The organism is Reinekea sp., assembly GCF_046710285.1.
In the GTDB taxonomy this organism is placed as follows: domain Bacteria; phylum Pseudomonadota; class Gammaproteobacteria; order Pseudomonadales; family Natronospirillaceae; genus Reinekea.
Window position 1 is genome coordinate 1 of the sequence record NZ_JBKEGY010000027.1, and the last position, 52,421, is coordinate 52,421.

At 42.8% G+C, this 52,421-nt stretch carries 49 protein-coding genes and 1 tRNA gene; 40 read left to right on the top strand and 10 right to left on the bottom strand.

Going from position 1 to position 52,421, the window contains the following annotated elements; all coding sequences use genetic code 11:
• The 8 genes from ACI882_RS15270 to yeiP all read left to right on the top strand — a co-directional run.
• Positions 1-864 (top strand): thiolase family protein (locus tag ACI882_RS15270; RefSeq protein ID WP_411748533.1); only part of this gene is annotated, 864 nt, incomplete at its 5' end.
• A 90-nt stretch (positions 865-954) separates the two neighbouring features.
• Positions 955-1,404 (top strand): thioredoxin TrxC, encoded by a 450-nt coding sequence (gene trxC, locus ACI882_RS15275; RefSeq protein ID WP_411744585.1) that lies wholly within the window; start codon positions 955-957, stop codon positions 1,402-1,404.
• An 81-nt stretch (positions 1,405-1,485) separates the two neighbouring features.
• On the top strand, positions 1,486-3,114 hold the full coding sequence (locus tag ACI882_RS15280) for a long-chain fatty acid--CoA ligase (protein ID WP_411744586.1): 1,629 nt from the start codon (positions 1,486-1,488) through the stop codon (positions 3,112-3,114).
• A 44-nt stretch (positions 3,115-3,158) separates the two neighbouring features.
• Positions 3,159-6,608, top strand: coding sequence for a sodium:solute symporter family transporter (locus tag ACI882_RS15285; protein ID WP_411744587.1), 3,450 nt, complete (start codon positions 3,159-3,161; stop codon positions 6,606-6,608).
• A gap of 125 nt (positions 6,609-6,733) precedes the next feature.
• Positions 6,734-6,810: transfer RNA gene (locus ACI882_RS15290), tRNA-Arg, on the top strand.
• 538 nt (positions 6,811-7,348) lie between these two features.
• Complete coding sequence (locus ACI882_RS15295) at positions 7,349-8,077, top strand: tRNA-uridine aminocarboxypropyltransferase (RefSeq protein ID WP_411744588.1); 729 nt, start codon at positions 7,349-7,351, stop codon at positions 8,075-8,077.
• Between the two features lie 240 nt (positions 8,078-8,317).
• Positions 8,318-9,730, top strand: coding sequence for a sodium:proton antiporter NhaD (nhaD, locus tag ACI882_RS15300; protein WP_411744589.1), 1,413 nt, complete (start codon positions 8,318-8,320; stop codon positions 9,728-9,730).
• Positions 9,731-9,804: 74 nt separating this feature from the next.
• Entirely contained in the window at positions 9,805-10,377 is a 573-nt protein-coding gene (yeiP, locus tag ACI882_RS15305) for an elongation factor P-like protein YeiP (RefSeq protein ID WP_411744590.1), read from the top strand.
• A gap of 13 nt (positions 10,378-10,390) precedes the next feature.
• Here the strand turns inward: yeiP and ACI882_RS15310 are convergent, their stop codons facing one another.
• Positions 10,391-12,463, bottom strand: coding sequence for a methyltransferase domain-containing protein (locus ACI882_RS15310; RefSeq protein WP_411746697.1), 2,073 nt, complete (start codon positions 12,461-12,463; stop codon positions 10,391-10,393).
• 260 nt (positions 12,464-12,723) lie between these two features.
• Here ACI882_RS15310 and fliS point away from each other — a divergent pair, with 260 nt between their 5' ends.
• The 22 genes from fliS to flhB all read left to right on the top strand — a co-directional run bounded on the left by fliS (position 12,724) and on the right by flhB (position 34,203).
• Entirely contained in the window at positions 12,724-13,116 is a 393-nt protein-coding gene (fliS, locus tag ACI882_RS15315; RefSeq protein WP_411745735.1) for a flagellar export chaperone FliS, read from the top strand.
• A gap of 295 nt (positions 13,117-13,411) precedes the next feature.
• Positions 13,412-14,869 (top strand): sigma-54 dependent transcriptional regulator, encoded by a 1,458-nt coding sequence (locus tag ACI882_RS15320; protein WP_411748534.1) that lies wholly within the window; start codon positions 13,412-13,414, stop codon positions 14,867-14,869.
• A gap of 118 nt (positions 14,870-14,987) precedes the next feature.
• Positions 14,988-16,220, top strand: a complete 1,233-nt coding sequence (locus ACI882_RS15325; protein WP_411745737.1) for a sensor histidine kinase — start codon at positions 14,988-14,990, stop codon at positions 16,218-16,220.
• The gene (locus tag ACI882_RS15330) at positions 16,217-17,647 is read left to right on the top strand and encodes a sigma-54-dependent transcriptional regulator (RefSeq protein ID WP_411745738.1); all 1,431 of its coding nucleotides are present in this window, start codon (positions 16,217-16,219) and stop codon (positions 17,645-17,647) included. The genes ACI882_RS15325 and ACI882_RS15330 overlap by 4 nt, the downstream gene beginning before the upstream one ends.
• A 446-nt stretch (positions 17,648-18,093) precedes the next feature.
• Positions 18,094-18,525 carry a flagellar hook-basal body complex protein FliE gene (gene fliE, locus ACI882_RS15335; RefSeq protein WP_411746517.1) on the top strand — a complete coding sequence of 144 codons (432 nt, stop codon included), beginning with the start codon at positions 18,094-18,096 and terminating at the stop codon, positions 18,523-18,525.
• A gap of 28 nt (positions 18,526-18,553) precedes the next feature.
• Entirely contained in the window at positions 18,554-20,323 is a 1,770-nt protein-coding gene (gene fliF, locus ACI882_RS15340; protein ID WP_411746183.1) for a flagellar basal-body MS-ring/collar protein FliF, read from the top strand.
• Positions 20,316-21,371 (top strand): flagellar motor switch protein FliG, encoded by a 1,056-nt coding sequence (fliG, locus tag ACI882_RS15345; RefSeq protein ID WP_411746182.1) that lies wholly within the window; start codon positions 20,316-20,318, stop codon positions 21,369-21,371. The genes fliF and fliG overlap by 8 nt, the downstream gene beginning before the upstream one ends.
• Before the next feature lie 18 nt (positions 21,372-21,389).
• Positions 21,390-22,514, top strand: coding sequence for a FliH/SctL family protein (locus ACI882_RS15350; protein WP_411745993.1), 1,125 nt, complete (start codon positions 21,390-21,392; stop codon positions 22,512-22,514).
• A complete protein-coding gene (gene fliI / locus ACI882_RS15355; RefSeq protein ID WP_411745992.1) occupies positions 22,507-23,913 on the top strand; it encodes a flagellar protein export ATPase FliI in 1,407 nt (468 codons plus the stop codon). The genes ACI882_RS15350 and fliI overlap by 8 nt, the downstream gene beginning before the upstream one ends.
• Entirely contained in the window at positions 23,913-24,356 is a 444-nt protein-coding gene (gene fliJ, locus ACI882_RS15360) for a flagellar export protein FliJ (RefSeq protein WP_411745991.1), read from the top strand. Before fliI ends, fliJ begins: the two co-directional genes overlap by 1 nt.
• 304 nt (positions 24,357-24,660) lie before the next feature.
• On the top strand, positions 24,661-24,960 hold the full coding sequence (locus tag ACI882_RS15365; RefSeq protein ID WP_411745990.1) for an STAS domain-containing protein: 300 nt from the start codon (positions 24,661-24,663) through the stop codon (positions 24,958-24,960).
• Between the two features lie 15 nt (positions 24,961-24,975).
• Positions 24,976-26,658 (top strand): SpoIIE family protein phosphatase, encoded by a 1,683-nt coding sequence (locus ACI882_RS15370; RefSeq protein WP_411746518.1) that lies wholly within the window; start codon positions 24,976-24,978, stop codon positions 26,656-26,658.
• 5 nt (positions 26,659-26,663) lie between these two features.
• Entirely contained in the window at positions 26,664-26,996 is a 333-nt protein-coding gene (locus ACI882_RS15375; RefSeq protein ID WP_411746519.1) for an Hpt domain-containing protein, read from the top strand.
• A 62-nt stretch (positions 26,997-27,058) separates the two neighbouring features.
• A complete protein-coding gene (locus ACI882_RS15380; RefSeq protein WP_411746520.1) occupies positions 27,059-28,579 on the top strand; it encodes a flagellar hook-length control protein FliK in 1,521 nt (506 codons plus the stop codon).
• Between the two features lie 119 nt (positions 28,580-28,698).
• The gene (locus tag ACI882_RS15385) at positions 28,699-29,238 is read left to right on the top strand and encodes a flagellar basal body-associated FliL family protein (RefSeq protein WP_411744629.1); all 540 of its coding nucleotides are present in this window, start codon (positions 28,699-28,701) and stop codon (positions 29,236-29,238) included.
• An 8-nt stretch (positions 29,239-29,246) separates the two neighbouring features.
• Positions 29,247-30,323, top strand: coding sequence for a flagellar motor switch protein FliM (gene fliM / locus ACI882_RS15390; protein ID WP_411744628.1), 1,077 nt, complete (start codon positions 29,247-29,249; stop codon positions 30,321-30,323).
• Positions 30,316-30,807 (top strand): flagellar motor switch protein FliN, encoded by a 492-nt coding sequence (gene fliN / locus ACI882_RS15395; protein ID WP_411744627.1) that lies wholly within the window; start codon positions 30,316-30,318, stop codon positions 30,805-30,807. Before fliM ends, fliN begins: the two co-directional genes overlap by 8 nt.
• The gene (fliO, locus tag ACI882_RS15400; RefSeq protein WP_411744626.1) at positions 30,804-31,247 is read left to right on the top strand and encodes a flagellar biosynthetic protein FliO; all 444 of its coding nucleotides are present in this window, start codon (positions 30,804-30,806) and stop codon (positions 31,245-31,247) included. Before fliN ends, fliO begins: the two co-directional genes overlap by 4 nt.
• A gap of 34 nt (positions 31,248-31,281) precedes the next feature.
• A complete protein-coding gene (gene fliP, locus ACI882_RS15405; RefSeq protein WP_411744631.1) occupies positions 31,282-31,998 on the top strand; it encodes a flagellar type III secretion system pore protein FliP in 717 nt (238 codons plus the stop codon).
• 9 nt (positions 31,999-32,007) lie between these two features.
• Positions 32,008-32,277: a flagellar biosynthetic protein FliQ gene (locus tag ACI882_RS15410; RefSeq protein WP_411744625.1), complete on the top strand. Its 270-nt coding sequence runs from the start codon at positions 32,008-32,010 to the stop codon at positions 32,275-32,277.
• A 3-nt stretch (positions 32,278-32,280) separates the two neighbouring features.
• The gene (fliR, locus tag ACI882_RS15415) at positions 32,281-33,057 is read left to right on the top strand and encodes a flagellar biosynthetic protein FliR (protein WP_411744624.1); all 777 of its coding nucleotides are present in this window, start codon (positions 32,281-32,283) and stop codon (positions 33,055-33,057) included.
• Positions 33,058-33,066: 9 nt separating this feature from the next.
• The gene (gene flhB / locus ACI882_RS15420; RefSeq protein ID WP_411744623.1) at positions 33,067-34,203 is read left to right on the top strand and encodes a flagellar biosynthesis protein FlhB; all 1,137 of its coding nucleotides are present in this window, start codon (positions 33,067-33,069) and stop codon (positions 34,201-34,203) included.
• Here the strand turns inward: flhB and ACI882_RS15425 are convergent.
• The 4 genes from ACI882_RS15425 to ACI882_RS15440 form a co-directional block, all read right to left on the bottom strand.
• Positions 34,200-34,922 (bottom strand): heparan-alpha-glucosaminide N-acetyltransferase, encoded by a 723-nt coding sequence (locus ACI882_RS15425; RefSeq protein WP_411744622.1) that lies wholly within the window; start codon positions 34,920-34,922, stop codon positions 34,200-34,202. The genes flhB and ACI882_RS15425 overlap by 4 nt on opposite strands.
• Positions 34,897-35,235 (bottom strand): hypothetical protein, encoded by a 339-nt coding sequence (locus ACI882_RS15430; RefSeq protein ID WP_411744621.1) that lies wholly within the window; start codon positions 35,233-35,235, stop codon positions 34,897-34,899. Before ACI882_RS15430 ends, ACI882_RS15425 begins: the two co-directional genes overlap by 26 nt.
• Positions 35,236-35,428: 193 nt before the next feature.
• Positions 35,429-35,698, bottom strand: coding sequence for a PilZ domain-containing protein (locus ACI882_RS15435; protein ID WP_411744620.1), 270 nt, complete (start codon positions 35,696-35,698; stop codon positions 35,429-35,431).
• Between the two features lie 2 nt (positions 35,699-35,700).
• A complete protein-coding gene (locus ACI882_RS15440) occupies positions 35,701-36,423 on the bottom strand; it encodes a hydroxyacylglutathione hydrolase family protein (protein ID WP_411744619.1) in 723 nt (240 codons plus the stop codon).
• A gap of 19 nt (positions 36,424-36,442) precedes the next feature.
• Here ACI882_RS15440 and yaaA point away from each other — a divergent pair, with 19 nt between their 5' ends.
• From yaaA to ACI882_RS15455, 3 genes are read left to right on the top strand one after another with little or no spacing between them, the layout of a single operon-like run.
• Positions 36,443-37,264: a peroxide stress protein YaaA gene (gene yaaA, locus ACI882_RS15445; RefSeq protein WP_411744618.1), complete on the top strand. Its 822-nt coding sequence runs from the start codon at positions 36,443-36,445 to the stop codon at positions 37,262-37,264.
• Between the two features lie 9 nt (positions 37,265-37,273).
• Positions 37,274-37,864, top strand: a complete 591-nt coding sequence (locus ACI882_RS15450) for a YajG family lipoprotein (protein WP_411744617.1) — start codon at positions 37,274-37,276, stop codon at positions 37,862-37,864.
• A gap of 12 nt (positions 37,865-37,876) precedes the next feature.
• Positions 37,877-38,278, top strand: coding sequence for an MAPEG family protein (locus ACI882_RS15455; protein WP_411744616.1), 402 nt, complete (start codon positions 37,877-37,879; stop codon positions 38,276-38,278).
• Positions 38,279-38,314: 36 nt separating this feature from the next.
• Here the strand turns inward: ACI882_RS15455 and ACI882_RS15460 are convergent, their stop codons facing one another.
• Together ACI882_RS15460 and ACI882_RS15465 are read right to left on the bottom strand one after the other, a co-directional pair.
• Positions 38,315-38,479 carry a hypothetical protein gene (locus tag ACI882_RS15460; protein ID WP_411744615.1) on the bottom strand — a complete coding sequence of 55 codons (165 nt, stop codon included), beginning with the start codon at positions 38,477-38,479 and terminating at the stop codon, positions 38,315-38,317.
• Positions 38,480-38,505: 26 nt separating this feature from the next.
• A complete protein-coding gene (locus tag ACI882_RS15465; protein WP_411744614.1) occupies positions 38,506-39,411 on the bottom strand; it encodes a LysR substrate-binding domain-containing protein in 906 nt (301 codons plus the stop codon).
• Between the two features lie 363 nt (positions 39,412-39,774).
• Here ACI882_RS15465 and ACI882_RS15470 point away from each other — a divergent pair, with 363 nt between their 5' ends.
• From ACI882_RS15470 to ACI882_RS15495, 6 genes are all read left to right on the top strand, one after another.
• Positions 39,775-40,833, top strand: coding sequence for a DUF5610 domain-containing protein (locus ACI882_RS15470; protein WP_411744613.1), 1,059 nt, complete (start codon positions 39,775-39,777; stop codon positions 40,831-40,833).
• A gap of 63 nt (positions 40,834-40,896) precedes the next feature.
• A complete protein-coding gene (locus ACI882_RS15475) occupies positions 40,897-41,139 on the top strand; it encodes a glutaredoxin family protein (protein WP_411744612.1) in 243 nt (80 codons plus the stop codon).
• 22 nt (positions 41,140-41,161) lie between these two features.
• Positions 41,162-41,863: a hypothetical protein gene (locus ACI882_RS15480; protein ID WP_411744611.1), complete on the top strand. Its 702-nt coding sequence runs from the start codon at positions 41,162-41,164 to the stop codon at positions 41,861-41,863.
• A complete protein-coding gene (locus tag ACI882_RS15485) occupies positions 41,847-42,407 on the top strand; it encodes a DUF6436 domain-containing protein (RefSeq protein WP_411746522.1) in 561 nt (186 codons plus the stop codon). Before ACI882_RS15480 ends, ACI882_RS15485 begins: the two co-directional genes overlap by 17 nt.
• An 80-nt stretch (positions 42,408-42,487) precedes the next feature.
• Positions 42,488-43,420 carry a chemotaxis protein gene (locus ACI882_RS15490; RefSeq protein ID WP_411744802.1) on the top strand — a complete coding sequence of 311 codons (933 nt, stop codon included), beginning with the start codon at positions 42,488-42,490 and terminating at the stop codon, positions 43,418-43,420.
• 43 nt (positions 43,421-43,463) lie between these two features.
• Positions 43,464-44,252: an MOSC domain-containing protein gene (locus tag ACI882_RS15495; protein WP_411744801.1), complete on the top strand. Its 789-nt coding sequence runs from the start codon at positions 43,464-43,466 to the stop codon at positions 44,250-44,252.
• Here ACI882_RS15495 and ACI882_RS15500 read toward each other — a convergent pair.
• The 3 genes from ACI882_RS15500 to ACI882_RS15510 all read right to left on the bottom strand — a co-directional run bounded on the left by ACI882_RS15500 (position 44,249) and on the right by ACI882_RS15510 (position 50,493).
• Complete coding sequence (locus ACI882_RS15500; RefSeq protein ID WP_411744800.1) at positions 44,249-46,096, bottom strand: transglycosylase SLT domain-containing protein; 1,848 nt, start codon at positions 46,094-46,096, stop codon at positions 44,249-44,251. The genes ACI882_RS15495 and ACI882_RS15500 overlap by 4 nt on opposite strands.
• Before the next feature lie 176 nt (positions 46,097-46,272).
• Positions 46,273-49,386 (bottom strand): efflux RND transporter permease subunit, encoded by a 3,114-nt coding sequence (locus ACI882_RS15505; RefSeq protein ID WP_411744799.1) that lies wholly within the window; start codon positions 49,384-49,386, stop codon positions 46,273-46,275.
• 9 nt (positions 49,387-49,395) lie between these two features.
• Positions 49,396-50,493, bottom strand: a complete 1,098-nt coding sequence (locus ACI882_RS15510; RefSeq protein WP_411744798.1) for an efflux RND transporter periplasmic adaptor subunit — start codon at positions 50,491-50,493, stop codon at positions 49,396-49,398.
• 80 nt (positions 50,494-50,573) lie between these two features.
• On the opposite strand from ACI882_RS15510, the gene ACI882_RS15515 reads away from it, so the two are divergent.
• Positions 50,574-52,421, top strand: a 1,848-nt coding sequence (locus ACI882_RS15515) for an ATP-binding cassette domain-containing protein (protein WP_411748535.1), incomplete at its 3' end; no start/stop codon positions are given.

Below are 52,421 nucleotides of genomic sequence, written 5' to 3' on the forward strand. Positions count from 1 at the left end.
GGTTCTGTACAAGCAGGTATTGCAGGCGGTATGGAGTCTATGTCGAACTCGCCATATTTGATGGATAAAGCCCGCGCTGGTATGCGCATGGGTCATCAATCGGTTTACGATCATATGTTCTTAGACGGTCTAGAAGATGCCTACGACGGTAACGCAATGGGCAGTCATGCTCAACGTACGGCAAATGAACGCGATATTAGCCGTGAGCAAATGGATAGTTTTGCACTCGAAAGCCTTAAACGTGCAAATAACGCTATTCAAGAAGGCCATTTCGACGCTGAAATCACTCCCGTAACGGTTAAAAACCGTCGTGGCGATATTGTCGTTGCGATTGATGAACAACCGGGCCAAGCGAAACCTGAAAAAATTCCAGCATTGCGCGCTGCATTCGCTAAAGACGGGACTATTACAGCAGCCAACGCCAGCTCAATCAGCGATGGCGCAGCGGCATTGGTATTAATGTCGGCAGATAAAGCAGCCGAGCTGGGCTTAACACCGTTGGCGACTATTCGTAGTTACGCTAGCCATGCTCAAGCGCCAAGTGAGTTTACCTGTGCGCCGATTGGTGCCATGAATAAGGCGTTGAGCAAAGCAGGCTGGAAGTCTGAAGATGTTGAGCTAGCTGAAATTAATGAAGCTTTTGCGATGGTGACTATGCTGGGCATGCAAGACGTTGGTCTAGATCATGCCATTACCAATATTAGTGGTGGAGCAACGGCGTTAGGGCATCCTTTAGGTTGCTCTGGTGCGCGTATTATGGTGACTTTATTGCACAATATGATTCGAACCGGCAAAACTAAAGGGTTGGCAGCACTTTGTATTGGTGGCGGTGAAGGAACCGCTATTTGTTTACAAAGAGATTAACCCAAACTTGATCGACGGCAGGAATCTCAGTTGTTATTCCTGCCATTTGGCTCATAATTTTACGCTGTCTTACAATCAGAGAGCGTTTATATGTCTAATCAACAAGTTTGTTGCGCACAATGTTTTAAGTTAAATTCAGTCTCTTTAGGGCCGTTCGAGCCTGCTCCTTCATGTACCTTCTGTCAAAAACCTATTTTTACTTATCAATCAATAGCCGGAACCTCAGAAAACTTTGAAACATTAGTTTTACAGTCTGATATCCCCGTCATTATTGATTTTTGGGCTGCTTGGTGTAGTCCCTGTATTAGTTTTGGCTCTGTTTTTGAGCAAGCTGCAGCCAGTTGGGAGCCGCGCGTTCGCTTTGTAAAAGTAAATACTGAAATCAATACCGATTTATCTGAACAGTTGAATATTCGTAATATTCCGGCCGTTATTTTGTTTAATAAAGGCAAGGAGGTCGTTCGACAAAACGGCGCAATGCCGATCAATATGTTTGATCAATGGCTCGAAACGCAAGTCACTTTATTAGAAGAAAGTTAACGTCTCCTACAATTGTCCGATGGTTGTTTATTTATCTGACGATACACTGTTGAACAACCTAAAAAATTGAAGGAAAGCGGTGTGGCTGATCATATGATGGATTTCCCCTTAAATACGATCGATATTCTTAAAAGCGCAGCTTTGCGCTACTCGAATAAAGAGGTCGTTTCAGCCATGCCCAATGGCTCAATACATCGCTATACCTATTCGGAGGCCTATTTACGAGCAGCTCAGGTAGCAAATTACCTTGCTGGTCTGGGGGTGCAGAAAGGTGATCATATCGCGACCTTAGCGGTTAACCATTATCGACATTTCGAACTCTATTATGGCATCTCCGGAATGGGTGGTGTTGTGCATACCCTTAATGCGAGATTGTTCGTCGAGCAGCTGGAATACATTATCAACCATGCTGAAGATACCTATCTATTTATTGACCCTGAGTTTTTACCTCAAATTGAAGCGCTTGCTGGCAAGATTCCAACAGTGAAAGGGTTGATCATTTTATGTGAAGAAGATCAGCTTCCTAGCTCCACCGTTTTTAAGTTGCAAAGCTACGAAACGGTGATTGCAAACCAAGCTGATACTTATGACTGGCCAAGACTGGCCAGCAATGAGCCATGCGGTTTATGTTATACCAGTGGTACAACCGGTAACCCCAAAGGTGTTGTTTATGAACAAGGTTCGACTGTTCAGCACGCTATGATGGGTGGCGGTAGTAACTTTTTGAATTTTGATGAATGGACAGTCGCGATGCCGATTGTTCCGATGTATCACGTTGTCGCTTGGGGCATTCCGTTTTCCGCGCCATTATATGGCGCGAAGTTGGTACTGCCAGGTTGTGCGTTAACAGGTGAAAACATTCAAAGGTTAATTGAAGAAGAGCAAGTCAATAAATCTTACGCGGTACCAACAGTTTGGCTGACGTTACATAATTATTTGCAAGCCACAGGCAAAAAAATAGATAGCTTGAAACTTGTTGGCGTTGGCGGTGCAGCGTCGCCTAAAGCCTTAGTTAAAACATTCGCAGAAAAATATAACGTTTATTGGATGGGCATTTGGGGTATGACGGAGACCAGTCCGTTAGCGACCGCCGCTATTCTAACACCTGAAATGTCTGATTTAACCGCGGAAGAGTGTTATGAACTGCAGTCATCCGCGGGCAAACCTATTTTTGGTGTCGAGATTGAAATTTTTGACGCTCGTGGTAATCCCTTACCACACGATGGCGAAACTCGTGGTGACCTGCGAGTTCGCGGGCCTTGGGTGCTAAGCTCCTATTACAAGCAAGAAGGCAATAAAAGTTTGGTTGACGGCTGGTTTGAAACAGGCGATGTTGCTGTTATTAACCCTCAGGGCTATTTGCGAGTGGTCGACCGCAGTAAAGATGTTATCAAATCGGGTGGAGAGTGGATTAGCTCCGTTGAATTAGAAAACGCAGCGTTAAACTATGTTGCGGTAAACGAAGCCTGTGTTATTGGTGCAGCCCATGAAAAGTGGGATGAGCGACCAATTATGTTAATCACCTTGCGTGAAGGCGAGCTATACAATGAAGATAGCCTGAAACGAGTATTGACCGAAAAAGTTGCTAAGTGGTGGCTGCCCGATGCTATTATCGTAGTAGATGAATTGCCACACACAGGCACAGGTAAATTAAAGAAAGTCGATATTCGAGCGCAATATCGTCAATATTTGCTTGAAAATTATAACTAAAGGCAACACCCTAATGCGTCGTCATTATTGAATGTTGCTCTGATATGTTTAATTTAACATTTATAATCTTTATTTCATTACTCTACATAGCGATACTTTTTGGTATCGCTTTGTTAGGTGATAAGTACCCATTATCCAATAAATGGCATTCGTGGGTTTACGGTTTATCTCTCACTATTTTCTGTACCAGTTGGACGTTTTACGGTTCAACTCTGCAATTTGCGGAAGCTGGCTGGTTTTTTTCACCATCACATGTCGGCACCATCCTTTTATTTGCCTTTGGTATGACTTTTTGGCGAAAGCTGATTCGAGTTGCCAAGCAAGAAAATGTCACAACTATTTCTGACTTTATTGCCAGCCGATATGGCCACAGTCGGATGGTATCAATGCTCGCTGCGACTATTTGTTTAATCGGGATCATTCCTTATGTGTCATTGCAGTTAAAGGCAGTATCAACCAGCTTTAACCTTGTTACCGGTATTGAATTTCAATCAGATTCTTGGTTAAGTGATTCCGCAATTATTGTATCGCTTGCCATGGGTGGTTTTGCAATTCTATTTGGTACGCGCCATTTAGATACCTCGGAACATCATCCCGGCATGATGTTAGCCATTGCGTTTGAATCTATTGTAAAACTCATAGCTTTTATTGTTGTCGCCTATTGGGCCGTTAGCCAAGTTGGCGGTGGATTGGGCCAGGTGATTTCAGATTGGCGACTCGCGCCAGAAGCCGAAATAATGCGCAGCAGTTTTGATAACTCCTACGTTTACATGACACAGGTGATGCTAGGTGTCTTTGGCATCTTTGTGTTACCGCGTCAGTTTCACGTTGCTGTGGTTGAATACAGGCATGACGATGATTTAAAACGCGCTCGCTGGCTTTTCCCGGTTTATTTATTAGCAATCAATTTCCTTATTGCACCCCTTACTATTGTTGGCTTAAAGTACTTTTCAACGAACCCTGTAGATTTAGAATATTTAATTTTAAAACTCCCTCTATCTTTAGAACGTACTGATATGGCGGTACTGGCATTTATTGGTGGTCTATCTGCTGCGACTTCAATGGTTATCGTTGCGACGGTTGCGTTGAGTACCATGCTCTCTAATGAAATTTTACTCCCCATTCTGATTCGTTTTGGTTGGTGGAATGCAGACTCTAATAACTTAGGCCGCCGAGTCTTACAATTACGCCGCATCGGTATCATGATTATTGTTTTCGCTGCCTTTTTTTATTATCGGCTTATAGTTGCGTTTGAAGGCTTGGTATCTATTGGATTAATTTCTTTTGCAGCGGCCTCTCAATTTGTACCTGCATTGGTTTTAGGTCTTTTTTGGTCGGGAGTAAATCGTAAAGGCGCTATCTGGGGATTAAGTGTTGGCTTTATTACGTGGTTCTACACTCTGTTGTTACCTTTGTTCGCTCGTGCAGGAATATTATCTACGGGTTTTAGTGATTGGCTGTTTAGCCTACAGATAATGAACCCCTATAGTTTGTTTGGCCTTGATGGAATAGACCCGGTAGTGCATGGACTAGCTTGGAGTTTAGCATTAAATACCTTGGCGCTATTGTTAGGCTCGGCTTATGGTAAGGAGTCTTTAAGGGATCGTATTCAAGCCTCTCGATTTGTTCATTCAGCATTGGCTAAAGGCAGTAATTTTTCTGATCGTCTTATCACCATTGGTGACTTACATTTGCTGATTGGCAAGTTTGTTTCTAAAGAAAAACAGCACAGTTTGTTTGAAAATTATGTGAACCCATTGAACGGGCGCTTACTGGCCGATGATGTTGCCGATGCAGAATTTTTGCATTCAGCAGAACGGATGCTTACGTCAGTTTTGGGGGCGCCTGCCTCAAGATTGTTATTTGAAAAAATTGAACAAAAACAAGGACAGAACTGGCGTGATGTCACCAGTATTGTCGATGAAGCCTCTCAGGTTCTAAAATTTAACCGAGACCTTTTGAATTCAGCATTGCAATCGATTAACCAAGGTATCAGCATTGTCGATCGAGACTTAAATATTGTTGCTTGGAACCAAACCTATCAAAAAATGTTTACCTATCCAGATGATATTCTTTCGGTAGGTCGCCCGGTAGAAGATTTACTCAACCACAATGCGTTCATTGGAGAATGCGGTGAAGGCGACCCAGATTTGTTAGTGTTGAAACGGTTAAATCACTTAACTACTGGAACTCCCTACAAATACGAGCGCAAGCGTTTAGATGGCACCTATTTAGAAATTGAAGGTCGGCCAATGGACGAGGGTGGCTATATCACGGTTTATACCGATGTAACCGCTCGAAGAATTATTGAAGACCAATTGAGGCGCAGTAACGAGTACCTTGAAGAAACGGTTAATCGTCGAACAGAGGCACTGCAAGCTTCGAATACCGAACTTGAAAAAGCAAATAAAAATAAGACTCGCTTTTTAGCGGCAGCAGGGCATGACTTAGTTCAGCCTTTAAACTCCGCGGCATTATTTGCTGCGAGTTTACAGTCTAAACTGAGAAAGCTCGATACTGATAGTGAATTAGTCGTATTGTCTCACCAGATAGAGCAGTCTTTGCAATCGGCAGAGAACTTATTGAATGAACTGTTAGAAATATCAAAGCTCGATTCAGATATTATTAAACCGAGCCAAACAAAAATATCCTTTTCAGAGTTGCAACATTCGTTGGCGGCTGAATTTAGTTTAATCGCCAAGGCAAGAAACGTCAGTTTGACGATTGTACCTTGTTCTTTATATATAAAATCGGATGTTCGTTTACTGCGTAGAATTTTACAAAACTTGTTAAGTAACGCTATTAATTACAGCCACGGTGGTCGGGTTGTCATGGGCGTTCGTAGACGTGGGAAAACCTGCCGAATTGATATTATTGATACTGGACCGGGTTTAACCGAGTATCAAGCAAAGGTGATTTTTGACGAATTTTATCGAGTTGCAGAAATTGTTTCAGATGAAAAAGGACTTGGCCTTGGTTTAGCAATTGTCCGCCGAATGGCAGATTTGTTAGATCACAAATTGGAATTAGAGTCAGTCCCAGGAAAAGGCAGTCGATTCAGCGTCAGCGTGCCGATAACTAATGCGGCAACAGCGGTGAAGCTTCAAGCTCCTGTCGAAGAGTTTTTTGAGCATAGCGGGCGAGTTCTGTGTTTAGATAACGAGCAATCTATCATTGACGGTATGAAGAGTTTAGTGGGCGAATGGGGTTATATAGTGGATGTTGCCCTGAATGAAGCCGCCGCCAATTTGCTGATAGCAGAGGTTAAACCTGACCTTGTGATTATTGATTATCACTTAGATAATAATGTAACGGGTCTAAATGTCTTAGATCGCTGGAAGTTAAGCTGGTTAGAAAAAACCCCTGTTATTGTAATAACCGCTGACTACACAGAAGAAGTCCGAGAAGCAACCAAAGCAAGAGGGTTTCAGTTACTTAAAAAGCCCGTTAGGCCCATGCAGCTTAAATCGCTGATAGCGTCGATTCTTAAATAATTACGGCCAAATGAGAAAAAGCATTTAAATATCAGTGGCTTGCGAAAAATATTTACTAAAGTTTCTAGACTCGCAGGGCACTCCCGATTACAATGCACAGCGTTCCAACTCGGAACATTCCAAAAGCGCTCGTAGCTCAGCTGGATAGAGTAGGTGGCTTCGAACCACTTGGTCGGGAGTTCGAATCTCTCCGGGCGCACCATTTAAAGCATCAATCCTTCAAGTACGTACCATTTTCGTTATGCTGTAACCTATGACGTGTTCACGCACGGAGAGATTGTTTTGCCCAGCAAAACTAGCAAACGCAGTTTGCGTACGAACGAAAAGAGTTCGACCCGCAGGGCCGCGAAGCGTATCTCTCCGGGCGCACCATTTAAAGCATCAATCCTTCAAGTACGTACCATTTTCGTTATGCCGTAACCTATGACGTGTTCACGCACGGAGAGATTGTTTTGCCCAGCAAAACTAGCAAACGCAGTTTGCGTACGAACGAAAAGAGTTCGACCCGCAGGGCCGCGAAGCGCATCTCTCCGAAAGTGCCGCAAAACTCTAGAATTCCGCACAACATATTAGGTCAGCATCATATCCCGTCGCTGAGCGACCGCCCAAGGGTAATTGGCCATCTGACCGGACCATTGGCTAATAACATTCGACCACCGGTAAAATTAATGTTTACCGCAGTCCTAAACTGTTAGCCCGCAGCCCTAGCAGCGACAGTAATTATCCGTATAATCCCGCCCATGAAAAAACACGCCGTCCATTTACTCTATGAGCAACGTTTAGCACGCTCAACCAAGCCTTTTAAAGCGCGTGGTGGTGCGGTGCGGCGATGTGCTTTCTGCCGAATTGACGCCGAGTTTTGTATTTGTGCGTTTAAACCTGAACTCAGTTCGAATGCTGGCTTCTTATTACTGTATTACGATGATGAAGTTCTTAAGCCGAGTAATTCAGGGCGTCTTATCGCTGATCTAATTCCCGATACCTTTGCCTTTATTTGGCAGAGAACATCAGTTGAGCAGGCGTTGTTAGAGGTTTTGGCGGATCCTCAGTGGCAACCAATGGTTATATTTCCTGAAGAATACGCGGCTGAAGGTCGATCGGTTTTTAGAAAATCAATTGTAATAGAGCAGGGCAAACGACCTTTGTTTATCTTATTAGATGGTAGCTGGCGAGAAGCTAAGAAAATGTTTCGTAACAGCGAATATCTCGATAAGTTTCCGGTACTGGCATTTAACCCAGAGCAAAAGTCGCGCTATTTAGTTCGAACGGCCAGTTATGAGCATCATTTAGCAACTGCAGAGGTCGCTGCTGCTGCGCTAACATTGCTGGGTGAAGTTCGAAATGGTGAATTCTTAGATACTTGGTTCGATGTCTTTAGCTATCGCTACCAACAAGGCGTCATGAGAAAAAATCAAGGTGACGCCAGCTCATTAGATCGGCTAGAACTTTTATTAGCAAAAGTTAATTAAAACTACCTCCTTAGAGGTGGTTTTTTTAAGCATTTATCGTACTGTAATTATCCCCTGCCAGTAGAATTTATAGAATCTACGTTTTGATACACAAAATACGTCATCTGGGCAGGCTAGAGCATTGCATTATTGAAATAAGGTAGGATAATGCGCCTCCTATTGAGTCATTGAATCGACTTTTCCTAAGTTTTCTATTAGCCAAAGAAAGCTTAGGAAAATAGATAATGAGAGAGAAACGTAATGAAAGCATTCTTAATGCTAATCGCTGGTATTCTTTTACCCTCCTTAACGCTAGCCAGTGGCGAAGGCACAAGCGAAGTTTTGGATTTAACCCGTTCATGGTTTGGTTATGCTGCCATTGCACTATTTGTAATTGCTTATATCTTTGTGATATTTGAAGAGCAATTGCATTTACCCAAGTCGAAACCGGTCATTGTGGCTGCAGGTCTAATTTGGGCGCTGATTGCGATTGCCTATACAACACATCAAATTCCACACTTAGTAGAACAAGGCATTCGACATAACTTCTTAGAGTATGCTGAGTTGTTTTTCTTCCTATTAGTGGCCATGACCTACATTAATGCCATGATGGAACGCGGGGTTTTTGAAGCGTTACGCAATTGGTTGATCGAAAAAGGTTATAGTTACCGTCAACTCTTCTGGATTACCGGTATTCTGGCATTTTTTATCTCGCCAGTAGCCGATAACCTGACCACAGCACTGATTATGTGTGCTGTTGTTATGACTGTTGGTAAAAACAACGCCAAATTTGTATCAATGGCCTGTATTAATATTGTCGTTGCGGCAAATGCGGGTGGAGCATTCAGTCCATTTGGTGATATCACTACGTTAATGGTATGGCAAAAAGGCAATGTCCACTTTTGGGAGTTCTTCTCTTTATTTATACCTGCAGTTGTAAACTTTGTTGTACCTGCGGCTATCATGCATCTCGCGTTACCTAATGGTACGCCCGAAAAGGCAGCCACCTTAAAGTATGCTTCAGGTCGTATTATGAAGCCCGGTGGTGTTGGTATCATTGCACTGTTTATTTTAACTATTGCAACCGCAGTGAGCTTTCATAACTTCCTAGACTTACCACCTGTATACGGCATGATGCTGGGTTTGGGTTACTTGAAATTATTTGGCTATTACCTAAGTCGTCGCTCGCGCTCTTGGCAGAGTAGAGCGGAAAATCCACCAGGTAATGCTGTTGATCCTTATGAGTTTGATGTGTTCTCTAGAATTGCTCAATCTGAGTGGGATACCTTGTTCTTCTTCTATGGCGTAATTTTGTCAGTTGGCGGTTTAGGTTTCCTAGGCTATTTGGCGGTAGCTTCTGAGGCTATCTATGTTGGCTTAGGCCCTACCATTGCAAATATTCTAGTCGGTTTCGCTTCAGCGATTATTGATAACATTCCGGTTATGTTTGCCGTTTTATCTATGCAGCCTGAAATGGACCTAACCCAATGGTTGTTAGTGACTTTAACAGCAGGGGTCGGCGGAAGTATGTTGTCAATTGGTTCAGCAGCGGGTGTTGCATTAATGGGTCAAGCGCGTGGAAAATATACCTTTTTTGCTCACCTAAAATGGTCACCGGTCATTATGCTCGGTTATTTTGCTTCAATTTGGGTACACTTTTTAGTTAACGGTTAATTCGTATTAATTGCTTAGTTTGATTATGAATAACTCCCGTTTGATCGGGAGTTATTGTTTTAGGAGAAAGGAAAATGCCAAGAGCACCAGAAATTAAAAGTGGTCAGGTTATCGAAATTGATTCGAACCAATACGTCGTTAAGTCTATAACCGTAAGTAACCCGTCCGCACGCGGAGCAGCAACGTTATACAAAATGGTTATCAACGAGATAAAAACCGGTCGCAAAAAGGATGTGAGTTTCAAGGGCGATGAAATGATTGCTTTAGCCGACTATCGAAACTGTCACCTGTCTTATTTATTTGCCGAAGGTGATATGCACACCTTTATGGATGCCGAAGACTATAGCCAACACACTTTGTCCGAAGAAGAGTTAGGTGACCAGTTACCTTGGTTAAATGAGGGTTTAGAGGGCATCATGGGTATGATGGTCAATGATGTAATGGTTGCAATTGTATTGCCACAATCGATCGATAAAAAGATCATTGAAACTTCCCCAGGTATAAAAGGCGCATCAGCCTCTGCACGTACTAAGCCTGCCACTCTAGAAGGTGGAGTCGTAGTGCAAGTGCCTGAGTACATAGAAAATGGTGAACTTATTAAGGTGAATACCGAAACACAAAAGTTTATGTCTCGGGCTAAATCTTAACTAGCAGTCATACCTAGCTTCTTCTAATGTTAGGCTTTTGAGCATAAAACTGGAACATACCGGCAAAGGTGTTCGGGTTTTTTTGCTCAAATTCTTGCCAATTGTCTAAATTGGTTAGAAGTGAATCTTCTGGGTGATCCTTTGTGAATGATTGACGGACTTGTTCCGGAAGTACAAAGCCCAAAAACTTCAGTTTTTCTTGATTTAACATCTCTTTTAGCTCTAATGGCTCAAACTGATGCTCTTGAATGTGAAACAGCAGATCACGACAGCCACTTAAAGAGTAAAAATCCTGACTCGACAAAATGCCTTTGAAATCATAGGGCATATTGCCTTCAAGAATGGCTTGCCTCATGGTTCGTATACCCGATGCGCTGATAGGTAGATCATACTCTTGGATTAACTGACGCATTTGACGAACAATACCGCGAGCTTGATAGCTGTATAAACCAAGCTTAATTAGGCCATTTGGCTTTAGCCTTCTTAATAAAGCATGTAGCCCTGCTTGTGGGTCTTTCATATGGTGAAGTACACCCGAACATTCAATGACATGGAACTCTTCGTCTAAGGCGTCAAAATCTAAAATATCGGCACATAAAAACCGAATATTTTGGATGTCATGTTTGTCGGCCATGCGCTTCGCATAAGCCAAACTACGTTTGCTTAAATCGACCGCCAAAACTTCTACATTGCGAAAGTATCGCGCCACTCTAAGTGCATGTCTGCCTGTACCAGCGCCAGCGACCAATACTTTTATTTTACCCATATTGAAATATTCTGGTGCTCTGAAACCGGCTAATTCAGTTTCTAATGCACGGCCATAATTCGTAGGTGTGTTGTAGCCTAGGTGCAACCAACGAGGGTAGGGGTTTTCTTCATATTGTTGTTTTACATCCTTTGAAACAGAGTCTTCAATGTTTGATAATTGCTCGATACTTTGGGCAATGCCAATCTCTTCAAAGCGATGTAAAACAGAATTTTTGATCAACGGTTGGCAGTAGCTTGGCCAATCTTTCATAGACGTTGTTTTTACTTGATCAATGCCATTTAATGCCGTTAAAGGTTCATACATGCCGTACAAAGCTAAAAGATGGCCAAATTCAGTGCCATGTGTGCTTGAGTATAAAGTAGATTCAATAAGCTCTCGAAGCGTCTGTATTAAATCCGTCTCTTCTTTGTCATAAAGATAAACGTGCTCATTGTGTTCCGCATTCAAAGCAATTTGAGTGGCTAGTTGCAGCAAACCATTGTCGTTATATTGTGAAGCAATACTGATTAACAAAACTTGCTTGCGCAGTAGTATGATAAATAACTCTAAATCGTTATTGGTAAAGTAGAGTTTTTCTAGCGAGAGTTTTAGTAATTCATCTTTCGCTAAATCTTGAATATCGATGACAGCGTTTGGATCACTAAGTTGATATTTATGGGTCAAGAGAGACATCACTAAAGTCGATAGTGCTTGGTGATCAACATTGTGAAGCTTCAACCAGCCTATGGCATCTTTTTCTAAATCGGCCTGATAGTAATCTGCGCGAATAGATGAGATAACTTCAAATAACTTTTCTTTCACGTGAGCATCACTAGGGTGCAGACGATACAAGTTACGATATGCTTGAAAAGCTTCAACTACCCGACCTTGCCTTGCCAGCGTGTAAGCTAGAGATGTAGCTGCACGGGTATGGCCTGGTTTTATATCTAGAGCGTTAGAGAAACACGTGAGCGCGTCATTGAAGTGTTTTTGGGCCAACTTAATGTGGCCAAAAGTGTACCAGTGGCCAGCATCCTTTTCGCTTAACACCAATGCTTCATTAATATGATGCTCTGCCAACTGATAGAAGCCTTCATCTAAAGCAATGCGCGCCAGTAAATTATTGGCGGTCGCCTTAATTGGCTCCATTTCTCTTAACTGCAAAGCAATGCTCTTAGCCTTACCCCGATGGGCTACGGTTTGTTCACTAGGCGTTTTGGCATCTAAGCTTTTGTCATAGTGATACAAAGCCCGCTTTTGCAGTTCTTTCCACTTTTTAGGTTTATCTACCTGCTGCTCAAGTTCCTGAGGATGCAGATTCTTCATTGCTTGTGTCATATTCGACTTCCTAGCTCTTTAGCCTGCCGTCTAAAGAAAACAAGACTTGCCGACTTGTATAAAAAAGCGGCAAATGATCTCCGAAAGGCCGTGTTTTTCGGGTGGTTACTGAGGATATTGCAGGTGGTGTGCCAACTACGACTACCAAAAAAAACAATAGATGAGGAAAAAAGGCCTAAGCTAATCGAACATTCGGCCGATAACTCAAGTAAGCCAATTAGGGTGAATCATTCCATCTCTTATCGTTATGAGGTAATGCTATGTACGCACAGGGTATTAAAGAGTATCAATCTGTAGGCACGCAAACGTCGATCGTTGATGCTGACCCACATCGTCTGGTCCAACTGTTGTTTGAAGGTGCGTTGGCACGTATATCGGCCGCCAAAGGCCATATCGCCCGAAAAGAATATGATAAAAAAAGTAATCAAATAAATTCAGCCATCAACATTATTGGCGGCCTCCAAGAGTCATTAAATTTAGATGCCGGAGAGTTAGCGTTAAATTTAGAACGTTTGTACGATTATATGATTCGACGGCTATTTGAAGCGAACGTGCGCAATAGTGTTGATATGTTAGAAGAAGTCACCAGTTTATTGTTACAAATTAAATCAGCCTGGGATGAAATTCGTGAGCAGGCATTACAAGGTCTTTAATCGTTACGTTTAAGGTAGTTTAAAGCCAGTAAATTTCCCTACAGCCCTAATAATTAAGAGATTTATATTAGGGTTGCCTTTCTTCTATGAAGAATTATCGCTGCAATTTTAACCATTAAATTTAAGTTCTGACACATAGGTAAAAAAATACAGTCATAAATTTGACAAAGTGTAAGTTTAAGTCTTAACTCCATTTTGTCGGTCATTGGATGTTGTGCCTATCAATTGGCAACAATCGACTTATATATCACAAGTTGTTTTCTCAATAATTTATGGAAGTAATAGGGCTGTTGGGATGTGGAGAGAAATTAATTTATTGGTCGTCGATGACGATGAACAACGTCGCCATGACATCAAGGTTATCTTAGACTTTTTAGGTGAAGATAACCTAGTGCTATCTAGTGACGACTGGCTCAACAAGGCGAAAGAAGCCTTTGAAGATCCGTCCGTAATTATTGGCGTGGTTTTTGGTAAGCTTAATCAGTCGCTAGAAAAAGCTGTTAAAAGTATTGTCGAATGGGATGAGGGTTTACCATTGCTTCTTTTGGGTGACCACCCAGAAAGTGAATTACTAGAAGACGAACTGCGTTCGAGAATAATCGCTAAGTTTAAATCATCACTCTCGTACAATAAATTACTGGATAACTTGCACCGCGCTCAAATGTATCGTGAGCAGTATGACTTATCTCGTGGCCGTGACCAGCGCCGAGAAATAAATTTATTTCGAAGTCTAATTGGCAGTAGCCGAGCGGTGCAATCCGTTCGTGAAATGATGGCACAGGTAGCCGATAAAGAAGTCACTGTGCTAATTCAAGGTGAAAGCGGCACCGGTAAAGAAGTTGTGGCTCGTAATCTACACTACAACTCACATCGACGACATAAACCATTTGTGCCGGTAAATTGCGGTGCCATACCGCATGAGCTCATTGAGAGTGAATTATTTGGTCATGAGAAAGGTGCTTTTACCGGTGCAATAACAACTCGCGCTGGCCGGTTTGAAATGGCCGAAGGCGGCACCTTATTTTTAGATGAAATAGGCGATTTACCGCTTAATATGCAAGTGAAATTATTGCGTGTTCTGCAAGAGCGTACGTTTGAGCGAGTTGGTGGAACCAAAACGTTTAGCTCGGATGTTCGTGTTGTTGCTGCGACACATCGCAATTTGGAAGAAATGATTGAGCTAGCAGAGTTTCGTGAAGATCTATTTTATCGGCTTAACGTGTTCCCTATAGAAATGCCAGCATTGCGAGACCGAAATGAAGATATCCCGCTTTTGCTAAACGAGTTAGTTTCCCGGTTAGAAAATGAAAAGCGAGGCTCTATACGCTTTAACTCCAGCGCTATTATGTCTTTAGTGCAGCATGATTGGCCTGGGAACGTTCGAGAAATGGCCAACTTAATTGAGCGCTTGGCTATTATGCATCCCTATGGCGTCGTTGGTGTTCAAGAGTTACCGGCTAAATATAGGCATGTTGAAGAGTTAACTGAAAATATGTTGCCAAAATCGGTCGTTGATAATATTGAAGAAGCCAATATTCCGAAGTTCAATACAGATCAGTCGGCTTTGTTGCCAATGAATGGAATTGATTTAAAAGAATACTTAACCGATCTTGAGAAAAACCTCATTCAACAAGCGCTCGATGATGCTCAAGGAGTGGTTGCCCGTGCAGCTGAAAAATTACATATCCGCCGAACTACCTTGGTTGAAAAAATGCGCAAGTATGAAATAAATCGTAGAGATGTTATGAACTAACAGCTTAAAAACTATGCTAAGAGGCCGCCAATTGCGGTCTTTTTTTTGCTTCAAACATTGGCACTGCAATTGCAACAGTACTACTACAGTCAATTTTTTGAACAATTAGCGTATGCAAATGCAAAACGTCAATAAAATAGAAAACTCGATGCCCTTGGCCAAACCACAGACACTCAATAAAGATTCATTGAGTGAACTGCAACAGGCATTTAGTGCTTTTACCACGATGTCTGAGCAACTTTCTGACAGTTACCATCTATTGGAAAATAGAGTCGTAGAGCTAAGTGGTGAGTTGGCGTCATTATCTGAGCAGCGACTTAAAGAGTTAAATGAAAAAGAAATCTTAGCGGAGCAGTTAGAAAGCTTGTTACGTTTAATGCCCGCCGGTGTGATAGTGGTTGATAATCGCGGTTTGGTTCAAAGAGTAAACCCAGCGGCTGAAATTTGGCTAAATTCTGCTTGGGATCAAGATGGTGATTTGACTCTAATTGGCTCTCCCTGGGGAAGAATAGTTCGTGGCGCATTTAGTCCAAAACAATCTGATTATCATGAGATTAGCTTAAAAGATGGCCGCTTAGTCAGTCTAGAGACCAGTGCTCTAGATAATGCAGGTCAACTGATTGTTATGACGGACCAAACTGAAACCAGAGCATTACAGAGTCAGGTGTCGCGGCAAGAAAGACTGACTGCAATGGGCCAAATGGTTGCTTCTTTAGCCCATCAGGTACGCACACCCTTATCTGCTGCCATGTTATATGCTTCGAATCTGAAAAACCCTAAATTAGATCAAGAAACTCACCATAAGTTTGTCGATAAACTGGTCGGTCGTTTACACCATCTTGAGAAGCAAGTTCAAGATATGCTGCTATTTGTTAAAGGCGATTGTCAGCTATTGAACTTAGTCACTACTGAAAAATTATTTGATTTAATGGCCGACGCTTCAGTAGGCATCAGCCACCATAGTGTTGGCGCTATAGACTGGGCTAATAAAGCGCCCGGTATAAAAATACAGTGTCAAGCCGATGCACTTGTGAGTGCCTTTATGAATATTATCAATAATGCGTTTGAATCTGGTGGTAAGGGGTTGCAGCTAAAAATTTCAGCCAATGATGATACTAACAGCGTCACCATTTCGTTTAAAGATAATGGTCCAGGTATGTCCAGTGAAGAGCTTATTAGAGCGCAAGAACCTTTTGTTACTACAAAAAGTTACGGTACTGGCTTAGGAATCCCCGTAGTTATTGCTACCGTCAAAGCCCATAAGGGTAGCCTGGCCATTCACAGTAAAGTAGGAGAAGGCACAGAGTTTTCCATTACCTTGCCTATCTATCAGGAGAGCAGTGAGCGATGAATATTTTAATTGTTGAAGATGATGCCAACTTAAGAGAAGCGGTTAGCGATACATTGTTGTTGCAAGACTATGATGTGGTAGCTGCGCAAAGTGGTGAAGATGCTATCGTCAAATTAAAGCAGTCTGAATTTGATTTCATCGTTTCTGATGTCAGCATGCCGGGTATTAGTGGGCATGAGCTGCTTAGTTACGTTAATGAAAACTACCCACATATTCCTATGCTGTTAGTCACCGCTTATGCCTCTGTCGACAAAGCCGTAGATGCAATGCAAAGCGGAGCGATTGATTATTTGGTTAAACCGTTTCAGCCAAACCAACTGATCGAGTTAATTGAGGCTCATACAAGCGTAACACCAACAATCACAGATTCGCCGGTGGCAGTTGATGTCGGAAGCCAGCATGTCTTGGCGTTAGCTCGAAAAGTCGCCAAAACTGATAGTACTATTTTAATTAGCGGTGAAAGTGGGACCGGTAAAGAGGTGCTTGCTCGTTATTTACATCAGCATTCTGACCGTGAACAAATGCCATTTGTTGCCATTAACTGTGCGGCCATTCCCGAAAACATGCTAGAAGCAACACTGTTTGGTCATGAAAAAGGCTCCTTTACGGGTGCAGTGGCTACGGCGCCAGGAAAGTTTGAACAAGCCAATGGCGGTACTATTTTACTCGATGAAATTTCTGAAATGGATCTTGGATTACAAGCGAAATTATTGCGTGTTTTGCAAGAAAAAGAAGTTGAACGTATTGGCGGCAGACAAATTATAAAGTTAGATGTTCGAGTCTTAGCGACGACAAACCGATCGCTAATTGAAGAAGTGCAGGCCGGACGATTTAGGGAAGACTTATATTATCGCCTGAGTGTTTTTCCACTGCAGTGGCAGCCACTCAGGCAGCGCAAAGCCGATATCATCCCTTTAGCGGAGCGATTATTAGCGAAGCACAGTAAAAAAATGCAGAAACAGGGCATTATACTTGATGAATCTGCAAAGCAAGTTTTGTTGACTCATCCGTGGCCTGGTAATGTACGCGAGCTTGATAACGCGATACAAAGAGCGTTGATATTGCAGTCGGGTACTAAAATAAATGGTACAGACCTAGGGGTTAGCGGTGAGCATCTAATTGATTTTGAATCTCATCGGAACTTGGCATTAGAAGCTAACGCGACAAGTACAGAGAGGCTCGAACCTAAGCCTCAGTCGGATATGAGTTTCAGTGTGATAGAGCAACCGATAAGATCTGAAAGTATTCATGTTGATCTTAAACAAAAAGAATTTGAAATAATATTGGATGCCTTGCGCGTCCATAATGGACGTAAAAATCGTGCTGCAGATCACTTAGGTATATCTTCACGTACTTTGCGATATAAACTCGCTAAAATGCGTGAAATGGGCATGGACGTAGACTCAGCGATTGCTGCTATTCGTTAATTCTATGTGGGTTAACTTTTAGTTAGAGGGTGTCAAGTTGCGCCACCGCATTCCCATTGCGAAGCGGGCCACTGGTTGGAATTCGGGTGTTTGAAACATGGATGTTTCAATCAAGCCCCCATGGACGGGTTTATGGCGACCGAAATTTCAACCAGTGGGCCGCTGAACCCGACGTATACTGTAAGAAATCCGGTTGCGGTCTTTTTTTTACGTTTGCTTATCTCCTTTCTAATTTCGTTTGAAACGTAAGACAAAAATTAATTTATGTACTTTAAGATTCCAATCTAAACATTAATCAAAATGCGGCCAAAGTTGGCCTGCCTATTGCAAAATATCTATATAAACGGAAAAAGTGTGCGTTATTCGACAATTTGTTGGCATATAGGATTCACTTTCTTCGAAATAACAAATTTATAGACTGATTTTTGACAATAGGCTGGTGGGTCATGGTAGATCGAGTTGATATTCAGAGCGTTTTGAACCAAATGCAAAGCTTGCGTAGCCAAATGCAGGTTCCAGAAACGTCAAACCCTACAAATACGCAGTTTGCTAATACTGTTGAGCAAATGCGTAAACAAATATCCTCCTCTGCAGAAGTACCCACTGCAACCACTGATAATTCTATTCAAGACACGGTAACGCAAAAAGGAAACGTTCCTTCTTTTGGCGAAATGCTCAAAGATGCAGTTGATACCGTGAATGATAACCAACAAACCGCCAGTGGGTTAGCCACACGATACGAACTAGGTGACCCTAAAGTAGATTTACCTGAAGTTATGATTGCATTGCAGAAGTCAAGCGTATCGTTTCAGGCGATGACTCAAGTTAGAAATAAGATGATCGAAGCCTATAAAGAAATCATCAACATGCCTTTATAAAGCCTTTTTATAAAGGTAAGGAAATATTATGACTGAAAATGTGCCCGTAGCGAATGCGAATCAATTGGCAGAGGAATCACAAAGCCAACAGCTGTCACAGACACAGCAGCCGCAACAAGGCTTAGCAACAGAACGCACAGAATTAATCGACAAAGATGAGCCGAATTTATCAGCAATGCACCCAATTGTTGTTGGCTTTAATAAGTTGACGATGATGCGCCAGTTCAGTTTGTTAATTGGGCTTGCAGCGAGTATCGCATTGGGCTTAGGCATTGTTTTGTGGTCACAAAAAGAATCCTATCGTCCTTTGATGAATAGCAATAATAGCTACGATGCCAGAGAGCTGATCGAAGTTTTACAGTCGAACAAAATTGATTTTGATATAGACCCTTCAAGTGGCGTGTTACTTGTTAGACAAAGTGATTTACATAAAGCTCGGTTAGTTGTTGCGGGTGCAGGGTTGTCTGATGACAAAACGGTAGGTTATGAATTGCTCGATCAAGATCAACCACTAGGGCAATCTCAGTTTATGGAAAATGCTCGTTACCTGAGAAGTTTAGAAGGGGAGTTGGCTCGAACCATTTCGGCAATAAACCAAGTGAAAACAGCACGGGTACACTTAGCCATTCCAAAACGATCTGTATTCGTCCGCGATCAACGTATGCCAACGGCTTCGGTATTTGCGGAACTTTATGCAGGTGCCGAACTCGACGCTAACTCAGTGAAAGCAATTCGAAATTTAGTCTCAACCTCAATACCAGAACTGGCATCGAAAGATGTTTCCATTGTTGATCAGCGCGGTCGATTGTTGAGCGATGATGAAAAGAATACAGAAGATGAATTAACCAATAGGCAGTTCGAATACCAACGCCGAGTCGAAGACAATTTACTTGCACGTGTTAATTCAATATTGGCACCCATTATCGGCACCGACAAGTTTCAAGCAGAAGTCTCAGCGGATATTGATTTTACCAAAGTAGAGCAAGCGGAAGAATTTTATAACCCTGATTTAATTGCGCTCAGAAGTGAGCAAACTATTGCCGAGGAACGGGTAGGTGAAAACCCCGGCGGTATTCCTGGTGCTTTGTCTAACCAACCGCCAACGGATGCCGAAGCGCCAGAAGTGACAGGAGAAGGTGCGGGTGCTAATACGCCACCAACTTCAAGCAGAAATGAAGCAACGCGAAACTATGAAGTAGACCGAACCTTGAGCTTTACGCAGTTCCAGCAGGGACGAGTGCGCCGCTTGACCGTTGCGGTGGTGATTGATGATTTAAAAGTCACTAATCCAGAAACGGGTGAACTCATGACAGAGGCGTGGAGTGATGAGTCTATCATGCGCTTGCGAACACTGGTCCAAGATGCCGTTGGCTACGACCCTGCTCGTGGTGATAGTATCAATGTGATTAACTCAGCATTTTTAGCCGCTGATGACAACATTGAAGAACCGCCGTTTTATACCCAGCCCTGGTTCTGGGACATTGCAAAGCAGCTCTTGGCTGGGTTATTTGTACTAATATTGGTACTGGGTGTGTTACGTCCAGCGGTTAAAAACATACTTTCACGCGGCGAAGCTGAAATAAGTGGCAGTGATGAAGATGCTGCCTTAGCTGATCTTGATGTCGATGAAGATTTAATATCAGATGATCGCGTGAGTTTAAGCAGTGTTGATGAGTTTACACTGCCAGGGCCTTCGGAAAGTTTTGAACGTCAATTAGATGCCTTACGTGGCTTAATTGCGGAAGATCCTGGTCGAGTTGCGCTGGTATTAAAACGATGGGTAATGTCCAATGACTGAAAATAGAAATTTACCGGTAACGCAAGGCGTCGAAGATTTAGCCAAAGTATTAGACGGCGTGAGCATGCAAACCCGAGCCGCAATGCTGTTGATGAGTGTTGGTGAGCAAGATGCAGCTGAAGTTTTAAAGCACATGGGCCCCAAGGAAGTACAGCGTGTGGGTACCGCCATGTCGACAATGCCAGAAGTAAAGCAAGAGCAAATTGAAGGCGTAGTTCGAATGTTTTTAGAGGAAGTTGGCGGCCAAACCAGTTTAGGCATGGGTGCCAATGAATACATTAAAAATATGCTGACTCAAGCGCTAGGCGAAGATAAAGCTGCGGGACTGATAGACAGAATATTACTGGGTGGCAACACCACAGGGCTGGATACTCTAAAATGGATGGAACCTCGTGCGGTCGCTGATATTATCCGCAATGAACACCCGCAGATTCAAACTATTGTTATTGCCTATTTAGAGCCCGATCAGTCGTCTGAAATTTTGGCGCAATTTCCAGAAAAAGTACGCTTAGATATTATTATGCGAGTGGCGGCTTTAGAGTCTGTGCAACCTTCAGCGTTACAGGAATTAAATGCCATTCTAGAGAAACAGTTCTCCGCCAGTGCAGGTACACAAGCGCAAACCTTAGGGGGTGTGAAGACAGCTGCAGAAATTATGAACTTCTTAGAATCGGGCGTTGAAGCAGAGATTATGGATGGCATTAAAGAAGTCGATGAAGATTTGGCAACTGAAATTTCAGATCTCATGTTCGTATTTGATAACTTAATTGACGTAGATGATCGGGGTATTCAAGGCTTGCTGCGAGAAGTGTCAACTGATTCTCTTAAAATTGCTTTACGTGGTGCAGATTCTGACTTGGCCGATAAAATTTTGGGCAATATGTCTAAACGCGCCGCTGAGATTCTACGTGATGATATGGAGGCCATGGGCCCTGTAAAAGTATCTGAAGTAGAGATCGCTCAGAAAGAAATTTTAGGTATTGCACGTCGTATGTCAGACGCTGGCGAAATCGCATTAGGCGGCGCTGGTGGCGAAGACATGTTGTAGTCGAGAGGACTAGAATAAATGAGCACCACTAAAAAGAAGATCCTACGAGATGCAACCGGCGTCAGTGAGTTGAACTTGCCGAAATGGGATCGAGACGGCAATGATGTAAAGCAAAAAGTGGTCGCGCAACCCAAGGCAGCCGTTGTGCAAACGGTGACGCCTGATATAGAAGAAGAAACAATTAGCGCACCCACGGTAAAAGAACTCGAGCAAATTCGTGAAGATGCTTACAACGAAGGCTTCGAACAAGGTTATGAACAGGGGTTAAAACAAGGTAATGCTGAAGGCAAAACTCAGGGTATCGAGCAAGGCACTGAGCTGGGTCACCAAGAAGGCTTGTCCCAAGGATTAGAAGTTGGCCAAGCACAGGCGCTTGAGGAAGGTAGAAAAGCGACTAAGCAATCTGTGCGGGTATTCCAAGAAATGACAGAAGCGCTTTTAAGTTATCGTCAAGAAGACGAAAAAGAGTTAGAAACAGCGCTTGGTGCGTTAGCGGTACGAATAGCGCGGCAAGTCGTTCAAGATGAATTACGTACAAAGCCCAGCCACATTAATAGTTTAGTTTCTGCTGCTGTTCAGGCATTGCCAAACCCAGATGATAAACTCACGATTCGATTGAATCCAATAGACTATGAGTTTGTAGAATCAAATTCAGAATCGAATTGGGAGCTCGTCAGCGATGATCAAATCAGTGCCGGTGGTTGCACAATTAAAAGCGGTTACAGCTACATTGATTATACGTTAGAGCATCGATTTGAAACGGCCGTGAAGCAATTGATCAGTCATTTAGATACCAGCGTCGATGAAGCGAAACTTAAAACACCTATATCAGATGATTATCTACTAGACAATAATTTGACTGAGCATAAGCAAGACATCAACACGGAAGACGAGGCCGATAGTGAGCCAGTTGACGAACAAGTTGACGCTACAGAGCATTCCGATTTAAAAGTTGAAAATACAGAGCAAAACGAACAAAAAATTGACGACACGATAGAATCTGGAAAACAAGTTGAGCGTGAAGTACAGCCCGATTCAACATCCGAAAAGGTAGCAGATAACACTTCAAGTGAAGCTGATCACAGCACCAATGAGAATTTGGACAAAGCGATAGAGACTCCAGTGCGTGAGTCAAATGAGTAACCGATTTATAGATTATCTAAATGATAGTCAGGCGTTATTGCCCGATAAAATAGAGCCCGTTTGCCAAGGCCGATTAACCCGCATGGTTGGGTTAACGCTTGAGGCGGTGGGGTTAAGCGTCGCTATTGGTCAACGCTGTCAGGTTGTTGATATTCACCAAGTCGTAGAAGCCGAAGTCGTCGGTTTCCAAGACGATAAAACCTTTTTAATGCCAGTACAGGCTGCACATAACCTACGCGCGGGTTCAAAAGTGATCCCATTAGAGTCAGCTAATGATTTAGTGATTGGTGATGAAATGCTTGGTCGTGTCGTAAACGGTTTTGGCGAACCGATTGATGGTAAAGGCCCTTTGCGGTGTCGAGAAAACCAAAATTTGAACGGTTCATACATAAACCCCCTACATCGACAGCCGATTCGAGAGCCTCTTGATGTCGGTATACGTTCTATAAATTCAATGCTGACGGTAGGTCGAGGCCAGCGGCTAGGGTTGTTTGCGGGCTCGGGTGTGGGTAAATCGGTGCTGTTAGGCATGATGACCCGATTTACTACCGCGGATATAACCATTGTCGGTCTAATTGGCGAGCGTGGACGAGAAGTTAAAGAGTTTATAGAGGATATCTTAGGTGAAGAGGGCTTATCGAGGAGTATCGTCGTTGCGTCTCCAGCTGACGATGCGCCATTGTTACGGTTACGTGCTGCTCAATACACAACCGCCATTGCCGAGTATTTTCGAGCTCAAGGAAAATCGGTCTTGTTACTGATGGATTCATTGACGCGATTCGCCCAGGCGCAGCGCGAAATTGCTTTGGCTGTTGGAGAGCCGCCGGCCACTAAAGGCTATCCGCCGTCAGTATTTGCTCGTATTCCTCAGTTAGTAGAGCGCGCTGGCAATGCGGAAGAAGGAGGCGGTTCGATAACCGCTTTCTATACCGTTTTAACAGAAGGTGACGATCAACAAGATCCAGTAGCCGATGCATCCCGGGCAATTTTAGACGGTCACTTTGTATTAAATCGAAAGTTAGCCGAAGAAGGTCATTACCCAGCTATAGATATTGAGCAAAGTATTTCTCGAGTCATGCCACAGGTGGTAGGTGAATCTCACCTGAAAGTGGCCCAAAAAGCTAAACAGCTGTGGGCGGTTTATTCGCAAAATAAAGACCTTATCTCAATTGGCGCATATCAAGCTGGCAGCAGCGAAGAAATTGATCAGGCCGTAAAAATGCAGCCGATTATTCGGGATTTTTTACGTCAGGGGTTAAAAGAGCAGGTTAACTTTGAGCAATCTTCTCAATTACTGAAAGGCATGATGCAAGGGGCTGCCGTTAAGCCTGAACAGCCGACAATGAAAGGCGGGCGTCCTTTAAGGGGAGCCAAACCACCGCCACAGAGTAATGGCTAATGAAAAGATCAGAGCGTTTAAGGGTCATTGAGACGTTGGCGAAACAACGAGAAGACCAAGCTGCAACAGCGCTTGGCCAAATTCGAGCACAAGTAGAAGCAGAGCAAGGACGTTATCAAGAGTTAGAAAACTACCGTACAGAATATATGGGCTACTTAGATGAGCAAGCAGGGCAGAGTATTTCGATAGAGCAGTGGCGTCGAACTCAAGGTTTCATCGATCAGTTAGGCGATTTAATGCTTAGGCAGAAGCAAGCGGTGCTGCAATGGAAGCAGCGCGAATCTCAAGTGTTACAGAAATGGCAGGTGTTGTACCAACGTCGTAAGAATATTGGCCAATTTATTGATAATATTTCCATGGAAGAAGTGGTAGCAGAGGACAAAAAGGAACAACAAGCCATAGATGAACTCGTGTCGATACGGTTCCATCAAAGCGATACTTAAGAGCCAATTAACTCAGACAGGAAGGCTAACCATTAATGGAACAGTTAATGGAACTTTGCAGTAAATCTATGCAATTTGACAATATTCAAAGCAAATAACAACAAACTACACCTAGTTTAGTGGGTGTTTTCACCTGTCTTTGGCACTTTTGTCTGGCTTTGATGCATAGTAGCTTGAATCAATAGTAAATGCGGGTAGTATTATCTACAGATAAAAATATACCTAAATTTGCTGTTGCATCTGGCAAGTTAAAAGAAAGCACCTACACTAATATAAATTAGCTGTTTATCAATAAGGAAAAGGTATGGCCGTCACCGCGACAACCACCGATAACAAAATAACAATTAAAGTATCAGGACGTTTTGACTTTAGCTCTCACCAAGAGTTTCGTCAGATATATGAAAGCGTATCAGACGATGTCACTTCTTATACCGTCGATATGTCAGAAGCCACTTATCTAGATAGCTCTGCTTTGGGTATGTTGTTATTAATGAGAGATCATGCCGGTGGTGATAACTCTAAAATTGATATTATAAATTGTAATGACGACGTTAAGAAAATACTAACAATCAGCAATTTTGGTCAACTGTTCACAATTAGTTAATAAAGAGTCGGCTTTATGTCTCGAGCACTAAAAGTTCTGATTGCTGATGACAGTGAAACCGACCGAATAATCCTCAGGACGATTGTCCAAAAAGAAGGGCATGATGTTATTTTGGCCAAGAACGGCAAAGAAGCTGTCAGCCATTTTCAACAGTACAAACCCGATCTAATATTGTTAGATGTGCTTATGCCTGTCATGGATGGGCATGAAGCTGCGCGTCAAATAAAGCGGTTGCTCGGCGATGATCTCGTCCCAATCATCTTTTTAACCTCACTACAAGACGCCGACTCTCTTGCGACTTGTCTTGAAGTGGGTGGTGATGATTTCTTAAGCAAACCCTATAATCGTGTCATCTTAAAAGCCAAAATTATGGCATTTGGCCGAATGCGGGTAATGCATGAAAAGCTTCAAGCTCATAATCGACAAATGTTAATTGAGCAACAGGTCGCGAAAACAATATTCGATAATGTTGCGCACTCTGGTTGTTTAACACTTGATAATATTCGTTTTAGTTTATCGCCCTTATCGGTTTTTAATGGCGATACCGTACTGGCTGAGCGCAAGCCGGATGGCGGCATTCACCTGTTTTTAGGTGACTTTACAGGGCATGGGCTACCGGCTGCCATTGGTGCCATGCCGTTAGCAGAAATATTTTACGGTATGACAGCTAAAGGCTTCTCTGTTGATGAGGTATTAAGAGAAATTAACAGCCGATTACAAAGTATATTACCTATAGGCGTGTTTTGTTGCGGTTGTTTTGTTGAACTGAATCTTTTTGAAAAAAAAGCACGTATTTGGCTCGGTGGGTTACCCGATATTGTCATGTATCGTTCAAAAACTAACGAGTTTGAAACTATTAGCTCATCTAACTTACCACTGGGTGTGCTCGCTTCTCATAAGTTTTCTCCCTCAATTATTGAGTTACCTATGGAAAATGGTGATGAATTATTTGTCTGGTCTGATGGCATTATTGAGTCACGCAATGAAGATGATGAAATGTTTGGCGAATCACGACTGCATAGCCTAATTCGTCGAGCTACACATCAAGACTCAATTTTTCAAGATATCCTAACCAGCGTTGATGAGTTTGTTTCAGAGGCTCGTGTAGAAGATGATTTAACCTTAGCCACCGTGAAGATGGTCGACATAGAAGACATAGGCCTCCCTGATTTTGAAAGTACGCGTGGCTCGTTGATTGGGCCATTAGATTGGGATTTTGACTACAGTCTTCGTGGTCAGTCGTTGCGTAACTTTAATCCGCTGCCACTAGTGTTAAATATGGTGACCGAAGTTGAAGGCTTGCGAAGCCAAAGTGGTCCTTTATATACGATGATGGCAGAGCTGTACTCGAATGCCCTTGAACACGGAGTACTAGGTCTAGATTCTAAGATTAAGTCGACAAGAAATGGTTTCGATATTTATTATCAACAAAGAGAAAAGCGCCTAGAAAATCTAACCGATGGTTTTGTCAGAATATGCATCAAACATACGCCGACCGAAACGGGTGGAGCACTAGTGCTGCAAGTGCAAGATAGTGGACAGGGGTTTGATTATCATCACCTAATGAGTAAAGTAGCCCCAATTGAAGGCTATTCTGGTCGCGGGATCCCACTCATACGCGGAATTTGCCAAGAGTTTTATTATAATGATCTAGGTAATATGGTCACAGCTAAGTTAATTTGGAGTCATAAGGGTTGATCAAGATGTTTGATAAGGAAGTTTTAAAAGAATTACAGGAGTTATTAGAAGACGATTTTGTCGGGTTAATTGAAATCTACTTGCGTGATTTAAAAGTCAAAGTGCCCGAAATGGGGCAATACGCTCACAACCTAGATTTTGAGAAGCTTAGTAAAGTAGCGCATAGTCTAAAGGGCGCTAGCATTAACTTAGGAATTGGTGACTTTGGTAAACTTTGTGGTCTTATCGAACAAGCTGCGCGGCAGAAAAAAGCTGAGGAAGTTACTCAGTTGCTGTCGGTCGCGGGCCCTCAAGCAATAACATTATCGACTGAGTTAAGCTTGATGTACCTAAAATAGTAAATATGGCCTTAGAATTGCAATCTAGCTTTACGTAGTGCAATTTTAAGGTAACGATGTTCATGGTAAATTTCCTTCAAAGCCCAAACATTAAGGAAGCTCACACCACGCCAACCCCCATTATAGGCGGTGCAAGTTTAGTTCAAGGGCAATCATCGCCTGACTCTAGCCAGGAGTTTCAAAACTTATTGCAGCAATCAAAAAGCGAACAAGTTTCACCGCTCGACGTGAAAAAGCTGGCCGCTGCAGTCCACCAAGCATCCGATATGGTCACACCAAGTCCAGGAGCGGAAGGTAAGCATAAGCTATCTGAATTATCTGGCGATGAATTGCTTCAGTTTTTAATGGCGCAAACTGAACTTACCGACATTGATGAAAATGCGCCTGTTCCGGAGCACTTAGCCTCTTGGCTAGAAAGTGAAGTATCACCCTTGGAAGTTGATGATATCAACAGTGAAGTTTTAGGTATCGTCATTGGGGACACGTCAGGTTTAAGCAAAATAACAGATAAACCAGAGTCATTAGCTATAAATGTAACGCTGGCTAGTGGTGATTCAGCAGTTACATCGGATACACCAGATGTCCTTAATCTTGATTCTAGTTCTCAAGCAGCCATAGGCGGGCTTAATGAGACGCCGGAGGAATCGATATCGACTGAGTTGAACCCAGAGGTTGAATTAGAGGCATCAACGGAAGCAGTAAACATAGGCATAGGCATAGACAAAGTAGCGAATGCGCTCAATGAAGCGCCAGGAGCGGAACAGGCCAAAGCCATAGCGGCGGCCAACGTGGCTAATGAAAATATAAAAACGTCAGTAAGTCCGCTCAATGATGCCATGAAAATAGATACCAAGAGTCAGTCAGATCTTCTAGCTGTGTTGTCTGGGTTAGATGACAATGGAGATTTAAAACCAATTAGTTTGCTCGCTACAACAGATGAGCCAAAGAGTGTAGAAACGTTGAAATCCCAGCTGCTTCCCGAACCACCGGTGAAAGTAATCAGTTCAGACTCTGACGCTAAAACAATGGATCTATTATCAGCTGCCACTGCTACGCTGAAAGAACCTGATACAACCCCTTTGATTGTACAAAATTCTGCATCAACACTTGAATCTGCAAAGGTTGAGCGTACAGTTTTGGATGCAATTAATGGGCTTAATACAGCCCAGAAACAGGCCAAACTGCCAGATATCACACCGGCGCTAAGCGATCGAATTTTTACAATGATCAAAAATGACATTCAACATGGTTTTATTCGTTTAGACCCGCCTGAACTAGGTGCACTGGAGGTTCGAATTCAAGTTACCCAAGAGTCGACTCAAATTCAGATCGTGAGTCAGTCGCAGCAGGTTCGAGAAGCATTGGAATCACAAAGTGTGCGTTTACGAGAATCTCTAGCAGAGCAGGGTCTCAATCTATCTAGCTTAGATGTCAATGACCAGTCAACAGGGGACACTTCTGCTCAATCAGAAGGAGGGCAAGATAACTCGTCCGAGTTTGAAGATGGCGGACAAGAAAGCCAAAATATTGACTCAGATATGCCTATGAGTGCCTCAAATAGTTTGGTAGATCACTATGTTTAAGCGTGTAGGGCTGGCGTTAGCGGGGATTGGCGCTACACTTAACTAAGAATTGATTTTCTGGCGCGTAGCTTGCTAGATAAATACAAAGTGATGAAATTAACATAGTGTGAGGATGCTTCATGGCAGATAAAGAGCCAAATGAAGAATTAGTAGAAGACGGGCCTAAAAAAGGTGGTGGTTTAAAAAAAATCGCCATCATCATTGTTGGTTTTTTATTAGTCGCCGGCCTTTCTGCAGGGGGAACATGGTTCTTTTTAAAAGATAAGTTAGCGGAGCCTGAAGTTGCGGGAATTGATGGCTTGCCGATGGAAGAACAATCAATGTCACCTGACAATGGCGAGGCGATTTATCATGCATTGCAGCCTGCGTTCATAATTAACTTTAACACCAGTACGGGTAAGTCTCGATTCTTGCAAACTGAATTGACAGTATTAACCCGAGACCCAGAAAGTGTGGAAGTGTTGGTTTTACACAATCCACTGATACGCAACAATTTATTGGATGTATTCACTACGCACAGTTTCGATAGTTTAATGACCGCACAAGGCAAGTTGGCCTTGGCGGATGACTTAACCCTAGCGATACAAGATGTTTTAACTAATGAGATGGGGCGACCCGGTATTGAAGCTATTTTGTTCCGTAGTTTCATTCTGCAATAGGTAATAATGTGCAAGATTTACTTTCGCAAGACGAAATTGACGCTCTCTTACACGGTATCGACGATGGTGCTGTGGAAGACGACGACGACGGCGATGTTGAAGGTGTCAAATCTTATGATTTGACCAGTCAAGATAGAATTGTTCGTGGTCGAATGCCAACGCTCGAGATGATTAACGAACGCTTCGCTCGCTACACCCGTATCAGTATGTTCAACTTTTTACGACGTAGCGCTGATGTTGCAACGGGAGGGATACAAATATTAAAGTTTGGTGAATATATTCACACGCTTTACGTCCCAACCAGTTTGAACCTAGTTAAGGTCAGACCATTGCGCGGCACAGCGCTTTTTATTCTCGATGCGAAACTTGTTTTTAAGCTCGTTGATAACTTTTTCGGTGGCGATGGACGCCATGCCAAGATTGAAGGTCGTGAATTTACACCGACAGAAATAAGAGTAGTACAAATGGTACTCTCGCAAATATTTCAAGATATGAAGGAAGCTTGGGGTGCAGTGTTAGACGTAGACTTTGAATATGTCTCCAGTGAAGTTAACCCATCAATGGCAAACATAGTATCACCGAGCGAAGTTGTTGTGGTGAGCACCTTTCATATTGAATTAGATGGCGGTGGTGGTGATTTACACATGACACTACCGTACTCTATGATTGAGCCTGTACGTGAAGTACTTGATGCTGGCGTTCAGTCTGATATTGATGAAATTGATGATCGATGGGTCGAGTCGTTGCGACATGATATTTTAGGCGCGAAAGTGCCGACCAACGCAACCCTAGTTGAGCGTGAAATAAAATTAGGTGAGTTGGTCGACTTGCAGGCAGGCGATATTATCCCAATTGATTTACCGCCAACCATTACTTTTAAAGCGAATAATATTCCCTTGTTCGAAACCAAATTAGGGCAGTGTGGAGATAACCTGGCACTGAAAGTTGAAAGAAATGTCAGAGGCCCTAACCGAGATATTGGTGATATGAAATCTCGTCTTATGGGTATGCGACGAAAAAAACGCGATGAGCATGCAGTAGAGGCCATTGCTGAAGTAGCAAAGCAGGAGATTGGCAATGAGTGACGAAGACAATAAAGACAACGAAACTAATGAAACTGACACAGGCATCGACGTTGATGCATTAGTTGATGAAGTTGCCGGTGGCGCCGATGACAGTGCCCTTGCCGAAGAATGGGCAGCAGCTATGGAAGAGTCGGGAGATTCAGACAATGAATCTGAAGACGATGCGCAGCCAGCACCCTTAGAGCAATTTGCCAGTACACCTGCGGGCGACTTTAACGAGTCGAATCCCAACTTGGATGTCATTCTAGATATTCCGGTGACCATTTCGATGGAGGTCGGAGCAACCCAGATACCCATTCGCAACCTGCTCCAGCTTAACCAGGGCAGTGTTATTGAACTTGATAGACTTGCAGGTGAACCCTTAGATGTTCTCGTAAACGGTCGCTTAATCGCCCATGGTGAGGTTGTCATGGTCAATGAAAAGTTTGGTATTCGCTTAACAGACGTTGTCAGTCAACAAGAACGGGTACAACGTTTACAATGAAAAGTAAGTTAGCCGTAGGGCTGTTCATGAGTTTGCCGCTAAACGCTTACTCTGCAGATCTAAATTACACCAGTAATCAGGATTACATAAAGGTATTTCTGATGCTTATTTTAATAGTTGGCCTCATCTTTGCGTGTGCATGGTTAGTGCGACGGATGTCTGGCGGATTAGGTGTAAACCAACGTCATATTCAAGTGCTATCGGTTATGCCGCTAGGTACACGTGAAAAATTGATGATTATCAAGGCCGCACATGAATACCTACTCATTGGAGTGACGCCCAATGGTATTAGTACTCTACATCGTTACGATGAACCGATAGACATGAACAATGCGATACAACGCAGTCCGTTTGCAGATCGACTTAAAGGTTTGTTAAAAGGTGAAGAGCGTGAATCGAACTCAACAACACAGGGCAGTACGCCTCCAAAAGACGACTAGCATTGTTAAAGCATGGCCAGTGATCATCATTGGCATGCTGTTGTTGTTATCCTCCAGCCCAAGCCTAGCCGCTGGTATTCCTGCCGTCGTACTAGAGTCCACCGAAGACGGTGGCACTCAATATTCTGTTACCATTCAAATTCTAGCCATCATGACCGCGCTGACGTTTATACCCGCGATACTGATGATGATGACCAGTTTTACTCGTATCGTGGTTGTATTTGCAATCCTACGTCAAGCGATTGGCTTACAACAAACGCCCTCTAATCAGATGCTCATTGGATTAGCACTTTTTCTAACCTTTTTTATTATGGCTCCCGTATTAAATGAAGTGAATGAAAAAGCCATTCAACCTTATATTGCGGAAGAGGTGCTTCCTCTTGAGGCAATTGACCTTGCAGTAGCGCCATTTAAAACCTTTATGATTGCACAGACTCGGGAAACAGATTTAAATATGTTTATCCGAATTGCAGGCGAGGAGGGAACCTATCAGACCCCTGAAGAGGTGCCGCTTAATATTCTGCTACCCTCGTTCGTGACCAGTGAGCTGAAGACTGCTTTTCAAATTGGTTTCTTATTGTTTATTCCGTTTTTAATTATTGACTTGGTCGTGGCTTCTATTTTGATGGCCATGGGTATGATGATGTTATCGCCAATTATTATTTCATTACCTTTTAAAATTATGTTGTTTGTACTTGTCGATGGTTGGGCCATGGTAATGGGTTCGGTTGCATCATCGTTTAATATGTAAGGAGTTATTATGGATGCTATGAATATCGGTGACTTGTTTTCCGAAGCGCTATTTATTGTAGTCATGATCGTTGTCATAGTTATTTTGCCGAGCTTACTTATTGGTTTAATGGTGGCAACCTTCCAGGCGGCCACTCAAATTAATGAACAGACGTTAAGCTTTTTACCGCGTCTAATAGTAACGTTGTTGATGTTGATTTTTGCAGGACCATACCTAATTGCGAAAGTAACCGACTACGCCAATACTATTTTTATGAATATTCCAGCGCTGATTGGTTAACCGATGCTCTATGTAACTGATGAAGTCATCGCTAGCTGGGTCAGTCATTTTCTGTGGCCGTTTTTTCGGCTCAGTGGTTTTTTTGTGATTGTGCCAATCATAGGCTCCCGCTTAGTACCCGCACGGGTTCGAATCAGCTTAGCTTTTCTAATTACGTTTCTAATTTATCCAATTATGCCTGAAATGCCAATTATCGAAGCGGTCAATTTAAAAAACTTCATTATGATAGCCGAGCAAGTAGTCATAGGTACAACGCTTGGTTTTATTGTGCTTATGATGATGCAAATATTTGTTTTGGCCGGGCAAACCATTTCTATGCAAATGGGTTTAGGCTTTGCCTCAATGGTCGATCCAACGAATGGTATTTCGGTTGCGGTTTTATCGCAGTGGTATCAGGTGTTAGTGACGTTGGTCTTTTTAGCTATTAACGGTCATCTAATGGTGTTGGAAGTTGTGATCGATTCTTTTTATACCCTACCCATTGGCGAGGGCTTGTTTGGTCCTGATCAGTGGAGGGTGTTAGCAGAGTTTGGGTCATGGTTGTATCAAGCCTCTTTGTCGCTTGCGTTACCAGCCATTACAGCATTGTTGCTGGTAAATTTAGCCTTTGGTGTTATGACGCGTGCAGCACCACAATTAAACGTTTTTGCCTTGGGTTTCCCTGTCACAATGATGACTGGGTTGGTGATTGTTTGGGTCAGTTATGCGGCTGCCGCGCCGTTGGTCGAACAATTTTTACAAACACATATTTCCCTTATGCGTGCGCTAATAAGATTTTGAGGTACGACAATGGCTGAGGAAGATCCTTCCCAGGAGAAGACCGAAGAACCCACGCCCAAAAAACAAGAAAAGGCGCGTGAAGAGGGTGACGTCACCCGATCAAAAGAACTCAATACCAGTGGTATTTTGTTGACGGCGGCATTATGCATGCTGGTATTTGGCCCAATGATAGCGTCATCACTGATGAAGGTTATGGCGTTTTGTTTTAGTTTTGATCCAAGAGCTAGTTGGGATACGGCTATTGCCGGTGGCTATTTAAAGGCGGTGGTGTTTGAAATGGCGGTGGCGATTTCACCGGTCTTTGCTTTTTTATTACTGGCCTCCATTGTTGCACCGATCAGTTTAGGCGGTTGGAACTTTTCAACAAAAGCCATGGCACCCAAGTTTTCACGCATGAATCCATTGAAAGGCATTAAACGAATGTTTTCAATGAACTCTTTGGTTGAATTAGGAAAAGGCTGGGGCAAAGTCTTGGTGGTCGGCACTGCTGCGGTTATCGTTTTGCTGAGTTTAAAAAATGAATTTCTATCGATGGTATTCGAACCGACTAATACGGCAATTGCGCACTCAGCTAAAGTATTGGGCTGGTCTTTTTTGTTCATCTGCGCAAGTACCATTTTAATTGTCATAGTTGATGTTCCGTTTCAAATTCATAGTCATGCGAAAAAGTTGCGTATGACTATGCAAGAGATCAAAGAAGAATATAAAAATACCGAAGGTAAACCAGAGGTAAAAGCCAAAATTAGGCAGTTGCAACGTGAAATGGCCAACAGAAGAATGATGAGTGATGTACCGGATGCAGATGTCATCATTACCAACCCGACTCACTACGCTATCGCCCTGAAGTATGAGCCAAATGCTATGCCAGCGCCCATTTTATTGGCCAAAGGTGTTGATGATGTTGCCTTTAAGATTCGTGAAATTGGTACCGAATATAAAATACCCATAGTTGAAATGCCTGCACTGGCTCGCTCTATTTATCATCACACTAAAATAGGCGATGAGATTCCTGAGGGCTTATATATTGCGGTGGCTCAAGTCTTAGCTTATATCTATCAAATAGATATGTGGAAGAAAGGCCAAACGCCGGAGCGGCCATTGAAACCTTATACACCTGTACCAGAAGATTTGCGACGTGACGATTAAAGTACCTGGCCTAGTAACCAAGCTAAGCCAAACAATGGCGCCTGGTGAATTAAGTAAAACACTAAACTGTGCTTGCTTAAAAATAACAGCGGCTTTGAAATCCACTTCAGACCAATGGCCGGCAGGTTAAAGGCTTGCTTTTGACCAACGTATATACCTATCCAAACCATGCCAATCCAAGGGATAAGACGAGTTAAGTCTTGTGTCGCGTTCGGTAAGTGAAGTGGTTGCCTTAGCAGGCTCCACAGCGGCTGTAGATTAAACCAGCTGGTTAGGTTATAGAGAAAGAACATACCAACACCCAGCGCTAAAGCTACCCTTGGCACGCGAAGCAAAGGTAACGATAAAAGGCTGGCGAGCGCAATAAAATGTAATACACCAAACCAAACCCAGCTATTGGGGTACATAAAGTAGGTGGTTAATGAAATAACGACTGCACCGGCTACTATTTTAGCTTCACGCCACCAAAAAGCTCGCCAGTGAATGCTTTTGCTATTAGCAGCGTACAAGCCATAACCTACGGAAATAAAGAATAGTGTGACAATGATATAACGAAAATAGGGGAAAAAGCCGTTTTCTGAGTCAAATTGCACGAGCCCATAAAGGCTAAGATCATAGCAAAAGTGAAAAACGGCCATCAAGATCAGTGCAAAGCCTCGGCACTGATCTATGAGAAGATTACGTTGCGGGGTATTATTTGAAGAGATTGAGGAGCTCATCACCAGTCATTTCATTAAAGTCTTTCTTTTCCTTCTTGAACTCTTTTTTCACAACAGGGGCCGCTTTAGCTTGCTGTTTTTGAGCTGCTTCAATGCGCTTTTGAACCGATTGCTTGCCATTAGTCGTGTCTTTCTGGCCTGATTCATCTAAGAATTTCTGGTACGCCGACTTTTGACGAGATTTTTTGTGCTTATCTAAACGATTGTGAGAAGGGATTTTGCCCATTTCACCTTGTTTAATAAAATCTTTTTTTGACCCGGTCTTAATACCGAGTTTCCCCTTCATGGTGCGGGAGCCTTTACTGCGAGACATGTGTAACCTGTATATTAATTGATAGTAGGCGGTATTATAAACGAAACAGAAATAAATTAACGAGTTAATTGCTTAAAATTTCATCAATCGATGTAAAGTCTATTGAATTCGTCAAAAACACTGACATTTTTACCCGCATTGAAGGCTAATTGATTGTTTTCATTCGATGGCTAGCCAAATGTATGAAAGGCGATCAAGATACAATAGCTAATCCTATGCAATCGGAACCAACCCAAACTACGGTCATTTTAATAATTGGAGCTACCATGGGTAGGTTTTGTAGCTGCCCTGACACCATCATACCCGTGTGCCAGTGCTGGGGGTTGAATGGCTCTTTGCTAAAGGCTATACCGCCATCCGATATATCCCAAGTTTCGCCAATAATTACGTCACCTGACTCTAATGTCAGTTTAATTTCCATTTTGATGGAGGTACGGGGAAAGCTTCTCTTGTCTTGACTCATAGCTACCAATGATCTCGCTGTTCTCTTAACTTAGTAAATTCGGCTTCGTTATTTGCCTGTAAAAATAAATTGATTTGCTGTTCAATTGCCCAGTTGGTGATAGTTCTGGTTTGGGGGCTTTGCTTTTCGGCTTGTGTTAAGAGCTGTTCCGCTAATTCTAGGCCAGGGTTCAAGCTAAGACTAAATTTTAAATTAGTTATTAGGTAATCATGGCCTGTATAAATAACAACTGAGTCGGTAAATAGGCGCTTAAGCCGTAAAATGGTTTGGTAAAGTTCAGATACATCACCAGATTTAGTGTTGCCTACGCCTGCGTTGAATAGTGTGTCACCGCACACCGCCCAATGTTCTGGTTGCCAAAATATTCCATGGCCAGGGGTATGGCCAGGCGTCAGTAAATGTTCAATTTCACATTCACCTAGTTTTAGTTTTTGCTGATCTTCGAGCCAAACATCGGCGTTTAATTTACCTTTACAACTAATGGGGGCATAAACGGTAGCTTTGGTTAGTTGCTTTAGGCGTTCAAACCCGCGGGTGTGATCGGGATGCTCATGTGTTATCCATATTTGATCTATTGACAAATTCTTATGCTGGGCATGATTAAAAACGAAATCAGCATCAAATGGATCGATAACTGCGGTTTTACGACTATCAGTACAGACCACCAAATGGTTATAATTCAAGGCTGAATTAGGAATGAAGAGTCGTTCTATTTCAGCAATCATAGCTGTGGCTCTTAAAATTATGAATATTATTGACAGTGTAGGGGAGAAAAGCGATATGTTGAAGGTGTTGGCGGTTATTTCGCCGTCGAAGAAACTGGATTTCGAACAAGAGAGTCCGGTGAGTGAGTCCACCCAATATCGTTTTCCAAAACAAGCTCAATCTTTGATCGATCAGCTTAGAACGAAATCTGCGACCGATATTAAAACTTTAATGAAATTGAGTGACAATTTAGCCCAATTAAATGTTCAGCGCTATCAAGCATGGTCCCCAAAAATGACCGAGACCAATAGCAAACAGGCTGTGTTTGCATTTATTGGTGATGTTTATACAGGACTCAGTGCGAGCACCTTAGAACGACCGCATATAGAAAAGGCACAAGAAACGGTGCGCATCTTATCGGGGTTATATGGTTTATTAAGGCCATTAGATCGTATACAGCCTTATCGTTTAGAGATGGGTACAGCTTTAAAGACTGAGCAAGCTAGTAATTTGTATGGGTTTTGGGGTGAGCAAATAACTCAATTGTTAAACAAAGATCTAAAGCATGCACAAGCCGACATTTTGTTGAACTTGGCATCACAAGAATATTTTAAAGCTGTTCAAGTTAAAGATGTTAGTGCTAGGGTAATTACGCCATTGTTTAAAGACGAAAAAAATGGTGAATACAAAATAATTTCGTTTTTTGCGAAAAAGGCGCGCGGTCTAATGGTTAGATATATACTGGATCATGACTTAAAAGATATAAATGATCTTAAAGCGTTTGATTATGCAGGTTATCAGTTTTGTGAGACACGCTCATCTGAGAATGATTGGGTGTTTATTCGAGACGAACAAAAATAAGGACAGAGCATGCTTTTAATAAAACAACATAACGTCAAAGCGTCATTACTTTCTATTGTTGCATTGGTTTTGGTTGCGGGTTGTGCGCAATTATCGCCGCAGCAGGTATCGTTTGAACCTTCTATTCCAATTGATGGCTTAATTGAAGGTACAGGTACCATAAGCTTGTCTGCTCAAGATAAACGCGCGAGCAATGTCATAGGTATTCGTGGTGGTAGTTATGCGCAAACCAGTACATTGACTCCTAAGGTGCCATTAACAGAAGTCGTACAGTCCATTGCCAGTCAAATCTTGCAGCGCGGTGGCTTTGAGCTAACCGATTCTTTACCAGATAAAACGGTTGAAATTCAAATCACCGAACTGAGCTTTGTAACAACCGATGAGCGCGCCAGTATTAAGCGAAATACAGCCGTTGCAGCCGTTGCAGTTGTGGTAAATAAAGGCAATGTAACGTATGAAAACAATTATAAGACGACTCAGTATATTGAGACATTGGGTTACCCTAAAGAAGATGATAATGAAACTTTGCTTAATGGTGTTTTTGATGCGGTCTTAGAACGATTATTCCGTGACCCTAAACTTGAAGCGTTTTTACAATAATAAGGTATTTAAATGATCTACCCAATGTTCGCCATGGTATTCATAACTTTTTTAATTGGCTTATACACCTTTGTGGTCCGTGTTCAAAGTGTTCGTAGCCGTAAATTAAATTACCGCGCTTTTTTGTTGATGAATGCGGAGAGCTACCCTGAAAATGTCCAAAAGACAACTCGCAGTTTCAATAATCAATTTGAAATTCCGGTCTTGTTTTATGCCGTATGTTTGGCTTATTTAGCCACCGGAACTCTGTCTGAGTTAGCGCTGCCGTTGGCCTGGTTGTTTATTGCATTACGCTTAGTTCATACCGCAATACACCTTACCTATAATCACCTAGTACATCGGTTTAGTGTGTTCTGGTTGTCTGCATTTGTGGTTTTAGCTATGTGGGTAGACCTAGTGGTGAAGATTTCTTAGCAAGGTCACTATAACAAAGCAGCCATCGAGCTAATGCTAGCCTACACAAATTTCACTGTTTAGGCTGGGTTCAGCGGCCCATTGCTTGAAATTTCGGTCGCCGTAAACTCGTCCATGGGGGCTTGATTGAAACATCCATGTTTCAAACACCCGAATTCCAAGCAATGGGCCGCTTCTAAGCTCTGAGGTAATAGTTGCCATCGAGCAACTCTTTTTAAAGCAAAGTATTAAACATCGTCTAAATTATGCTCAACAAAATAGTTGGCCATAAAATCTACAAATGCTCGGCTTTTTGCAGATAAGTATCGATTCTCTGGATAAACCACATGAATGGTTCGAGTAGGGAAGTTAACTTCAGGAAGCAGGTTTACTAAGCGTCCAGATTCAATATGCTCACGAATCATATAATAGGGCAGTGCGGTGATACCCATATCGTTCAGAGTCGCTTCACATAGGGTGTCTAAGTCGTTTACGGTAAATCTGCGATCCTTATTTATAAGAGCTGCTTCTTTTAAGAAACGTTTTATCCAACGTGGCTCAGCGAAATCTATTCCTGACACCATCAAAATATAGTGATTCGATAGCTCTTGTAAGGTTGTTGGGTGACCGTGCTTATCTAAGTATGCTTGAGAGGCCGTTAAGATGACCTTCTGACGTGCAACTGGGCGAGCAACGAGTCGACTGTCTTGTAATGACCCAAGGTGAATTGCAAGGTCTATGCCTTCGCGAACTAAATCCATCCCTTTATCTGCTAACGTTAAATCAAAATTAACATCTGGGTACTGTTCAAGAAACTTGGCGAAAATTTTCATCAGCATGGCACGGCCAAAAGTTGGCGTGGCAGAAATTTTTAAGGTGCCGCGTGGGCTTGTTTCTAAATCTTTCACCATGTGCTCGGCTTCTTCGAGGTCTTCTAGTAGCCGACTGCAACGATTAAAGAATAATTGACCTGCCTCGGTAGGGCTGACTGAACGAGTTGTGCGGTTCAGTAGGCGAATACCGAGACGATCTTCCAATAGACTAATTTGCTTACTAACTGCAGATGGGGTTAAGCCGAGCTGGTGAGCAGCATTTGTGAAGTTATTGGCTTTAACGACCGTGGTGAAGATGACAAGAGAATCTAAACGAGCCATAGATGTTTCCAGTTGAAAGGTGAAGATTCGACTATCTTAAAGGCACTCATAGCAATAATCCATATTTATCTGTGAAAATAATTTGAAAGTGAACAAGTCAGCAAGGTAGAGTGAATTCGGCGAATTTAACGGGTATATAGGCTATATTTTAGATATTCGAAAGTGCCCATTAGGCAGAATAGGCTAAATTACTCTGTTTTATAGGCAATTCCGAGGTTAATAACTTTGTAATTTTTTGACGAACTTCACACTCTACTTACAAACTGTTACTAAGCTTTATTAAAGAAAAGGCTCAGAGCGCCGATAACTCCACTAGAATTGCTACACCTGCACTGGGCGTAGCGCAGGTTAGAGGGATTCCAAATGCATCATCCAATTTCTGGTTATTCCGGTACATCGGTGAATTACGACCGACATAATCGAGACAATCGCGCTGAACATGCGCCTAAGATGCTTGATAAGAACCCAATCTCGGTGAATGAAGCAAAGGCAGCTTCCGAAGTAGAAGCTCCCTCTAAAGCGATTAATTTTGACGTAGATGCTTTAGTTGATCAAATCTGGGGTTTTGCCAAACAGCGCATTTCAGATGCCAAGGCCAGTGGTGCTTCAGAGCAAGAACTGGACAAGATGTTTGCCGCAGCAGAAAAGGGCGTTAAACAAGGTTTTGGTGAAGCTAAAGAGATTTTAGAAGGCTTAGGGCAGTTAGATGAGCCGTTAGGCTTCAAAATTGACTCAGCCTTTGGTCAAATTATGGATCGTTTAGATGACCAAGATTTAACCGTAGGTTCCAATTCAGCCGTCCAGAGCCCCGTAGAGGCTAAGCCCGCATCTGCATCGGTTGATCGTCAAATCAATATGTATCAGTACGAACGACAAACTTTCTCATTGAATTTAACGACAAATCAAGGTGACCAAATCTTGATTAGATCCGTTGCTGAGAGTGAAAGCACGCTCGAAGACAAACGTTTTGGTCGTGAATCCTCCACTGTTTGGGGCAGTCAGCAATCTTCAGGCTTTCAATTGGTGATTCAAGGTGACCTAAATGAGCAAGAGGCGGCCGATCTAGATGCATTGTTAGCGCAAGTGAACGAAGTTGCTAATGAATTTTATGACGGTGACTACCAAAAAGCTTTTGATATGGCATCGGAATTAAATATAAATGGCAGTAGTTTACGGTCGATGGATTTATCAATGAAAGAAGTTGAAGCTAAAGGTGTTGGCGTATACGCCGATGTAGCAGAGCAACCGTCTCGGCTACCGAAAGGCTTACAACCATTAAAAGAGTACGCTGATAAACTTATTGCGAACCAAGAGAAGTGGTTTGAACGCTTTAACTCTCGGGAATCATTCCTGAGCGCTGTTGAGCATCACCCAATGAACAACGGTAAGTTATTCGATACACTGTCGTCTTTATTGTCATAAATGCGCTGCTTTTTTGAATAAAATCTTTAAACTAAGCACTTAATCTTCTATTAGGTGTTTTTTTTGAATCTCTATTTATTTCATACTTCGGGTTGCCATCTATGTGAATTGGCAGAGGCTGAAGTAGCTGTCTTACCTAAAAAATTCACCTTCAACCTTATTCTGAGTGATATAGCGGATTCGGATACATTGATGCAGCGCTATGATGTTAGAATACCGGTATTAAAGCTAGAAGGTTGCGTGCAAGACTTAGGTTGGCCATTTACTGTCGATGACATTGCTACTTATCTTGAGCGCCATGCCTAATCATCAGTTAGAGGAAATTCGTATGTCATTAAAGCATTTTGCAGTTTTCATACTCGCGCTAACGTTTGTCGGTTGTTCATCCATGCCACCAAAAACTGAGGCTATATATGACACCCTAGTCTTGGACACTAGTTTACGCGGCGTAGTCGGAACTTGTGCTGCCTTAGGTGATGCAGAAAAACGAACCATTGTGGTTGCCCGTAATCAGTGGTGGCAAAATAATGCCAGTTACGTTTTAGCGGCCGATTGGGGCTTGCTAAAGCTAAATTGGGATGATGCTCATAGCGGCTCAGAAAGTCAGCGAGCCTTAATGGGGTTGGCATTGTTAGAAAACATTCAAAATGAATCTTTAGCCAATCAGGCTGACTTGTTGAAAGGCAAGGCAAGCTCAGATAGTTGCGGAAAAGTTGCTAAAAATATCGCTAAAGGCAAATATGACATCGATAATAACAAGTCGGCCGTGAAAATATTAGATACACTGAAGGTAGAGCGTCTTAATGTTGAAGGTGAGGCCGCCATCGCACGGTCTATAAATAATCGTTATAGAAAATATGGGCGGTCACTTTTTGTAGTCGAAAAAGCACTACGCGAAACCGGCTGTAGCGCTCCAAATATTTCATTATTGCGTAACTCTTGGCCTTTAGAAGTTTATGATGCAACTTGCAGTGAAACAGACTACCTCTTAATTCGTTGTGAATGGGGGCGGTGTGAAATCAAACGCTAAGGTTTGGTTCAATGGTAAAGCTCGCTTAATTACCCTGTTGGTTATTGGGCTCATGTTGGTCATGAGCCTAGTTGTCGGCCGCTGGTTTCAGTCAAACTATGTAGGCTGGCTAATTGAGTCAGTCAACTCTCCAAATGTCCTCCATGCCCAATGGCAGGAGGCTTTAGACCAATTACCGCAATTGACGCATCCTGCTGTTATTCATGTCCTACCAAGCGACTGTCTTTGTACTTTATTAACCATAAAACACGCTAAAACCGTTTCAGTCAAAGCTAAAAGTGCAGGTTTTTCAATATTACAATTAGGCTCTAGTCACACAGGGCTTGGTGAAACAATTGAGATGGATGTACCTGAGTTATCTCCCTTTATAGCAATGACTGATGAACAAGGTGTCTTGAAGTACTTGGGTGCCTATAGTGATGGCGTACGCTGCACGACGGCTAACAGCCTGGTCGATCAGTTTATAGGTGATGTCAGTAATTTACCAAGCCATACAATTATTGGGTTAGATGTTAAAGTGTGCCGCTGTGATAGCAACCAATAGCGCATATTTCTAAAATATGACTACACTTATGAGGTAATTAGCCGATACAACGTAAAAGCGCAATTAGTGGAGTCACCTGTATGTCAGACATGCTCAAAAACGTAGACAGTCGTACCAACTTAGTCGGGCAAAACAGACTCGAGTTATTAATGTTCCGCTTAAATGGTCGACAAGTTTATGCGATCAACGTTTTTAAAGTTCAAGAAGTTCTTACCCTTCCTAAATTAACATTAGTTCCGCAACGACACCCTGCTGTCATTGGTGTTGTATACCTTCGCGGGCGATCAATTCCCGTCATAGACTTAAGCGCGGCTATTGGGTTAAGCCCAGTAAGGCACAGTGAAGAATCAACCATAATTGTGTCCGAATACAATTCAACGGTGCAAGCGTTCCTTGTGGGCGATGTCGACCGTATTGTGAATATGAACTGGGATCAAATACAGCCACCGCCTTCCGGTACTGGTAAATTTCACTATTTAACGGCAATTACGCAATTAGATGATGCCATCATTGAGATCATTGATGTAGAAAAGGTGCTGTCAGAAATATCTCCATTAAAAACAGACCTACCGGAACACCTCCTAGCTGAGGACTTTGTTTCAAAAGCTAAAGGTAAAGAGATCTTGATGGTCGATGATTCACTGACGGCTCACGCACAAGCCCGGGCAACTTTTGAGAGTTTGGGGTTGAAAGTGTACCAAGCAATGGATGGCCAAGAAGGTTTAGAGTTTCTACATAAACTTGATGCGCAAACAGATGGTCCGCTAAGCAAAAGATTGCTCATGGTCGTAACCGATGCCGAGATGCCCCGAATGGATGGTTATCGCCTGACAACTGAGATTCGTAAGCACGCCAGTTTAAAAGACTTATATGTCGTTTTACATACCTCTTTGAGTGGCGCATTTAATGAGGCCATGGTTGAAAAGGTTGGTTGTGATGCGTTTTTGTCAAAGTTCAAAGCAGAAGAACTGGCGAACGCGGTAAAAAAGCGAGTTAACGCGACAGACCCATAACGGTGATGTATATTTATTGGTAAATTTAACTTAACCAAAAACTATGCAAACAACAATCGAGCAACTTTATGTTTATCCGGTAAAGTCTTTAGCAGGCGTGCCGGTTAAACAAATTACCTTTGACGAGTTTGGACCTAAAGATGATCGTCAATATTTGTTAGTTAACTCTAAAGGCCGGTTTATTTCTCAGCGTTCTCATCCTATTTTAGCCACCTTTACTGTAGATTTTGCTGAGCAAGGTTGGTTGGTTAAAGCCCCTGATAGCAGCTCAATTCTCATCTCCAAAGAAACCTATACTGATCGCAGTATTGAAGTGACGATCTGGCGTGACACCCTTATGGCCTTTGAAGTTGACGGTTGTTTATCAGACTGGTTTAGTGAGCAACTAAACGAAATCGTATATCTAGTTACCTTTGATGATTTAACCAGCCGAACTGTTACAGCACAAGGTGTTGCTGGTAAGTTTGCATTTGCCGACGGTTACCCATTGTTGGTTTGTAATACAGCGACCCTTGATAGTGTGAATAGACAATCCAGTCAACAATTGTCTATGCGTCGCTTTCGTCCCAATGTGGTGATTTCTTTAGCAGCAAATACCGAATATCAAGTTAAAGAGTTACGCTTTGAGAATGGCGGTTCATTGATGTTTGCTGAGCATTGCGTACGCTGCAATATTCCTGCAATTGACCCTGAATTAGGTATTTTTCAACGTGAAACCCATGATTACTTAAAGCAAGCTTTGCTGCGCGACAATGAAGTTGTGTTTGGCATGAATGCTATCAATAAACAACTCAGTCGTATTCAACTAGGCGATGTTTTAACGGTCTACTAATTTAACTGGGCAACTCCAGTATTTTGTTGCGTCCATTGGTTTAGTTGCCAGCCATTGTCTGCAGTTAATGCATAAACTTGACTATATACCAAAACGGCTTTGACATAGTTTCGGGTTTCATCAAAGGGAATTGACTCTATCCAAACTGGAATATTAGTTGGGTAGCGTTTTTGCCAAGCAACGACTCGGCTTGGCCCGGCATTGTAAGCAGCAGTTGCATAAACAGGGTGCTCGAAACGAATCAGCAGTTCGCTTAAATAGTGGCTGCCAAGAGCAATGTTGGTTACCGGGTCATTTAGGTCATTTGTGGTGGCATAGTCGACATTATATTTTTGTGCAGTCGCGGCAGCCGTTTTAGGCATTAATTGCATGAGACCTCGAGCGCCTACAGGACTTTTGGCCTGTTGCATGTAACGACTTTCTTGGCGGATAACACCGTATATCCAAAAATCAGGAATGGCCAATAATTCCGCGTGATAATCTATGATAGATGCGTACGCTTTTGGGTAACGTAAATGTATTAAATCGTATCGACGACTCCAGCCTGCCGCTTGTGATGCTTTACTGTACCAGCCCCATTCTAAAGCCAGCTCAGCGGCGTCATGTTGTGTTTGAGCATCTAAGTTGCGTAACCACAAATTCCACTCTACTTGAGCGCGATCTATTTCATCGAGTTGAAAGAGCAATTTTGCTCGGTTCGCCGATGTGTTGTTACGAACTTTATCAGGGTCTCCTATTGGGTAAGGCGTGTTATTGGATAGCTGAGTGGGAAGCCCGAGTAAGCCAGCTGCCATATAGCCATAATAGCTGCGTTTTTTACTTAACGAATAAAGTGGGTTTAGTTCGTCTTGGGCGCTGGTTTGCTTTAACAGAGCATAGCCATACCAGTATTGCCATTGCTCTGTTTTTTTGAGCGAATCAGACAGCTCGGAATATAAATAAATGACTTCGTCAATTTGGTCTTTGCTTAATGCAATTTGCAGTCGCCAATGCTGAACTTCTGAGTCGGATCGACTGGAGTCGGCGATGGTGAGCCAGTAATTTGCTTCGGGTAAGCCTTGTTTTGCCATAGCAAGCCCTAGGTAGCGGGATGCGGTGCGAATTTCTTTTGGTTCAAAATCAGGCGTTACTTTAACAAGCTTTAACCATAAGTTAGAAGCTGAACGAGGGTCTATGTAGGCCATTTTATTGACCGATGCTAACGCCAGTTCGCGCATGTCGCTATTGCTAGGGTCATAACCTTGATTAATAACTTCTTTAGGGTTTTGATAGACCGCTGCTAAAAATTCACCTTTCTTTTTGTCTGGTTCATTTACATAAAATCGGTTCAAATATCGTAATAAGTTTCCGTTTCGGCTATAAAAAGCAAGCAGCTGTCGTTGCCATATTAACTGACCCTGATTCGGTTGTTGGTCTAGCCACGCTAGTAAAAAAGGATCGCAATGGTCTGGCCGAGAATGCCCGCTTTGCCATAAAGCAGCCACCAGGTTTTCAGGAATGGGGCGATCAAGCTTTTCCAGAGCAACAAATAGATGACACTGCAATTCTGGAGATTTTTCATTGGCAAACTCTTTGGCGATAAGCGACCAATTTTCGCGACGAATGACTTCACGCTGCCAAGTGTTTTTTAATAGCCAGTAGGCTGCTTTGTTTTCGTCATGCGAACGGAATTGTTCGATGTCTTTAACAGATGTTTTTTCGATATGTTGTTCATACCATAGTCCTAATAAATGCGGATAAAGAGGGTCCTTCTTATAGGTTTTTAGCGTGCTGAAGTTAATAGAGTTTGTTTCTATTTGGTCTTTTATTTCCAAAAAACCAGCACAAGCGTTATTGATGCTCATTAAACACACTAAACTGAAAAACAACGTACGAATGGGTGACATGATGACTACACAAATAACCAATATTAGGAGTTAGGCTAATTGGTTTAAAAATAAATACAAGAGTTTAAGGAACGTTAACTCACTTAAACCAGTTTTAGTCTAAGTGAATTAACGCAATAGTGCGGAAAAGGAACTTACTTACGTCTGAATCGCTCGCCTAAAATTAGCAAGCAAGGTGTTAATACCAAGGTGAGGACTGTCGCAAATAATAAACCGCCAGCAATGGCCGTTGATAGCTGGGTCCACCACTGTGCAGATGGGGCTCCGACAGAGATTTCTTTGCCCATTAGGTCGATTGTAAGCTGAAATACCATCGGTACTAAGCCCAAAATGGTGGTTGCGGTTGTGAGTAGTACTGGGCGCAAACGTTGAGCGCAGGTCATCAGAGCCGCCTGTATAGGCTCTACGCCTTGTTTACGTATGACGTTAAAGGTGTCAATCAGAACAATGTTATTGTTCACCACGATGCCAGCTAGGGCGATGATGCCCACGCCGCTCATCATAATGCCGAAATTACTTCCGGTAATGATGATGCCAACCAATACACCAACGGTCGATAAAGCTACCGATGATAAAATTAATGCAGTTTGGAAAAAGCTATTAAACTGCGTCACCAAAATAATTATCATCATAAAGAAGGCAACACCAAACGCCTTGCCCATAAATGCGCCCATTTCTTGCTGTTCTTGTTGGTCGCCGACGAATCGGAACACAACGTTTTCAGGAATGGCGCCCGATTTATAGAGTTCAGTGAGCTCTGCTGCTAATTCGTTGATTACCGCAGGAACTTGATAGTCAGCTTTGACGTTGGCTTCTATATCTAAGGTCAGTTTGCCTTCGGTTCGGAATAAATCTCCTTGTTTATTTTGCGCGTTACGCTCAATAAAGTTGCTGATTGGTAATTGTTGACCGCGAACGGTAATGGTTAGGTTATCAATTTTGTCTAAATCTCGGCCATTAAACGGATAGCGAGCGCGAATTTCGACTTCATCGTCAGCATCACTCGGTCGGTAAGAGCCAATTTTTAAACCATTGGTAATCATTTGAATAGAAGAGCCCACCGTTTGTAAGTCGGTACCAAAGCGGCTTGCCGCTTCTCGGTCAACATCGATACGCCATTCAAGGCCATCAAGAGGGCGGTTATCGGAGACTTCTTTGATCTTTTCGTTAGTTTGTAATCGACTGACCACGGTTTCTACGGCTTCATTCAGTGCAACAAGGTCATCTGAAAACAACTGTAACTGAATATCGATGCCAGTTGTTGGACCCATTGCAGCGGCTTTAGATTCAGCAACAATGCCGGGTACTAGGCTCGCAGCATCTAAAGCTTGTTCAGTAATGACACCGGTTCTCGGTCGATCTGGGCTCCAATCAATAAACTCTAATTGCATGACTCCAATGGTATCTTCTGTGTAATCACGTAACGGGATAGCATTGACCTTGGTGGTGACTGTTTTAATGGTGTCTAAGGTCAGCAGGTTTTTCTCAACTTGTTTGACGAGATCATCTCGCTCTGCAAGTGATAGGTTTCCGCGTGCGCGCACGACAATGGAACCAAAATCGGCGTCTATTTCAGGAAAAAACTCAACATCTGGACTACGCGCAACAAACAACCCAACGATAATCGCAATTAACACGGCAACTAAGCCTATGGCAATCCATGGACGAGGTAATAAAAAGCCAATAAAGCGCACATACTTACCCAAAAAACCTGGGATCTCCGAAAAGTCACCGTGGTCAATGGCATCCATTGTTTGTTGTTGCCGCTTAGTTGTCGGCAGAGGCTTACCAATGACAAAGCCAATGGCTGGTACGGCAATTAAGGCCATAACCAGTGATGCCAGTAGCGTAATAATAACTGTTTTTGGTAAATAACCCATAAACTCGCCAGCAATGCCGGGCATAAAGAGTAACGGCATAAATACCGCTAAGGTAGTTGCGGTTGAAGCAATAATTGGCCACGCCATTCTGGTTGCGGCTTCGCGATAGGCACTTCTGCGATCGGCACCTTCAGACATGCGCCGATCTGCGTATTCCGTTACAACGATAGCGCCATCTACTAGCATTCCCACAGATAGAATCAAAGCAAATAGTACGACAATATTAAGCGTAATACCGAGCGTTTGAAGAACCAACATGGTCGCTAAAAATGATGCAGGAATAGCGATACCAACTAATACGGCACTGCGGACACCTAAAAACCAGACGATAATTACAAACACAAGAATAGTAGAGGTTAATACCGAGTTGAATAGGTCGTTAAGCTGTTGCTTGATCATCACCGAATTATCTTGTGTGTAGGTGACTTTAACGCCTTCTGGCCAATTTGGAGAAACAGTCTCAACGATCGCTTTTGCTTGATCTATGGTCGCGATAATGTTTTCACCGACACGCTTTTTAACTTCAAGAGTTACCGCCGGTTGGCCGTTGACGCGAGAAATGCTATCGGCGTCTTTGTAGGTACGTTGGCCTTGGGCTATGTCTCTAAAATGTACGACCACATCACCATCAATTTTTACGGGCAGATCGAGGATATCTTTTTCGGTCTCGATTAAGCCTGGTACTTTAAATGAGAATCGACCGGCACCCGTGTCTAGATTACCCGCGGTAACTAGTTGGTTGTTTTTTGAGACTAGAGTAAATAGCTCAGCATGAGAAATGTTATAGCTAGCCATAAGAGCAGGATCGATGATGATCTCGGCTACTTCATCACGTTTGCCTGCGATAGTCGCTTCTAGAATGCCTGATGTGGCTTCTAGTCGTTCTTGCAGGTCTACGGCTACTTTAAATAGGACTCGCTCATCTATATCACCGGATAACGAGATGTTGATGACTGGGAATAGGGCTAAGTTGACTTCATTAACGGAAGGGTCATCTGCATCTGCGGGTAACTTTGATTTAACCTTGTCTACGCCATCACGGACATCGACTAGGGCATCATCAATGTTAACGCCAATTTCAAACTCAAGCATGATGGAGGCATGGCCCTCACTCGCAGTGCTTGATATTTCTTTTAACCCCTCCAGTGAGTTGAGCTCTTGCTCTAGCGGTCTAACTAATAGGCGATCGGCATCTTCTGGTGAAATGCCTTCTAAACCTGTGCTGACATAGACAAAGGGTACGGTGACATCGGGTTGCGCTTCTTTTGGAATAGAAACCAGTGCGAATGCACCCATCACAAGTATTAGGGTGAAAAACAATAAAACTGTACGGGTCCGATTTAACGAACCATTAATAATAGATACCACAATATCCCCTTAAAGGCCTACAGCTTTAGATTGATCGAACGGTTTGATGGTCGGATTCGCTGTGTTCCCAGCATTCACAAAGCCTTGGCCGACCACAATAATCGCTGCTTGTTTTGGTAAGCCCGTTACCCAGACACCGTCGGTTGCTGATCTGATAATCTCAACTTTGTTGAATTGAACCTCATTATTTGCACTAATTGTTTTTAAGCCAAGATCGCCAGAGTCGTTAATAAACAGTAGGGCAGGGCTGATATAGTGACCTTCAGCTTGGGCGATTGAAACACGAGCCTTGGAGGTAACACCCGATACATTTCGCGTGACATTGAGAACATTGAGTTCCACAGAAAAAGTTCGGGTTGATGGGTTAGTTGTAGCACCAATATAGGAAACTGTTGCTTCTGCGACATCACCGTTGATAAGGTCGACACTAGCGCTCTGACCTAGTTGAAGGCTTAATATGTCTTTTTCTGATACGGCACCTGAGAATACCAGTTCAGAAAAATCGTATAAATCGGCAACTGGGTCACCTTGACGGACATAGCTGCCGATTTCGACAAATACTGTTTCAAGTTGCCCATCAAATGCTGCTCTAATATCTTTGTTTTCAAGTTGCAAGTTTAGCCCAGCAAGATTGGCTTTGGCTTGCTCATAGCTGGCAAGAGAGGCGGCAAGTTGAGCGCCGTTCTGTAAACCTTGCTTTTGTAGTTTTTGAGCGCCTTCATATTCTAGGCGTTCTTTTTCAACTGAGGCCCGAGCTTGAATAAGCCGAGCGCTCAAGTCTCCCAGATCAACTTTGGCGATAATATCGCCTTTTTTAACTGAGTCACCCTGCGTTTTTAAAACCTGAACGACTTTACCGGTAGATTCACTGCTCAAAGTAACCCATCTTTTAGCCTGCGTGATACCATTAATGGTTAATGTTTGTTCAACAGTGCGTGATTGACTATTTATCACTTGAACTTTAGGGATGAAATCCGTACTTTGCACTGCTTTGTCAACGGGCGCATTTGCGTCAGAATCATTTGATGAGCCAGAAAACATCCAAATGATTAAAATCACCAAGATAGAAATTGCAATAATAGGGCCGGTATAACGGGTTTTAGACACGAAAAATTACCTCAGTTTAGAATCGGCGACACATTAATAGGGTATCGACTCTCGATACAGTGCCGAAAGTCAGTCTACATATGAGTCTTATAATATTTGATCAAGTTTCATTCGCATTGGGCGCCGCGCCTTTGCTTAACCAATGCTCATTTTCAATCGAGAAGAATGAACGAGTTGCTTTAGTTGGGCGCAATGGTGCCGGTAAATCTACCTTGCTTAAACTTACTTTAGAACAATTTAGCCCAGACAGTGGGGTAATTAAGTATTCTAAAGGTTTAAAGTTAAGCTATTTACAGCAAGACTTGCCTGTGGGCGACGATGAGCCGGTGGGCGATGTCATCCTAAAGCGTGTCGGAGCTGTGGGAGAAGCGATACTTAAGTACAATGCTTTAACCGTTTCAGATCATCCTGATATGGATGAACTGGAAAAGTTGCAGCATTATATTGAAGAAAACGATGGGTGGAAACTACAGAATCAGGTTCAAGCCATCTGTACCAAATTAAATTTAAACCCAGATAAACGCTTTAATGCTATGTCTGGTGGTTGGCGACGCCGTGTACTCTTGGCTTCTGCTTTGGTCGTTGAACCCGATGTGCTCATCCTAGACGAACCCACCAACCATTTAGATATTAAAATGGTTGAATGGTTAGAAGACTTACTCATTAATTTTAAAGGTACGGTTTTGTTCGTTTCTCACGATAGGGCGTTTATTGACCGAATCGCTACTCGGGTTATTGATCTAGATCGCGGTAAAATTGCCTCCTACCCAGCGCCTTACGAAACCTATTTAGAATTTAAAGAAAAAGCCTTAGAAGACGAAGCGAAACAACGAGCCCAAGAAGATAAAGTATTGGCGCAAGAAGAAGTCTGGATTCGCCAAGGCATTAAAGCACGTCGTACTCGCAACGAAGGTCGAGTACGAGCTTTGAAAGCAATGCGAGCAGAGCTGTCGGAGCGTCGCTTTCAGCAAGGCTCAGCGAAATTTAAGATTGAGATGGATGATGCGTCCGGTAAGCGTGTTGTTGAGTTAGACAATGTTGTTTTTGGTTTTGGTGATCAGCCGATAATCAATGGCTTTACTTCTACAGTGCTACGTGGCGATAAAATTGCGTTACTGGGACCTAATGGCGTAGGCAAGACAACGGCGTTAAAGTTATTACTGGGTGATTTAAAACCTCAATCGGGAACCATAACTGAAGGTACACGCTTGCAAGTAGCTTACTTTGACCAAGCTCGCGAAGCATTAGACCCTGAAAAGCCAATTGTCGATGTCGTTTCAGAAGGGCGAGACTTTCTCGAGATACAAGGCAAGCGACGTCATGTAATTAGCTACCTTGAAGACTTTTTGTTTAAACCAGAGCGTCTGCGAATGAAAGTTCGTCAGCTCAGTGGTGGAGAAATTAACCGCCTCCTATTAGCAAAAATGTTTAGCCAAGCAGCCAACGTATTGGTTTTGGATGAACCAACCAACGACCTTGATATGGACACGCTAGATTTACTCATTGATCGCTTGAGTGACTTTGAAGGTACTGTTTTACTAGTGAGTCATGACCGTTACTTTATTGATCAATTAGCGACCAAAAGTTGGGCATTTGAAGGCAACGGTGTGGTCAAAGAATATGCAGGTGGCTACGAAGACTGGAAGATACAGGGCGGAAAATGGCCGGATCTGGAAAAAATGGAAGTTGAGCCAATGAAAGTTGGTGTGTCCGCTAAAAAAAGCGATGCATCGGTCACAAAAAAAGCACAAAAGAAACTCAGTTATAAAGATCAGCGTGAGTTTGATCTAATGCCTGCTATGATAGAAAAATTAGAGTTAGAAATTGAGACATTGGAAGCAGACGTAGCCGCCCCTGACTTTTACAATCAGTCCTCAAATGTTACTACTACAGTGCTAGCGAAACTAGAATCTGTTCAACAAGCGCTA

What these genes read in the sequence shown, in the direction of transcription:
- ACI882_RS15410 (WP_411744625.1), top strand. Translation starts at nt 32,008, where the DNA reads ATGGATGCTATGAATATCGGTGACTTGTTTTCCGAAGCGCTATTTATT.
- ACI882_RS15435 (WP_411744620.1), bottom strand. Translation starts at nt 35,698, where the DNA reads ATGAGTCAAGACAAGAGAAGCTTTCCCCGTACCTCCATCAAAATGGAA.
- ACI882_RS15425 (WP_411744622.1), bottom strand. Translation starts at nt 34,922, where the DNA reads ATGAGCTCCTCAATCTCTTCAAATAATACCCCGCAACGTAATCTTCTC.
- ACI882_RS15455 (WP_411744616.1), top strand. Translation starts at nt 37,877, where the DNA reads ATGATCTACCCAATGTTCGCCATGGTATTCATAACTTTTTTAATTGGC.
- ACI882_RS15350 (WP_411745993.1), top strand. Translation starts at nt 21,390, where the DNA reads ATGAGCACCACTAAAAAGAAGATCCTACGAGATGCAACCGGCGTCAGT.
- ACI882_RS15365 (WP_411745990.1), top strand. Translation starts at nt 24,661, where the DNA reads ATGGCCGTCACCGCGACAACCACCGATAACAAAATAACAATTAAAGTA.
- fliS (WP_411745735.1), top strand. Translation starts at nt 12,724, where the DNA reads ATGTACGCACAGGGTATTAAAGAGTATCAATCTGTAGGCACGCAAACG.
- fliI (WP_411745992.1), top strand. Translation starts at nt 22,507, where the DNA reads ATGAGTAACCGATTTATAGATTATCTAAATGATAGTCAGGCGTTATTG.
- nhaD (WP_411744589.1), top strand. Translation starts at nt 8,318, where the DNA reads ATGAAAGCATTCTTAATGCTAATCGCTGGTATTCTTTTACCCTCCTTA.
- ACI882_RS15380 (WP_411746520.1), top strand. Translation starts at nt 27,059, where the DNA reads ATGGTAAATTTCCTTCAAAGCCCAAACATTAAGGAAGCTCACACCACG.
- fliE (WP_411746517.1), top strand. Translation starts at nt 18,094, where the DNA reads ATGGTAGATCGAGTTGATATTCAGAGCGTTTTGAACCAAATGCAAAGC.
- ACI882_RS15450 (WP_411744617.1), top strand. Translation starts at nt 37,274, where the DNA reads ATGCTTTTAATAAAACAACATAACGTCAAAGCGTCATTACTTTCTATT.
- ACI882_RS15440 (WP_411744619.1), bottom strand. Translation starts at nt 36,423, where the DNA reads ATGATTGCTGAAATAGAACGACTCTTCATTCCTAATTCAGCCTTGAAT.
- fliJ (WP_411745991.1), top strand. Translation starts at nt 23,913, where the DNA reads ATGAAAAGATCAGAGCGTTTAAGGGTCATTGAGACGTTGGCGAAACAA.
- yaaA (WP_411744618.1), top strand. Translation starts at nt 36,443, where the DNA reads ATGAATATTATTGACAGTGTAGGGGAGAAAAGCGATATGTTGAAGGTG.
- fliP (WP_411744631.1), top strand. Translation starts at nt 31,282, where the DNA reads ATGCTGTTGTTGTTATCCTCCAGCCCAAGCCTAGCCGCTGGTATTCCT.
- ACI882_RS15320 (WP_411748534.1), top strand. Translation starts at nt 13,412, where the DNA reads ATGTGGAGAGAAATTAATTTATTGGTCGTCGATGACGATGAACAACGT.
- fliN (WP_411744627.1), top strand. Translation starts at nt 30,316, where the DNA reads ATGAGTGACGAAGACAATAAAGACAACGAAACTAATGAAACTGACACA.
- ACI882_RS15375 (WP_411746519.1), top strand. Translation starts at nt 26,664, where the DNA reads ATGTTTGATAAGGAAGTTTTAAAAGAATTACAGGAGTTATTAGAAGAC.
- fliF (WP_411746183.1), top strand. Translation starts at nt 18,554, where the DNA reads ATGACTGAAAATGTGCCCGTAGCGAATGCGAATCAATTGGCAGAGGAA.
- ACI882_RS15295 (WP_411744588.1), top strand. Translation starts at nt 7,349, where the DNA reads ATGAAAAAACACGCCGTCCATTTACTCTATGAGCAACGTTTAGCACGC.
- ACI882_RS15330 (WP_411745738.1), top strand. Translation starts at nt 16,217, where the DNA reads ATGAATATTTTAATTGTTGAAGATGATGCCAACTTAAGAGAAGCGGTT.
- ACI882_RS15480 (WP_411744611.1), top strand. Translation starts at nt 41,162, where the DNA reads ATGTCATTAAAGCATTTTGCAGTTTTCATACTCGCGCTAACGTTTGTC.
- ACI882_RS15500 (WP_411744800.1), bottom strand. Translation starts at nt 46,096, where the DNA reads ATGAGCATCAATAACGCTTGTGCTGGTTTTTTGGAAATAAAAGACCAA.
- ACI882_RS15470 (WP_411744613.1), top strand. Translation starts at nt 39,775, where the DNA reads ATGCATCATCCAATTTCTGGTTATTCCGGTACATCGGTGAATTACGAC.
- ACI882_RS15310 (WP_411746697.1), bottom strand. Translation starts at nt 12,463, where the DNA reads ATGACACAAGCAATGAAGAATCTGCATCCTCAGGAACTTGAGCAGCAG.
- ACI882_RS15385 (WP_411744629.1), top strand. Translation starts at nt 28,699, where the DNA reads ATGGCAGATAAAGAGCCAAATGAAGAATTAGTAGAAGACGGGCCTAAA.
- flhB (WP_411744623.1), top strand. Translation starts at nt 33,067, where the DNA reads ATGGCTGAGGAAGATCCTTCCCAGGAGAAGACCGAAGAACCCACGCCC.
- yeiP (WP_411744590.1), top strand. Translation starts at nt 9,805, where the DNA reads ATGCCAAGAGCACCAGAAATTAAAAGTGGTCAGGTTATCGAAATTGAT.
- fliO (WP_411744626.1), top strand. Translation starts at nt 30,804, where the DNA reads ATGAAAAGTAAGTTAGCCGTAGGGCTGTTCATGAGTTTGCCGCTAAAC.
- ACI882_RS15285 (WP_411744587.1), top strand. Translation starts at nt 3,159, where the DNA reads ATGTTTAATTTAACATTTATAATCTTTATTTCATTACTCTACATAGCG.
- trxC (WP_411744585.1), top strand. Translation starts at nt 955, where the DNA reads ATGTCTAATCAACAAGTTTGTTGCGCACAATGTTTTAAGTTAAATTCA.
- fliR (WP_411744624.1), top strand. Translation starts at nt 32,281, where the DNA reads ATGCTCTATGTAACTGATGAAGTCATCGCTAGCTGGGTCAGTCATTTT.
- fliG (WP_411746182.1), top strand. Translation starts at nt 20,316, where the DNA reads ATGACTGAAAATAGAAATTTACCGGTAACGCAAGGCGTCGAAGATTTA.
- ACI882_RS15460 (WP_411744615.1), bottom strand. Translation starts at nt 38,479, where the DNA reads ATGGCAACTATTACCTCAGAGCTTAGAAGCGGCCCATTGCTTGGAATT.
- ACI882_RS15495 (WP_411744801.1), top strand. Translation starts at nt 43,464, where the DNA reads ATGCAAACAACAATCGAGCAACTTTATGTTTATCCGGTAAAGTCTTTA.
- ACI882_RS15430 (WP_411744621.1), bottom strand. Translation starts at nt 35,235, where the DNA reads ATGTCTCGCAGTAAAGGCTCCCGCACCATGAAGGGGAAACTCGGTATT.
- ACI882_RS15325 (WP_411745737.1), top strand. Translation starts at nt 14,988, where the DNA reads ATGCAAAACGTCAATAAAATAGAAAACTCGATGCCCTTGGCCAAACCA.
- ACI882_RS15490 (WP_411744802.1), top strand. Translation starts at nt 42,488, where the DNA reads ATGTCAGACATGCTCAAAAACGTAGACAGTCGTACCAACTTAGTCGGG.
- ACI882_RS15465 (WP_411744614.1), bottom strand. Translation starts at nt 39,411, where the DNA reads ATGGCTCGTTTAGATTCTCTTGTCATCTTCACCACGGTCGTTAAAGCC.
- ACI882_RS15370 (WP_411746518.1), top strand. Translation starts at nt 24,976, where the DNA reads ATGTCTCGAGCACTAAAAGTTCTGATTGCTGATGACAGTGAAACCGAC.